The organism is Streptosporangium sandarakinum (assembly GCF_013409935.1).
Classification (GTDB): domain Bacteria; phylum Actinomycetota; class Actinomycetes; order Streptosporangiales; family Streptosporangiaceae; genus Streptosporangium; species Streptosporangium nondiastaticum.
The window spans coordinates 793,805-851,475 of sequence record NZ_JACCCO010000001.1; the positions used below are offsets into that span (position 1 = coordinate 793,805).

The following is a 57,671-nucleotide window of genomic DNA, read 5'->3' on the forward strand; positions in this document are numbered from 1 at the left end:
ACCAGCTCGCCGTCCTGGACCACGTCCACGCCGAGCAGCGTGGTGGCCAGGCCGAGCAGCCGCCCCACGGCCATGGTGGTGGCGCCGGGGCCGAGGACGTAGCGGATGCCGGGCCGCATCCGGGCCGCGACCTCCCTGGCGATCGCCTCGGCCGACCCGGGGGCGGCGGCGGAGGAGCCGACCTTGCGGCCCGACAGCCGCGCCCGGGCGGCGGGTACCCGCAGGGTGCCGTAGAGCAGGGGGCTGACCCGGCCACACCGGTAGGCGTCCTCGTCGAGATCCACCACCTCGGCGGCGAGGGTGCTCCCCGTGCCTCCCGTGCCCCCTGGGCTCCCCGTGCTCCCGGCCCGTCCGGCGTCCCGGCCGAACTCGGCGGCCGTGGTCCCCGCCGCGGCGGGGCTGACCGCGAAGCAGCCGGAGTAGACCTTGACGCCCGCCGGGACGCCGAGCACCGGGCAGGACGGCGAGCCGTCGAGGACGTCCCTGGCGGTGCCGTCCCCTCCGGCGAACAGCAGCAGGTCGACGTCCCGCATCGCCTCGACGGCCGCCGTCGTGTCCCGGGACGAGGAGGGGTCGCCGGGGGCCTGCCGTACGAGTTCGGGGACGCCTCCGGCGGCGCGCACGCTGTCCTCGCCCATCGGGCCCGCGACGGTGACGATCCTGGTGTCCGGGCGGCGGGCCAGCAGCGCCCGCACGGCCAGCGCGGCCCGCTCGCCCGCCCGGGGGGACGCGCCCCGGGCGAGGGCCTCCAGCTGCACGCCGGCGCCGTCGCTGCCCTTGAGCCCGGCCGGGCCGCCGATCCCCGCGACCGGGTTGACGATCAACCCGACCGTGAAGGCCGCGCCGCCCGGGGGGCCGGGGCGGGCCGCCCGCCCCGGGTCCCCGGCTCCCCCTGCGGCGCGGGAGGAGCCGGGGCGCCCGGCGGCGGTGCGGGAGGGATCCGGCCGGTCGGTGGTCATGACAGGTGCTTGCGGGTGTAGGCGCGCCAGGTGGGCGACCACCGCCCGGGATCGTCCAGCGACGACGGGTCGATCCGGTGGATCGTCTGGTTGTACGGGGCGCCCTTGACGAGCCCGGGGTCGCGGCGGGCCTCGTCGGCGACATGCTCCAGGATCGCGGCGTACTCGTCGAGGTCCTCCTTGGAGTACGACTCCGTCGGCTCCAGAGTGAAGGGCTCGGGGACCACGTAGGGGTGGTGGCTGGTCCAGTAGTGCACGCCGAAGTCGGCGGCGCGCACGCCGATCTCCTCCGAGTGGACGCCCGTCTCCTCCGACAGCTCCTGCCAGGAGTAGCGGACCTGCTCCAGGCGGTTCCGCCCCCAGGGCGCCGAGGCCCCCTTGATCTGCAGGACCTTGTGCATCAGGTAGTTGTTGTTGAGCACCGCGGTCTCGGCGACCTCGCGCAGGCCCGCGGCGCCCAGCGCCATGATCCACGCGTAGGCGCGGACCACGTTCGGGGTGACGCCGAGGAACGGGCGCATCTTGCCGACGGAGAGCGGGCGGTCGGCGTCGAGGTGGTACCGCGATCCGTCGAACTCCACGGTCGGCCCCGGCAGGAACGGGGCGAGCGCCTCGGACACGCCGCTCGCGCCGGCCGCCGGTCCCCCGCACGCGTGCGGGGTGGAGAAGGTCTTGTGCAGGTTGAAGTGGCACAGGTCGAACCCGGCGTCCGCGGCGCGGGTGACGCCGAGCAGGCCGTTGGCGTTGGCCTGGTCGTAGCAGGCCAGGCCGCCCGCCTCGTGCACCAGCGCGACGAACTCGGCGATGCGCGGGTTGAAGATGCCGGTGTCCTCGGGGTTGGTGATCATCAGGGCCGCGGTGCGGGGCCCGACGGCGGCGCGCAGCGCCTCGATGTCGGGGTATCCGTTCTCGTCCGGCATCAGGGTGATGACCTCGTACCCGGCGGTCTTGGCGCAGGCCGCGTTGGACGGGTGCGAGAACATCGTGGTGATGACCTGGTCGCGCCGCTCCCCCTCGCCGCGGGAGGCGTGGTAGGCGCGGATCATCGCGATGTTGGCGTAGATCGCCGCCGACCCGGAGGCGGGCTGGAGCGAGACCCGGTGCATGCCGGAGATCTCGGCGAGCATCCGCTCCAGCCGCCAGTAGATCTCCAGTACGCCCTGCACGGTGTCGTCGGGCTGGAGCGGGTGCAGCTCGGCCACCTTGGGGTCGGTGACGAAGCGGTCGTTGACCTTCGGGCTGTACTTCATCGTGCAGGTGCCCTGGCCGACCGCGATGGCCTGGTCGACGCCCAGGTTCTCCTGCGACAGCCGGACGTAGTGCCGCAGCACGTGCAGCTGCGACATCTCCGGCAGCCTGGGCGGCTCGGCCCGCCGTACCGTGTCGGGCAGTTCCACGGCGGGCACGCCCGGGGCCGGTACGGCGATGCCCCGCCGTCCGGGGCGTGACTGCTCGAAGATGATCGGCTCGTCCCAGCGGGCCTGGTGGAACCGGCGCAGCCGCGGCTTGGGCGCGACCGGCAGCTCGGCGAACGGCTCGCCCGCGTGCCCGCTCACGCCGTCTCCCCCGCCGCCGGCGTCCCGGCGCCCTCGATGGTTCCGCTCACGCTGAGCCCCTCCCGCACGGCTGCCGCCAGCCGGTCGATGTCGTCCCTGGAGTGCCGCTCGGTCACGCAGACCAGCAGCGTGCGGTCGTCCAGCCGGACGCCGCCGAAGATGCCGTGCTCACGCAGCGCGGCGAGGAGGCCGTCCGCGGAGGGCACCTCGATCGCGAACTCGCGGAAGTGCACCGCGTCGGGGTGCAGCACCCGGGCGCCGGCGGCGGCGAGCCGCTCCATCGCGTAGCGGGTGCGGGCCAGGATCGTCTCGCCGAGCTCGCGCATGCCCTCGGGGCCCATCAGCGCGAGGTAGACCCCGGCGGTGATGCCCCACAGGGCGGCCGCGGTGCCCACCCATTCCTTGCCCTCCTCGCGGTGGGCGAAGGAGGTGCGGTCGTAGAAGACGTCGCCGAAGCCGTACTCGCCGGGGACCTCGGTCGGCGCGAGGCCGAACAGCCGCGAGGGGAACTCCGCGACCAGGCGTTCCTCGTCGCGGGTGGCGATGTACCCGGCGTGGCCGCCGCCGTGGGCCTGGTGCATGCCGAGCGACTGGATGTCGCCGCAGGCGATGTCGGCGCCGTAGGCGGCGGGCGGGGCGAGCACGCCCAGCGAGATCGGGTCGGTGGAGACGACGAGCAGCGCGCCGGCGGCGTGCGCGAGCTCGGCGAGCTCGCGGCCCCGGGTCTCCACGACGCCGTAGACGTTCGGGGTCTCCAGGTAGATCGCGGCGAAGGTCTCGTCGATCCGCACGTCGCCGATCTCGCCGCCCGGCCCGACCGGGGCGACGACCAGCTCGACGTCGTGGTCGAGGAAGTCATGCAGCTTGCTCATCTTGTCGGCGGCGACGGCCCCGCTGATCAGCACCTTCGACCGGCCGGTGTAGCGGACGGCCATCCGGATCGCGGTGCCGGCCGCCTGGTAGCCGTCGTAGGTGGGGACGTTGACGACGTCCATCTCCAGCAGCTCGGCCATCATGCTGACGTACTCGAACAGGGCCTGGAACCGGCCGTGGTCCTCGTACGGCTCGCCCGCGTAGGCGGTGAGGAACTCGCCGCGCCCGTTGATCTCGTCGCAGACGGCCGGCACGTGGTGCGGGTAGCAGCCGTGGCCGAGGAAGCTGAGCGCCTCGGTGGTGTCGGTGTTGCGGCCCAGCAGCCCGCGCATGTGCGCGACCAGCTCGTGCTCGGAGACCAGCGGCTCGGGCAGGTCCAGAGGCCGGTCCAGGCGCAGGTCCGCCGGAATGGCGGCGTAGAGCTCCTCGACGCTCGCGGCGCCGATGGCCGCCAGCATCTCGGCCCGCACGCCGGGTTCGGCGTTCGGGATGTAGGGGTGTGTCACCGTTCTCCTTCGGTCGGTCCGGCGCCGGTGCGGAGCACCACCGCGTCGCGGGCCGGGATCTCGATGCGGCCGCGCAGGTCACGGCCGGTCAGCAGGTCGGTCCCCGGCTCGGCGAGGTCCATCCGGGCGGGGGTCGTCGCGTGGTTGAGCAGGAAGAGGTAGGGGCCCCGGCGGGTGGCCTCCACGCCCTCGGGCACGTCGGCCACCGGCCGGACGCCCGCGGCGGCCAGGACCTCCGACAGCACCGGGGTGACGTCGTCGAGCAGGCAGCTCAGGTAGGTCGCCCGCCCGCGGCGGGTGATCGCCGGCTGCCCGTCGAGGTCGCCGCCCTCGTAGCGGGCGAGCACCTCGGCGTCCTCGACGCGCAGCCACTCGGCCCAGGTCCGCGCCGGCACGGCCGCCGCGTCCGCGTACGCCCCCGTGGCCGCCCCGGTGACGGGCCGGACCCGCTGGACCTGTCCGTCGGGGAGCGGCCAGAACTCGTCGACCGTCAGGCCGAGCGGTTCGCGCAGCGGGCCGGGGGCGCCGCCGTCGTGCACCTGGTCGGCCGCGTCGACGACGCCGCTGAACGGGCCGACGACGAGGTGCCCGTCGAAGGCGGCCAGGTGCCGGGCCTGCTCCGGCGTGCACATGTAGAGGTTGGGCGCGATGACCACCCGGTAGCCGGACAGGTCGCGGCCCGCGGGGACGAGGTCGACCGCGACGCCGCGGGCGTGCAGCGGCCGGTACCAGGACAGCAGGAGGTCCTTGAGCCTGAGCCGGTCGGACGGCATCGACTCGGGGGCCTCCAGGCCCCACCAGCTGTCCCAGTCGAGGAGGAGCGCCACGTCGGCGCGCGTCCCGGTTCCGGCGATCTCGGCGAGGCGCCGCAGGTCGGCGCCGAGCCGGAGGGTGTCCCGCCAGCCGCGGGCGGCGGTGCCGCCGTGCGGGAGCAGCGCGGAGTGGAACTTCTCCGGGCCGTAGCGGGCCTGCCGCCACTGGAAGAACATCGCGCCGTCCGCGCCGTGGGCCAGGGCCTGCAGGCTGTGCAGGCGCATCATGCCCGGCGGCTTGGGCGCGTTGACCTCCCGCCAGCTCACCGCGCTCGCGGCCTGCTCCAGCAGGATCCACGGCCGCCGCTTCAGCGAGCGCATCAGGTCGTAGCTGAGCGCGACCGCCACGTGCGATTCGGGGTCGGCGGGGTCGGGGTAGGCGTCGTCGCTGACCACGTCCTCGGCGGCGGCCCACTTCCAGTAGTCCAGGCCGTGCAGGATGCTCATGAAGTTGGTGGTCACCGGCACGTCCGGGGTGACCTCGCGCAGCACGGCCCGCTCCAGCTCGAAGCACTCCAGCAGCGCGTCGGAGCAGAAGCGGCGCCAGTCGAGTACCTGGGTGGGGTTGACCGGCCCGGGGGCCTTGCGGGGCGGTTCGACCTGGTCGAACGCGGTGTAGTGCTGGCCCCAGCAGGAGGTGCCCCAGGCGGCGTTCAGCCCGTCGACCGTCCCGTAGCGGCTCTCCAGCCAGGCCCGGAAGTGCCGGGCCGACTCGGCGCAGAAGCATTCGAGGACGTGGTCGGCGTACTCGTTGCCGATGTGCCACAGGGCCAGGGCGGGGTGCCGGCCGTACCGGGCGGCCATGGCGCGGACCAGCCGGACGGCGGCGTCGCGGAAGACCGGCGAGCTGGGGCAGTAGCTCTGCCGGGAGCCGAACTCCAGGCGCGTCCCGGCGGCGTCCACCGGCAGCACCTCGGGGTGGTCGCGGACCAGCCAGGGCGGCGGGGTCGCGGTGGCGGTGGCCAGGTCGGCGGCGACGCCGTGCTCGTGCAGCAGGTCGAGGACGCGGTCCAGCCAGCCGAAGTCGTACTCCCCGGGGCGCGGTTCGAGCCGGGACCAGGAGAAGACGGCGACGGTCGCCATGTTGACGCCCGCCTCGGCCATCAGCCGGACATCCTCCTCCCAGACGTGCTCCGGCCACTGCTCGGGGTTGTAGTCACCGCCGAACAGCAGACCGGAAACCCTGGTCAGCCCCACCCGAAACTCCAATCTGTGACATGTAATATTTTGTATGCAGAATTCATAGTGCAGTGTGCTGAATGCCGTCAAGCGGGTAGGCTTCAGCCAAGATCAACACGAGGAGTGCAATGGCGATCGAGCGGCGCCCCCTCCGCGAGCAGATCCGCGAGGAGCTGATGCTCCGGCTCGAACGGGGCGACTTCGCCGCGGGGACCGACATCAACGAGGCCGTCCTGGCCGGAGAGCTCGGCGTCAGCCGGACCCCGCTGCGCGAGGCCCTGATCACCCTCGCCGGCGAGGGCGTGCTGGAGAGCAACCAGGGCAGGGGCTTCCGGTTCGCCCCGGTCAGCCGCAAGGAGTTCAGGGAGCTGTGCGCGATCGTGGCGGCCCTGGAGGCGCTGGCCCTGGAGAGCTCCGACCCGGCCCACCTACGCGAGGTCGCCCCGGAGCTGCTCCGGCTCGCCCGGGAGTTCTCCGCCGACGTCGCCGCGCGTCAGGAGATCGAACACCACGACGACGAGTGGCACGACCTGCTACTGAGCGGTTGCGGCAACGAACGGCTGCTCGATCTGATCACCAGCGTCAAGGCGGGCATGCGCCGCTACACCCACCTGATGTCCGGCGACGGCACCCCGATGACGCGCGCCGCCGAGGAGCACCGCCGGATCGCCGAACGGCTGCTCGAAGACGACCTTCAGGGCGCGGTGAGCGCCCTGCGGGACAACTGGGTCAACGGCATGGAGCGGATGATCGCCCGCATCCCCTGACCGCCACCCGGCCCGGCCGGCCGCCGCACGGACCACCCGCGTGACCGCCGCACGGCCCGGCCGCCGCACGGCCGCCCGCGGCGGAGGCACGGGCCCGCCCGCGCACACCCGCCCGCGGCGGAAGCACGCGCCTACTTGTGCCGGAAGTAGACGAACAGCCGGCCGTGGTTCTTGGAGTCCTTGTCGATGCGGTGGTAGAGGGCCTTGATCTCCTTCTGCTCCAGGAAGCGCAGCACCTTCTTCTTGAGCTGGCCGGAGCCCTTCCCCGGGATGATCTCGACCTCGGTGGCCCTCTTCCTGATCGCCTCGTCGATGATGCCGCGCAGCGCCTTGTCGATCTCGCCACCGCGGTTGAAGATCGGGTGCAGGTCGAGCTTGAGCTTCACAACGTCCTCCTCGCGGGCCCCCGGGTGTGCGCGCGGCGGACCGCGCCGGAACCGGCACCGTAAGGCTACGGCCTCACCCGCGGCCCATGGAACGGCCGCTCCGGGCCGGAACCGGCCCGTCCCTTCCGGGGGCCGGCCGTCCACTCCCCCGGACCGCGGCCCGCGGGACAGGCGCCCCGGGCCGCGGTGGCCCGCCACCGGGTCGTCGGCGATCGTGTGATCAGATTTGCCCAAGCAGGGTGTTTATTGTGGCAGTTTCCGTCTCTAGCCAAGCAAATGGCCGCTGATTAGTCTCCCAGTCAGGTCGGCCGCCCTCACGGACGGTCGATCGCTCGTCACCCACGGGGAGGGCCGAGACCTCCTCAGTCATGCCCGCGGCCGGGCACGGCCGGGTGACCCGGGACCTCCACGCGGGGTGACGCGCTCTTGTGTCCCCCACAGGGAGGTCTCCTTGCCCAGTACCCCCCAGCCGCCCCGGATCAGGCGGGTGGCGGTGCTCGCCGCCGGCCTCGGGCTCGTCGCGGCGATGACGCCCCCGGCGAGCGCGGATCCCGCCCCCACGCCGGCCCCGAAGAAGTGGACGGCGACCCCGCTGACCGGCGGCGAGCCGGTCCAGGGGGCCAAGTCGGCGACCGGCAGGCTCGCCCGGAGCGACACGGCGCTGCTGAAGTCGACGTCGAGCGCCCCCGTCAACGTGATGGTCAAGCTCGACTACGACTCGTACGCCGCCTACCAGGGCGACCTCGAAGGGCTTCCCGCCACGAGTCCCGCGAAGACCGGCAGGGCGCTCGACGTCAGGGGCGCGACCGCCAAGAAGTACGAGAAGCACATCGAGCGGGTGGAGAACGCCTTCCTCGCCGAGCTGGCCAGGAAGGTGCCGGGCGCCCGGGCCGGGCAGAAGCTGCGCACCGTCTACGGCGGCATCGCGCTGCGGATCCCCGCCGACAAGGCGGCCGAGGTGCTGAAGCTGCCCGGGGTCGCGGCGGTCCAGCACGACAAGCCCGAGAAGCCGCTGACCGACTCCAGCTCCGACTTCATCGGGGCGCCGGCGATCTACAGCAGGCTGGGCGGCAGCTCCTCCTCCGGCAAGGGCGTCGTCGTCGGCGTCCTCGACTCCGGCGTCTGGCCGGAGCACCCCCAGTTCGCCGACCCCGGCGACCTGCCCGCCGCGCCGCCCACCCGGGACGGCTCCCCACGCGTCTGCGACTTCGGCGACAACCCGCTGACCCCGGCCGCCGACCCGTTCACCTGCAACGACAAGCTCATCGGCGGCGCGCCGTTCCTGGAGACCTACAACGCGGTGGTCGGCGGCGAGGTGTACCCCGACAGCGCGCGCGACTCCAACGGCCACGGCACCCACACCGCGACCACCTCGGCCGGCGGCCCGGTGGCCGACGCCGACCCCCTGGGCATCAGCCGCGGCCCGATCCACGGCATCGCCCCGGCGGCGCACGTGTCGATCTACAAGGTGTGCGGGGTGGAGGGCTGCTTCCCCTCCGACTCCGCGCAGGCCGTGGGCCGGGCGATCCTGGACGGCGTCCGGGTGATCAACTTCTCGATCTCCGGCGGCGGCTCCCCCTACACCGACCCGGTGGAGCTGGCCTTCCTCGACGCCTACGCCGCGGGCGTGTTCGTGTCGGCCTCGGCGGGCAACTCCGGCCCCGGCGCGGGGACCACCGACCACCGCGGCCCGTGGGTGACCACGGTGGCGGCCTCCACGCAGTCCAGGACGTTCCAGTCCACCGTCACGCTGACCGGCACGGGCGGCGCGACGGCCACGCTCAAGGGCGCCTCCATCACCGCCGGGGTGACCTCCCCGCAGCGGGTCGTGCTCGCCTCGGCTCCGCCGTACTCCAACCCGCTCTGTACGGTCCCGGCCCCTCCGGGCCTTTTCACCGGCAAGATCGTCGCCTGTGAGCGCGGCCCCGGCCGGGTGCTGAAGGGCTTCAACGTGCGCCAGGGCGGCGCGGCGGGGATGATCCTCTACAACACCACGCCGCTCGACGTGATGACCGACAACCACTGGCTGCCCACGGTCCACATCGACAAGCCGGAGACCGACGCCCTGCTGGCCTTCCTGTCGGCCAACCCCGGCGCGACCGCGTCGTTCCCGCAGGGAGCCAAGACCACCTGGCAGGGCGACGCCATGGCCACGTTCTCCTCCCGCGGGCCGGGCGGTGACTTCCTCAAGCCGGACGTCACCGCGCCCGGCCTGCACATCCTGGCGGGCCAGACGCCGACGCTGGAAGGTCCGGCGGGCGGCCCGCAGGGCCAGCTGTACCAGGCCATCGCGGGCACCTCGATGGCGTCGCCGCACGTCGCGGGCGCCGCGGCCCTGGTGTTCGCGCTGCACCCCGACTGGACCCCCGGCCAGGTCAAGTCCGCGCTGGAGACCACGGCCAGGACGTCGGTCACCAAGCAGGACCGCGTCACCCCCGCCGACCCGTTCGACCTCGGCGGCGGCCGCATCGACCTGACGAAGGCCGGCGACCCCGGGCTGACCCTGGACGAGACCGCGGAGAACTTCGCCGCCTCGGCCACCGACGAGCGGAACCGCATCAACCTCAACCTGCCGTCGGTGAACGCCCCGACCATGCCGGGGCTCATCACCGTCAAGCGGACGGTCACCAACGTCACCGACAGGACGCTCACCTACACCGCGACCGGCAGGACCGTCAGCGGGGCGAAGATCGCGGTGCTGCCGCCGCTGTTCAACGTCAAGCCGGGCAAGAGCGCGAAGATCTCCGTGGTGGTCACCGCCCCCGACCTGCCCGACGGCCAGTACTTCGGCCAGGTGGACCTCAAGCAGGTCGGCGGGAACCGCGACCTGCACCTGCCGGTGGCGTTCTTCCGCAAGGAGGGCGCCGTCCCGGTCGACCAGACCTGCACGCCGGACACCATCGCCCGGAACACCGGCGAGTCCACCTGCACGGTGAGCGTGCGCAACGACACGTTCAACGACACCGAGGTGACGGCGGTCAGCACGCTGGACGCCAAACTGCGCCTCAACGGCGTCACGGGGGCCACGAAGATCGGCTCCCAGATCGCCACGGCGAAGGCGACCCTGGCGGGCAGGCAGCCGGACAGGCCCGTCGTCACGCCCGGCACCGGGCCCGCGCCGTACCTGCCGCTGGACGCCTTCGGCATCGCGCCGACGCCGATCGGCGACGAGCAGGCGCTCAACTTCACCGTCCCGGCGTTCACGTACGCCGGGCGGACCTACACCCGGATCGGCGTCGTCTCCGACGGCTACACGGTCGCGGGAGGCACCTCGGGCTCCGGTGACATCGAGCCCGTCCCGCAGGCCCTGCCCGACCCGGCGGCTCCCAACAACGTGCTCGCCCCCTACTGGACCGACCTGGACGGCACCGGCGCGCCCGGCGTCTACGTCGCGACCCTCACCGACGGCGTCGACGACTGGCTCGTCGTCGAGTGGCGGGTCAACCTCTACGGCACCACCGACGCCAAGGTGTTCCAGCAGTGGATCGGGCTCAACGGCACCGAGGACATCACCTACACCTACGACCCGGAGCGGCTGCCCGGTGACACCCCGGCGGGCTACGGCCTGACCGTGGGCGCCGAGAACACCGAGGGCACGGCCGGAACGCAGATCAGCGGCCCGCCGACCCAGGACCTCCGGGTGAACAGCACGCCCGGCGCCCCGGGCGGCACCCTCACCTACACGATGAAGGTCAAGGGGGTCGCGACGGGGGCCGGCACGGTGACCACCGGCACCTCGACGCCCGAGGTGGAGGGCCTCACCATCGAGGTCGACAAGATAACCGTCCGTTGACGCGCTTCCCGGCCTGAAGGCCGGAGATTCAGCCTGTGCCGCGCGTTCACGCGGCACCTCTGTGGCTTCCTGCTTCGCCGACCCGCGCCACCGCAAGCGGTGGTCTCACCGGGTCTCCACAGGCGTTTCGCCTGTCCGCCCGTCCGGCGGCCAGGATGTTGATCGCCGCGTTCACGTCCCGGTCGTGGGTCGCGCCACAGGCGCAGGTCCACGACCGGACGTTCAACGGCATCTTGTCAGCAAGTGCTCCGCACGCCGAGCACAGCTTCGACGACGGGAACCAGCGATCGATCTTCGCGAAGGTCCGCCCGTACCGGGCGGCCTTGTACTCCAGCATGGCCGTGAACTGCGACCAGCCCACGTCATGGACGCTCTTGGCCAGCTTCGTGCGCGCCAGGCCCCTCACCGACAGGTTCTCCACGTAGATCGCTTGGTTGTCGCGGATCAACGCGGCAGACAGCTTGTGGGCGAAGTCCCGGCGCGCGTCGGCCACCCGGGCATGCGCCCGCGCGACCTTGACGACGGCCTTCTTACGGTTGTTCGACCCCCTCACTTTCCGGGAGAGGGCCTGCTGCGCCTTGCGGAGCTTCTTCGCCGCCCGGCGCAGAAGCCGGGGATTGTCGATCTTCCGGCCGTCGGAGGTGACCGCGAAGTGCGTCAGTCCCAGGTCGATGCCGACCTCGGCTGCGGCCTGGGGAAGCCGTTCGTCGGCCGTCTCCACGACGAAACTCGCGAAGTACCTCCCGGCCGCATCCTTGACCACGGTCACCGATGACGGCTCCGACGGCAGGCTGCGTGACCAGCGCACCGGCACGTCCCCGATCTTCGGCAGGCGCAGCCTCCCGCCCGCCGTGACGGTGAACCGGGCGTTCTTGGTGAAGCGGACCGCCTGCCGGTTGTCCTTCTTCGACCGGAACCGGGGCTCGGCGATCTTCGGCCCCTTGCGTTTGCCGGTGATCGAGGCGAAGAAGTTCCGGTAGGCGGTGTTCAGGTCGGCGAGCGCCTGCTGGAGCAGGACGGCGGAGACCTCGCCCAGCCATGCCCGTTCGAGCGTCTTCTTCGCCTCGGTGATGACCCGCTTGGACAACTCCCCATCGGAGACGTACGGCAGGCCCGCCTCGCGGGCGTCCTGCCGCAGGCGCAGCCCGTCGTTGAACACCACTCGGGCGCACCCGAAGGCCCGCGCCAGCGCCTGGCGCTGGGCGGCGTCCGGGTAGAGCCGGTACCGGTAACGCAGCCGCACGGCCATCATCGTGCCACTCGACCATGACCGGGCGTAGGGGAATCCGGGCGATCCGTGAACACATCATCGAACGCAGGCGGCCGGCCCTTCACCGTCCTGGTGCCCGCCCGATGGGCCGAGCGGCAAAACCGGGAAGGTCAGGACATGCTCACGCCCTGGCGGGCACTCCCGCGCGGGCCTTCACCTCCGGCCCGAGGCCGGAGCACCGACCCGCATTTCGGTAGCGGCACGCGACGGCGATCCGTGGGGCCCGGCACCTGGTGCCAGGCCCCACCGGCGTCCGGCGGGCGTCCCCGCCGGGTGCCCGCGCGGGCACCCGTCCGGCGGCGCGGCGGGCCGGGTGGAACGGGAGCAGGGCGGAGCCGTTCAGCGGTGGAGGTAGTCCACCAGGTACGCCTTCTCGGTCTCCAGCGCCTCGATGGCGCTCTTGACCACGTCACCGATGCTGACGATCCCGGCGAGCCGGTCGTCCACCACCACCGGCACGTGCCGGATGCGGTGCGTGGTCATGGTCTGGCGCAGGTCCTCCACCTTGACGCCGGGGCCGCAGGTGCGGACCTCGGTGGTCATGATGGCCGACACGGGCGCGTCCAGCACGGCGGCGCCGCGGTCGTTGAGACCGCGGACCACGTCGCGCTCGGAGACGATGCCGCTGATCGAGGAGCCGTCGTCGGAGACCACCGCGGCGCCGATGTTGTTGTCGGCCAGTACGGCCAGCAGCTCCGTCACCGTCGCGCGGGGGCGGACGGTGACCACGTGGTTTCCCTTTTTGGCGAGGAGCGCACCGATGAGCATCGAGACCACCTGGGTGTGCGGGCTGGGTGGGGGTGTCTGTTTCCTGCCCGGCGGGCTTCCGGGCTAAGCCTCCGCCCGTGCCCTGTCCCGGTGGCGGGGCCGTCCGTCACGGCCGCCGGGGACCGGTGCCTCGTGACGCGGGTCCGGCGTGTCGCGAAGAGGGACCGGTGCCTCGTGACGCAGGGTCGGCGTGTCATGACGAGGGACCGGCGTGTCGCGACGCGGGGCCGGTGTGTCACGGTGCGGGCAGCAGCCGGCGGTACGCCTCGTCGGTGTCGCGCGTCCTGGCGACGAGCTCGTCGGCGAGCTCGGAGAGGCGTCGCAGCAGCGGTCGGGCGGCCAGGGACATGACATCGAGGCCGACCAGATGTTCACCGTCCCGATGGCCTGGGCCACCGGGCTGCTGGGGAGCAGGCCCATCCAGGTGACCGCCACCATCTACGACATCGACATGATCAACGGGGTGGACTTCCCGGTCGGGAAGAAGGGGATCAGGAAGGGGACAGGATCGGCCACCTGTACTTCGAGGGGGACTACTACTTCGAGGGGGACTACGGCGAGAGCGCGCTGAACGGCTCCAGGTACGCCGCGGAGAAACTCGGCCTGGAGATCGTCGAGCAGAAGATCAAGGCGACCGACCAGGACATGAGCGCCCAGGCCGCCGCCTTCAAGGCCGAGGGCGTCAAGAGGGACGCGATCGGCGGCGCCGTGGTGTTCGAGGAGGCGTCGGTGTCGGGCCTGGCGAAGGAGTACCGGGTACCGGTCGGCTGACCGTTCACACGAAGCGGGTCACCGGCCGGCCGGACGGTCCGGCGAAGCGGGACCGTCCGGCCGCGTGAGGAGCGCCGGATACCGGCCGCCCGGCCGGGTGGGAATCGTCGGGTGACGGCCGTCCGATGCGGCCCGCGTCCCCGCATCGGGGATGCGGGCCGCATCTCCCGGCGGTAGCGTGTGAAATACCACAAGCCTTCGCCCCCGGGGATCCGATGACCGACAAGCTGAACACCGGCAGCCATGACCTGCCGGTCTCCGACGCACTCGCCGAGTTCATGACGACCGGCTGGGCCGACAGCCGCCGCGACGACGTGGCGGCGCTGCCGGTGGCCGCCTACACGGCCAAGCGGCGCGCCGCGCTCGCGGCGCGGTTCCCCGGCGAGCGCCTCGTCATCCCGTCCGGCACGCTCAAGGTCCGCAGCAACGACAGCGACTACCGGTTCCGCCCGCACAGCGCGTTCACCTACCTCACCGGCGACCAGGAGCCCGACGACGTCCTGGTGATCGATCCGTCCGGGGAGGCGACGCTGTTCCTGCGTCCCCGCTCGCCGCGCTCGGCCCCCGGGGCGGCCGGGCAGGAGTTCTACCGCGACCGCCGCTACGGGGAGTTCTGGGTGGGCCGCCGCCCCGACCTCGCCGAGGCCGAGGCGCTCTACCTCCTCGACTGCGCGCCGATCGACCGTCTGGACGACGCGCTCGGCGGCCCGGCGCGGGTGCTGCGCGGGGTGGACGCCTCGGTGGACGCCCGGGTCGCCCCGCACGACGGGGACGCCGAGCTGGAGGCGTTCCTTTCGGAGATGCGGCTGATCAAGGACGAGTGGGAGGTCGCCGAGCTGCAGTTCTCGGTGGACGCGACCGTGCGCGGCTTCGAGGACGTCGTCCGGGCGCTGCCCGCGGCGCTGTCCCACCGGCGCGGCGAGCGCTACCTGGAGGGGGTCTTCGGCCTGCGGGCCCGCCTGGAGGGCAACGCGGTCGGCTACGAGAGCATCGTCGCCTCCGGCGCCCACGCGTGCGTGCTGCACTGGATCCGCAACGACGGCCGGCTGAACCCCGACGACCTGCTGCTGCTCGACGCGGGCGTGGAGACCGACGGCCTCTACACCGCCGACGTCACCCGGACCATGCCGATCTCCGGACGGTTCAGCCCGGTCCAGCGGCAGGTCTACGAGCTGGTCTACGAGGCCCAGAGCGCGGCGATCGACGCGCTGCGGCCCGGGGCGCGGTTCCGCGACTTCCACCGGACGGCCATGCGGGTCATCGCCGAAGGGCTGCGCGACTGGGGCGTGCTGAAGATCAGCGCGGACGAGGCCATGGAGACCGGCAGCGGCCTGTACCGCCGCTACACGCTGTGCAGCAGCGGCCACATGCTCGGCATGGACGTCCACGACTGCGCCAGGGCCCGCGCGGAGGTCTATCTGGACGGAGTGCTGGAGGAGGGTCAGGTGCTCACCGTCGAGCCCGGCCTCTACCTGCAGCCGGACGACCTGACGCTGCCGCCGGAGCTGCGGGGCATCGGCGTGCGGATCGAGGACGACCTCGTCATCACCGCCGACGGCGCCCGCCTGATGTCGGCCGGGCTGCCCCGTCACCCCGACGAGGTCGAGGGCTGGATGGCCGCGCTCTCCGCCTGACCGCCCGCCGTACGACGACCTCCGTACGGCATGCCCAGGCCGCGTCCGTACGGCGCACCCAGGTGGCGGCGTCCGTACGGCGTGCCCTGACCGGCGGCGCGCCCAGGCAGCGGCGTCCGGGCGGCGTGCCCAGACGGCGGCGTCCGGGCGGTGCGGAACCATGACTGCCCGGCCGAGGCGTACAAAACGTACCAAATTAGGACGGTACGTGACGTGCCGGGCACGCTCCGCCAGGGAAGACTTGCCGTGGAGGGCCGCCGTACGGGGGCCCGGAGGCGATACGGCGAGCCCCGCCGCCCGCCGGTCGCCGCACCGCCGCGATCGGGAGCAGGGCCGCCGTGATCAGGAGCAGCAGTTGAGCCAGGCGCCTCGGCAGCCGGGCGAGGGGGCTGCTCCCCGGGGAGCGGGCCCGGACCGCGGCGGGGCCCCCGACCACGGCGAAGCTCCCGGCCACGGCGGGACCCCCGATCACGGCAAAGCTCCCGGCCACGGCGGGCCCCCTGGCCACGGCGAAGCTCCCGGCGGTGACCTGGTCTTCGGTGACGGGGGACCCCCCACCCAGCCGAGCCCTGAGGCCAGGCCCGGCCGGACGGACCCGGGGCACCCGGCCGCCCGTCACGCGGCCGCGGCCCGAGCGGGTCCGCACCGGTCGAGCGCCGATCCGGACCGGATGGAACCGAATATCGGCCCGGACCGGATGGAACCGGACATCGGTCCGGTCCGGATGGAGCCGGACCGGGCGAGCCCCGATCCGGGCCGGGCGGACGCGGGCACGGCGGCCCCGCACCGGGCGGACGCGGGTCCGGCGGCTCCGGGCGGGACGGCCGCGGCCCGGGTGGGCAGGGGTCCGGTGGCCCCGGGCCGGGTGACCACCCGCCGGGCCGGCGTCATCGCGGCGGCGGCCGTGGCGGGGATGCTCGCGACCACCGTGACGGCCGCGTTCCAGTGGAGGACCGCCGACCGGCTCCGGCAGGAGGACTCCGAGCGCACGGCGGTGGCGGCGCGGGCGCGCGAGTTCGCCGCGGCGCTGCAGTCCTACGACTACGCGGACCTGCGGGCCTGCCGCGACCGGGTCCGCGCCGTGTCCAGCGAGCGGTTCGAGAGGACCTACGACGAGGTCTTCGCGAGGCTCAGGGACGCGATCATCTCGCTGCGGGCGCGCTCGGCCGCCTCGGTGCGGGACGTCTACGTCTCCGGGGTCACCCCGGAACGGGCGAGGGCGATCACCGTGGTGGACTCCACGGTCACCAGCACCGCGGGCACCCGGCGGCTCCTGGGCACCTACATGCGGCTCGACCTGGTCAGGGCGGGCGGGCGCTGGGAGGTCGACGGCACGACGGTCATGGGCGCGGCCGACGAGCTGGTCACCGACCCCCAGGGCCGGACCGTGACGCCGTCCCCCGGCCCTCCCGGGAACTCCCCGGGGGACGACTCCGCGGGCGACTCCGGAGAGGACGAGTAGGACCCGGGTCCCGCCTCAGGAGTCGCGGCCCGCCACCCGGTGGTGGCCGCGGGACGGCCTGCCCGGGGTGGGGTCGAGGAAGACGTGCGAGATCGACGGGAAGCGCTCCCGGAGCCGCTCCTCCACCCGGTCGGCGGCCCGCTCCAGGACGGCCCCCGTGGTCTCGTCGAGGAAGTCGACGCGGGCGGCGACCATCACCTCGCCCGGCCCGAGCATCATGGTCAGCAGCTCCACCACGTTCTCGATCTCGGGCTGGGCGAGCATCTCCCGCTCGATCTCCTTCCTGATCCGCTCGGGCGCGGCCTGGCCCATCAGCAGGGAGGCGTTGGCGTAGATGAGGTGGGCGGCGACGCCCAGCAGCAGCAGGCCGATGGCCACCGAGGCGACGCCGTCCCACACGGGGTCGCCGGTCATCTCGTAGGCCAGCAGGCCGCAGGCGGCGATCACCAGGCCCGCCAGCGCGGCGGCGTCCTCGAAGAGCACGGCCTTGACCGCGGTGTCGGAGGTCCGGGCGACGTAGCGCTGCGGGGTGACCCTGACCCGGGCGGCCTCCGAACGCACCTGCGAAAGCGCCTTGAAGAAGGAGACCGACTCGATCACGAACGAGATCACGAGGACGGCGTAGGAGACCCGCAGATCGGCGAGTTCCTCGCCGTTGATGATCTCCTGCACCCCGTGGGTGATCGAGAAGCCGGCACCGCCGATGAGGGTGGCGAAGGCCGCCATCAGCGCCCAGAAGAACCCCGCCATACCGTGCCCGAACGGATGGCGGGCATCTGGAGGACTGTCGGCCCGGCGGACCGCGACGAACAGCAGCGCCTCGGTGACCGTGTCGGCGGCGGAGTGCGCGGCCTCGGACATCATCGCCGCCGAGGAGCTCATCAAACCGGCGACCAGCTTGGCGATGGCGATCGCGAGGTTGGCGAGACCGGCCACGACGACGGTGCCGAGGCTCTCCGACCCGGGCTTCTCCTGGCCGTCCTTGTCCGCTTCGGGATCGTTCACTGGAATCTCCGCTGTCTGGCCACTGTACGCCCGGTGTCTCGTTCCTCCCAGCCGGAGGGCGAAACCTCGCAGGCCGGGGGTGGAACCTCCGGGAATAGTTGAATCTTCACCCATGTTGCGGAGAAAAAAGGGACACAAGCCGCTTAGGAGTACATATGTCGCTCACCCTTTCCCCCGAAGCACAGGCCCTCCTCTTCCGCGACGCCCGTACGGCGAACACCTTCAGCGACGAGCCGGTCACCGAGGAGCAGGTGCGGGCGATCTACGACCTGGTGAAGTACGCCCCGACCGCCATGAACGGCCAGCCCCTCCGCATCGTCCTGGTGCGCTCCGCCGAGGCCCGGGAGCGTCTGGTGTCCCTGATGGCCCCCGGCAACCAGGCGAAGACCGCCGCCGCCCCGCTGGTCGCCATCCTCGCCGCCGACCTGGACTTCCACGAGGAGCTGCCGAAGGTCTTCCCGCACGCGGCGGGCGCCAGGGAGCGGTTCGCGGCCGACGAGGCGAGCCGTGCCCGCACCGCCACGTTCAACGCGGCCCTGCAGGTCGGCTACTTCATCCTCGGGGTCCGCGCCGCGGGTCTGGCCGCCGGGCCGATGGCCGGCTACGACGCCGACGGCATCGACAAGGAGTTCCTCGACGACGCCCACACCGTCATGGCGGTGGTCAACATCGGCAGGCCCGGGGAGAACGCCTGGTTCGACCGCCTTCCCCGCCTCCCCTACGACGAGGTCGTCACCACCGTCTGAGAACCGCCCGCCCGGGAGCCGCCCGCCTGCGGACCGCCCGCCCGCGAGCCGCCCGCCCGCCCGCGACCCATCCGTCCGTGAACCGCCCGAAGGATGGAACCGTACGGAAGACGGAACCGTACGGAAGACGCCCGCCCCGCCGGTGTGGCGCGTTCCCTGCCCGGGGAAAGGGCGTTCCACTGTTTTCCGGTAAGTTCTGATCCATGGACGGGGAGCGGAACCGACACGGCGGGCGCGGCGGGCACGGCGGGCGCCTCGCCCGGGCCGTCCCGTGTGGCGGGGAGAGAAGGTGAGCGACCGGTGAACGACGAGGAGACCCGCTGGCTCAGCTCCATGGAGCAGCGCGCCTGGCGCGCCTACCTCGACGCCTACCGGCTCCTGGAGCACCGTCTCGATCGCGAGCTGCAGTCCTTCGGGCTGTCCATCAACGACTACCAGATCCTGGTCAACCTGTCGGAGAGCCCCGAGCACCGGATGCGCATGAGCGACCTGGCGAGCGCGACGATCCAGTCCCGCAGCCGCCTCTCCCACCAGATCTCCCGGATGGAGGCGGCCGGGCTGGTCACCCGGGAGAACTGCGCCGACGACCGGCGCGGCACCTTCGCCGTGCTGACCGAGCACGGCTGGGCCACCATCCAGAAGGTCGCCCCGCACCACGTGGCCAGCGTTCGGCGGCACTTCATCGACCTGCTCACCGACGACCAGCTGCACGCGCTGGAGTCCGCCTACGCCCCGGTGGTCGAGCACCTCAAGAGCCTGCGGACGGCGAGCGGAGGCTGACGGGCCCCGGGGCCCCGGGATCGATCCTTCCGGGGCGGGTGTCGGTGAGACCGCTGTCACCGGGTACACGCGATCGCGTCAGCCCGATTCAGGCATTCATTGCGCGACAGGGATGATCAGCGGCGTCGACGGCCTGGGTCCTGGTCAGCGAGCGTAGCGGCGACGGCTTCGGTGCCGGGCCGGGCCGGACGTGAACACCCAAGGTACGCGGGTTCCGGCGGCCGGGCAGGGCCATGGGCACGGAGGCCGGCCGTCCTCGGCGTTGAGGATGCTTTCCCGCCGGGTCGCCTCGATGTCCGCGCCGGAAATCGGCGTGAAGAAAACCTGCCGAGCGGCGAACACCGGGCGACAGTCGCCTTCGGAAGGACGCCATGGCTGCACCACCTGACGCCAACGATGTGATGGAAGACGTCACCGTGGTCGAGCGGTCGCTGGACGATCCCGAGCTTTTCTCCCTCCTGTACGACCGGTACTTCACGGAGATCTACCGTTATCTGGCCGCCCGGCTCGGCGGCGAGCAGGCCGAGGACCTGGTCGCGGACTCCTTCCTGCTCGCGTTCGACGGCAGACGCGACTTCGACCCGCGGCGGGGCTCCGTACGGTCATGGTTGTGGGGAAGGCGGCACAGGCGCTCAGTGGAGCACCGAAGGCCAGGGAACCGGGCGGGATGGGACTGGCCACCACGAGCGTCTCCAAGGCGACGGCGGGCCGGACCTGGCAGAGCCTGGTCGGCGGCGCCCGATCACCGGCCGCGGGCAGGTCGAAGATCTGGCTGGACGGGAAGCGGCCCATCACCCTTGACCGGAGTGCCAAGCAGATCGGGGCCCCGCAGGCGTGGCGACAGGGGCTGACCGGGGCCGGTGTCACAGTCGCCGTGCTCGACTCCGGTTACGACGCCACCCATCCCGATCTCAAGGACGTGGTCACGCGGTCGCGGAACTTCTCCGACGAACCCGACGTCACCGATGGCATCGGCCACGGCACCCATGTCGCCTCCATCGTGGCCGGAGCCGGAGAGAGGTATCGGGGCGTCGCGCCGGGCGCGAAGATCGCGCTTGGCAAGGTCGGCGGAGAGTACGCCAGCGAATCGGCCATATTGGCGGGCATGGAATGGGCCGCCGCCGAGGTCGAAGCGAAGATCATCAACATGAGCATCGGCGGTCCGGACACACCCGGCATCGATCCGCTGGAGCACGCCGTCAACACCCTGTCAGCGCGTACGGGAGCGCTGTTCGTCATCGCGGCGGGCAACGACGGAGCACCCGGCTCGGTCAGCAGCCCGGGCAGCGCCGATGCGGCACTCACGGTCGGCGCGGTCGACGGGTCCGACCGGATGGCCGAATTCTCCAGCCGCGGCCCCCGGCTGGGCGATCATGCGATCAAGCCCGAGGTGACCGCTCCCGGCGTCGGCATCATGGCGGCGGCCGCGCAGGGCACGGCGGACGGCCCGTACGTCGGGCAACACCGTCGGTCAGACCGTCCACCGCGCCTACGCGGTCGGATAGCCCTCCCCGCGGGGTGGTTCCTCCAAAGGCGTGAGCCTCGTTGGCCGCGGAGGAGCCGCCCTGCTTCGCAGGCATCCGACTCCAGGACCGCGGTGCCGGTCCGTTAGGAGCGCTCCCGCCCGCGCCGGGCCGTCCGCGCGGGAACCGGGGAAGGCGAAACCGATATCGCTCCGGCATCGTCCGGCGGCTCCGCGATCGTTACTATCCGGCCATGCCTGGTCGCCGGATCCCCCTCACCGCGGTGCTCGCCGCGGTGCTCGCCGTACTGTCCCTGACCGCCGCGTGCGGCGGCTCCGACGGGCCGAGCCTGCCCGGCGGACCGGAGCTGGTGCGGAAGTCGGCGGAGGCGATGCGGGCCGTCACGTCCGTTGCCTTCGCCCTGGAGACCGAGGGCAGCCCCGCCGTGCCGGTCAAGAAGGCGACCGGCCGCCTCAGCGGCACCGGCGACGCCGACGGCACCATCCAGCTCAGTCTGATGGGCACCCTCCAGGAGATCCAGTTCGTCCTCCTCGGCGAGACCGTCCACTTCAAGGGCGTCACCGGCGGCTTCCAGAAGATGCCGCGCAGCCAGCTCGCCACGATCTACGACCCGTCCGCCATCCTCGACCCGGACAGAGGGGTCGTCCAGCTGATGTCCGGGGCGGTGAACCCCCGGACGGAGGCCGCGGAGAAGGTGGACGGCTCCGACGCCTACAAGGTCTCGGCCACGCTCCCCCACCGGATCCTCGTCACGATGGTCCCGGGCCTCGGCCAGGACGTGAACGGCACGCTCTGGATCGACCGCGCCACCAGCCGCCTGCTCAGGGCCGACCTGCCGATGGACGGCGGGAAGGTCACCGTCGCCTTCCACGACTACGGCGTGCCGGTGCGGATCACCGCGCCGGCCGGGTGACCCGGTGACCACCCCCGCCCAGGCCCCCTCCCCCGCGTCCCGGACCGCCGGGCGCCGCGTCGTCCTCGGCGTCGGCGGCGTCGCGGTGCTGCTGGCCGCCCTGGACGCCTACGTCGTGGTGACCATCCTGATGGACGTCGCCGGGGACGCCGAGGTGCCGCTCAACCACCTGGAACGCGCCACCCCGATCGTCACCGGCTTCCTGCTCGGCTACGTCGCGGCCATGCCGCTGCTCGGCGGCCTGTCCGACCGGTACGGCAGGCGCCCGCTGATCCACCTGTGCCTCGCGGGCTTCGCGGCCGGCTCGGTCATCACCGCGCTGGGCGACACCGTCCCCTGGCTGACGGCCGGGCGGGCGCTGCAGGGCGTCGCGGGCGGCGCGCTGCTGCCCGTCACCATGGCCCTGGTCGCCGACCTGTGGGGCGACCGCGACCGCCCGCTCGCCCTCGGCGCGCTCGGCGCGGCCCAGGAGCTCGGCAGCGTGCTCGGCCCCCTGTACGGCGCGGCCCTCGCCGCCGCGGTCCCGGTGTCCCTGCGGCTGGGCGGCCTCCCGCTCGGCGGCTGGCGGTCGATCTTCTGGCTCAACGTCCCGCTGGCCGCCGTGGCCGCGCTGGCCGTACGGCGGGCCGTGCCGCCCCGCGACCGCGCCGCGTCCCCGGCCGCCCGCGTCGACCTCGTCGGCGGGCTGCTGCTGGCCGCCGCGCTGGGCCTGCTCGTGGCGGGACTGTACAACCCCGACCCGGGGCGGTCGGTCCTGCCGCCGTGGGGGCCGGCCCTGGTCGCGGCCGGGGTGGTGGCCGCCGCCGGGTTCGCCGTATGGGAGCGGCGGGCCCGGGTCCGCCTGTTCGACCTGGCGGGGGTGGCGCGCACGCCCTTCTTCGCCACGCTCGGGGTGAGCGCGCTGACCGGCGCGGCGCTCATGGTCACGCTCGTGGACGCGCAGCTGACCGCGCAGACCCTCCTCGGGCTGGACGCGCTGGACGGCGCGCTGGTGCTGTCGCGCTTCCTGGTCGCGCTCTGCGTGGCCGCCCTGCTGGGCGGTCCGCTGGTCCGCCGGTACGGCGAGCGCGCGGTGGCGGTCGCCGGGCTGGCGGTGGCCGCGGCCGGTTACCTCCGCATCGGCGGGTGGCCGCTCGACCTGGCCTCCGCCGGTCTCCGGGTGGACGTCGACCTCGTCGTGGCCGGGCTCGGCCTCGGCGTGGTGATCGCCCCCGTTTCTTCGGCGGTCCTGCGGGCCGTGCCGGCGGCCCGGCACGGCGTGGCGTCCGCGGCGGTGGTCGTGGCCCGGATGATGGGCATGCTGCTGGGGATCGCGGCGCTGTCGGCCTGGGGGTTCCACCGGTTCCAGTCGCTCACCGCGAACCTGGACACGCCGCTGCCGTTCGGTGTGGACCCCGCCGTCTACGCCCGGCGGCTCGCCGCCTACGAGGCCCAGGTCAAGGCGGCCCTGCACACCGAGTACGGCGAGATCTTCCTGATCACCGCCGTCCTGTGCGTGGTCGGCGCGCTGGCCGCGACGCTGCTGCCGCGCGGCCGTCCCGTCCCGGCGGAGCCGGGACGTCCCGGGGAACCGTGAGTCCTCCGCACGGTGATCCCCTCGCCTCGGCGAAACCCGTCGTCCCGGGTGGCCCTGAGCCTGCCACGAGCGGGGCGAGCACGTCGTGCGTACCCGCCCCACCGGCACGCGGAGGCCCCACGGCGTGACCGGGCCCCGCGGAGGGACCCGGTCACGTCGTAGGAGACGTCAGACCTCTTCGACGCTGCTCGGCTCGCGCCGGGACAGGTCGATGCCGAGCTCCTCCGCCGCGCGGAAGACGTCCTCGTCGGTGTCGCGCATCTCGATGGACATGCCGTCGCTGGAGAGCACCTCGACGTTCAGGCACAGCGACTGCATCTCCTTGATGAGCACCTTGAAGGACTCGGGGATGCCCGGCTCGGGGATGTTCTCGCCCTTGACGATGGCCTCGTAGACCTTCACGCGGCCCACGACGTCGTCGGACTTGATGGTCAGCAGCTCCTGCAGGGCGTAGGCGGCGCCGTAGGCCTCCAGCGCCCAGACCTCCATCTCACCGAAGCGCTGGCCGCCGAACTGGGCCTTACCGCCGAGCGGCTGCTGGGTGATCATGGAGTACGGGCCGGTCGACCGCGCGTGGATCTTGTCGTCCACCAGGTGGAGCAGCTTCAGGATGTAGATGTAGCCCACGGCGATGGGATGCGGGAACGGCTCGCCGCTGCGGCCGTCGAACAGCCTGGCCTTGCCGGTGCCCCCCACCAGCCGATCCCCGTCCCGGTCGACCAGCGTGCTGCCGAGCAGGCCGACGATCTCCTCCTCGCTGGCGCCGTCGAACACCGGGGTGGCGACGTTCGTGCCCGGCTCGACGCGGTCCAGTCCCCGCTCACGCAGCCGCTCGGCCCAGGCCTCCTCGACGCCGGAGATGTCCCAGCCCCGGGCGGCGATCCACCCCAGATGGGTCTCCAGGACCTGCCCGACGTTCATCCGGCCCGGCACGCCGAGCGGGTTGAGGATGATGTCGACCGGGGTGCCGTCCTCCAGGAACGGCATGTCCTCCACCGGGAGGATCTTGGAGATGACGCCCTTGTTGCCGTGCCGGCCCGCGAGCTTGTCCCCATCGGTGATCTTGCGCTTCTGCGCCACATAGACCCGGACCAGCTCGTTGACGCCCGGCGGCAGCTCGTCGCCCTCCTCACGGGAGAACACCCGCACACCGATGACCTTGCCCTGCTCACCGTGCGGCACCTTCAGCGAGGTGTCGCGCACCTCACGGGCCTTCTCCCCGAAGATCGCGCGCAGCAGCCGCTCCTCCGGCGTCAGCTCGGTCTCCCCCTTCGGAGTGACCTTGCCGACCAGGATGTCACCGGGCACGACCTCGGCGCCGATGCGGATGATGCCCCGCTCGTCGAGATCGGCCAGCACCTCCTCCGACACGTTCGGGATGTCCCGGGTGATCTCCTCGGGGCCCAGCTTGGTGTCGCGGGCGTCGACCTCGTGCTCTTCGATGTGGATCGACGACAAAACGTCGTCCTGCACCAGCCGCTGGGACAGGATGATGGCGTCCTCGTAGTTGTGGCCCTCCCACGGCATGAACGCCACCAGGAGGTTCTTGCCCAGCGCCATCTCACCGTCGTCGGTGCAGGGACCGTCGGCGATGACCTGACCGGCCTCGATGCGGTCGCCCTCGGCCACGATCGGCTTCTGGTTGAAGCAGGTGCCCTGGTTGGAGCGCTTGAACTTCGCCACCCGGTACGTCGTGCGGGTGCCGTCGTCGTTCATCACCGTGACGTAGTCGGCCGAGACCTCCTCGACCACACCCGCCTTCTCGGCGTTGATCACATCCCTCGTGTCGGTGGCGGCGCGGTACTCCATGCCCGTGCCGACCAGCGGCGCCTCGCTCTTGAGCAGCGGCACCGACTGGCGCTGCATGTTGGAGCCCATGAGCGCGCGGTTGGCGTCGTCGTGCTCCAGGAACGGGATCATCGCCGTCGCCACCGACACCATCTGGCGCGGTGACACGTCGATGTAGTCGACCTCCTCGGCCCGGACGAGCTCGGTCTCACCGCCCCTGGTGCGGGCCAGGAGGCGCGGCTCGGCGAACGAGCCGTCGGGGTTCAGCGGCGTGTTCGCCTGCGCGATGACGTGCCGGTCCTCCTCGTCGGCGGTGAAGTGGTCGATCAGGTCGGTCACCTTCCCGTCCACCACCCTGCGGTAGGGGGTCTCGACGAAGCCGAAGGAGTTGACCCGGCCGAAGGAGGCCAGCGAGCCGATCAGGCCGATGTTGGGGCCCTCGGGCGTCTCGATCGGGCACATCCGGCCGTAGTGCGAGGGGTGGACGTCACGGACCTCGAAGCCGGCCCGCTCCCGCGACAGACCACCCGGACCCAGGGCGTTCAACCGCCGCTTCTGGGTCAGGCCGGCGAGGGGATTGATCTGGTCCATGAACTGCGACAGCTGGGAGGTGCCGAAGAACTCCTTGATCGACGCCACGACCGGGCGGATGTTGATCAGGGTCTGCGGCGTGATCGCCTCGACGTCCTGGGTCGTCATCCGCTCACGCACCACGCGCTCCATCCGCGCCAGGCCCAGCCGGACCTGGTTCTGGATCAGCTCGCCCACGTTGCGCAGCCGCCGGTTGCCGAAGTGGTCGATGTCGTCGGTCTCCACGACGATCTCACCACCGCCGGCCCCGGCCATCGACGTCTCGCCCGCGTGCAGCTTGACGATGTACTCGATCGTGGCGACGATGTCGTCCTCGGTCAGCGTGCCCTGGGTGATGTCGGCATCGACGCCCAGCTTCTTATTGATCTTGTAGCGGCCGACCTTGGCCAGGTCATAGCGCTTGGAGTTGAAGTACAGGTTCTCCAGCAACGCCTGCGCCGACTCCCGCGTCGGCGGCTCACCCGGCCGCAGCTTGCGGTAGATGTCCAGCAGCGCGTCGTCCTGACCGGCGGTGTGGTCCTTCTCCAGCGTGGCGCGCATCGACTCGTACTGGCCGAACCGCTCCAGGATCTGCTCACTGGTCCAGCCCAGCGCCTTCAGCAGCACCGTGACCGCCTGCTTGCGCTTGCGGTCGATGCGCACCCCGACGCTGTCACGCTTGTCGATCTCGAACTCCAGCCAGGCCCCCCGCGAGGGGATCACCTTGCAGCCGTACAGATCCTTGTCGGAGGTCTTGTCGACACTGCGGTCGAAGTAGACACCGGGAGAGCGGACCAGCTGGGAGACCACGACACGCTCGGTGCCGTTGATGATGAAGGTGCCCTTGCCGGTCATGAGCGGGAAGTCGCCCATGAACACGGTCTGGCTCTTGATCTCACCGGTGGTGTTATTGATGAACTCCGCCGTGACGAACATCGGGGCGGAGTAGGTCATGTCCTTGTCTTTGCACTCGTCAACGGAGTACTTGGGCGGCTCGAACCGGTGGTCGCGGAACGACAGGGACATGGTCCCGGAGAAGTCCTCGATGGGACTGATCTCCTCGAAGATCTCTTCGAGACCCGACTGGGCCGGAACGTCCTTGCGCCCGGCCTGGCGAGCCGCCTCGACCCGCCCCTTCCACTTCTCGTTGCCCAGCAACCAGTCGAACGACTCGGTCTGCAGAGCGAGAAGGTCGGGAACCTCAAGGGGTTCCTGGATGCGTGCGAACGACACACGACGGGGACCAGCGGGTACGGCGGAGGCGTTGCGCGAGGCTGCCAACAGGCGTCCTTCCGGAGAGCACGGATGGAATCGAACTGCGCGCACGCCAAAACGCCCCGGCGGGATCCAGGGCGTCGAAGGGTAGCGCGAGGCAGCAGCATAACGCAAATAGGAAACGGATGTCCACACCTATTAGGTATGTCAACCTCGGTGGCATCTTCAGGATGCCACAGGCGGATCGAACCCGTCAACTCTCACGGTCGTCCGGGGCGTCCCGCGAAAGACGACGGGCGGCCCGGCGCGTGCCGGGCCGCCCGTGACACCGCGACGGCGGCTACTTCCGCTTCGTCCCCGAGGGCTGCCGCTTCTCTCGGATCTTCATGGTGACCTCGATCGGGGACCCGGCGAAGCCGAACTCCTCGCGGATCCGCCGCTCGACGAAACGGCGGTAGGTCTCCTCCAGGAAGCCGGAGGTGAACAGCACGAACTTGGGCGGCTCCGTCGACGCCTGCGTGGCGAAGAGGATCTTCGGCTGCTTGCCGCCCCGGACCGGCGGCGGGGTCGCCGCGACCAGCTCGGTGAGGAAGGCGTTGAGCCGCGCCGTCGGGACGCGGGTGGACCAGGAGTCCAGCGCCTTCTCCAGCGCCGGGACGAGCCGGTCGACGTGCCAGCCGGTCATGGCGGAGATGTTGACCCGCAGCGCCCACGGGACGCGGACGAGCTGGCGGTCGATCTCCTTCTCCAGGTAGTAGCGGCGGTCCTCGTCGACGAGGTCCCACTTGTTGAACGCCACCACCATGGCCCGGCCGGACTCGATGACCAGGGAGATGATCCGCAGGTCCTGCTCGGTCAGCACCTCGCCGGCGTCGATGAGCACGACCGCGACCTCCGAGCGCTCCAGCGCGGCCCGGGTGCGCATGCTCGCGTAGAAGTCGGCGCCCTTCAGCTCGCGGTCGCGGCGGCGGATGCCGGCGGTGTCCACGAAGCGCCACGTCCGGCCGCCGAGCTGGATCAGCTCGTCCACCGGATCGCGGGTGGTGCCGGCCATCGGGTCGACGAGGACGCGCTCCTCCCCCGCGAGCTTGTTCAGCAGCGAGGACTTGCCGACGTTGGGCTTGCCGACCAGCGCCACCCGGCGCGGGCCGCGCTCGGCCTCGAAGGTCTGCTTCGGAGTCTCCGGCAGCGCGTCGAGGATCACGTCGAGCAGGTCACCGCTGGCCCGGCCGTGCAGGGCCGAGACCGGGTACGGCTCGCCAAGGCCGAGGGACCACAGCGCGGCGGCCTCCAGCTCCATCTGCTGGTTGTCGACCTTGTTGGCGGCGAGGATGACCGGTTTGCCGGAGCCGCGCAGCACGTGGCCGACGATCTCGTCGGCGTCGGTCACGCCCACGGTCGCGTCCACCACGAACAGGATCACGTCGGCCAGGTCGGCCGCGATCTGCGCCTGCTCGGCGATCCGCAGCGCCATGCCGGTCGCGTCGGGGTCCCACCCGCCGGTGTCGACCACCGTGAACCTGCGCCCGCGCCAGGCCGCGTCGTAGGTGACCCGGTCGCGGGTCACACCCGGCACGTCCTCCACGACCGCCTCGCGGCGGCCGATGATCCTGTTGACCAGGGTGGACTTGCCCACGTTGGGACGGCCCACCACGGCCACGACCGGCTGCGGACCCAGATCGGGGCCCGCCTCCGGGGAGCTGTCGTCGGTACCCGGATCGGTCAGCTCAGCCTCGATCCAGCCGCTTTCTTCACTCACACTTTTTCCTTAATCAGACGGAGCACCTCGGCGATGACCTCTTCCAGGTTCAGCGCCGTGGTGTCGAGCTCGACGGCGTCGGCCGCCTTCGCCAGCGGGTCGGTCTTCCGCGTCGAGTCCAGGGTGTCGCGCCGGGCCATCGCGGCCTTCTGCGCCTCCACCGTGGTGCCGGTGAGCTCCGCCGTACGGCGAAGCGCCCGGGCGTCCGCGCTCGCGGTCAGGTAGATCTTGACCGGGGCCTCGGGGGCCACGACCGTGCCGATGTCACGGCCCTCGACGACGATGTCGCCCGCCCCGATGATCTCGCGCTGCTCGGCCACCAGCCGGCGCCGCACCTCGGGCACCGCGCTGACGGCGGAGACCGCCGCGGTGACCTCAGCCGTCCGGATGGGCCCGGCGGCGTCGACGCCGTCGACGGCGACCGTGGGCGCGTCGGGGTCGGTGCCCATCGAAAGGACCGGTTCCGAGGCCCTGGCCGCGATCGCCGCGGGGTCGGTGAGATCGACCTCTCCCTGCAGCATCCACCACGTGATCGCCCGGTACATCGCCCCGGTGTCGAGATAACGCAGCCCCAGCGCCCGCGCGACCCCGCGCGACGCGCTCGACTTGCCCGACCCCGAAGGGCCGTCCATGGCGACGACCAGTCCGGCCACGGCGCCTCTCCCTTACAGCCCGCTTCAGTTGTCTGTACGAGGCTACCGGCAGCCGGGCCGCAACCTCGCATCGGAGGCCGGGCGAGGTCCGGGCGGCGGTCAGGAAACCGGCGCCGGCGGACCAGGTCAGGTGCCGGGGTCAGGTGCCGGGGTCAGGGCAGGCGCCAGCCGTGGGCGCGCAGCGCCTCCGACAGCGCCGGCACCGCCTCCGGCTGCACCAGCAGGTCCGCCGCGCCCAGCGGCAGGCCGGGGGCGTGCTCCAGCCGGACGTCCTCGATGTTGACGCCGGCGTCCCTGGCCACCTGGAACAGCCGGGCCAGCTCGCCCGGACGGTCGCCGATGATGACCTGGACGGTCGCGTAGGCGCGCGCCGGGCCGCCGTGCTTGCCGGGGATGCGGCCGGTGCCCGTGACGCCGCGGCGCAGCAGCTCGGTGACCCTGCCCATGGCCTCCGGGTCCGCCGGGGCGTCCCCCGCGCCCGGGGCGTTTCCGGCGGCCGGGCCCGCCGAGGCGCGCAGCGAGGCCGCGGCGGCGGCGAGGTCGGCCGCCACCGCCTCCAGCACGTCGGCCACCGGCAGCGCGTTGCCCGACAGGATGCCCGTCCACAGGTTCGGGTCTCCGGCCGCGATGCGCGTGACGTCGCGGACGCCCTGCCCGGCCAGGCCGAGCGCGGCGGCCGGGGCCTCGGCGAGCCGGGCGGCCACCGCCGAGGCGGTCACGTGCGGGGCGTGCGAGACGACCGCGACGGCCCGGTCGTGCTCGACCGCGTCGACCTGCACGGCCTCGCCGCCGCAGAGCTTGATCAGCAGACGTAGGGCCTCCACCGCGTCGGGTGAGGTCTTCCCCGTCGGGCACAGCGCCCAGGGGCGGCCCAGGAACAGGTCCGCGCGGGCCGCCGCGGGGCCCGAACGCTCCCGGCCCGCGAGGGGGTGCCCGGCGACGTAGGTGGCCAGGTCGCAGCCGATCTCGGCGGCCTGCCGGAGCGGTAGCGCCTTGACGCTGGCGACGTCGGTGTAGAAACGGGCCGCCCCGGCCCGCTGCAGCTCGGCGAGCTGACCCGCCACCACCTGCGGCGGGACCGCGATGACCGCCATGTCCACGCGCTCACCGGCCCACTCGACGCCGGCGCCCAGCTCGCGGGCCAGCCGTACGGCGGCCGGGTCGCGGTCGGCGAGGTGGACGGTGACGCCCTGCCCGCGCAGGGCGAGGGCCACCGACGTGCCGATCAGGCCGGTGCCGACGACGAGGACGTTTTCGAGGCCGCTCACGTCTGTCCTTAGGGTGCTAAGACCCGCGGCGGGGCCGGCGGGATCTCCGCGGGGATCGCGGCGGAGGCCGCCGCCCGGATCCCCGTCCGGATCGCCGGGCGGACCGCCGCCGGGCTCACTGGGCGATGTCCACCCGCAGGGCGGCAGCGCCGCGCAGGTAGACGTGCTGGATCTCCCGGCGCGGCCGGTCGGTCTCCACGTGGGCCATCAGCCGGACGACGCGGGGCAGCGCGCCCGGGACGCCGATCTCGGAGGCGCAGATCAGCGGGACGTCGTGGAAGCCGAGCTTGCGGGCGGCCAGCGCGGGGAACTCCGCGGTCAGGTCGGGGGTGGCGGTGAAGATGACGCTGATCACGTCGTCGGTGGTGAGCCTGTTGCGCTCCATCACCTCGGTGACCAGCTCGGTGACGCCGGACAGGATGGACTCCCGGTCGTTCCCATCGACCTGGACCGCCCCGCGGATCGCCCGCACCATCGCCGTTCCTCCTTTGCGTGCCCGCCGGACCCGCCCGAGACGGGACGGGTCCGGCGGACCCCGAACGCGTGTGTATCCGAAGGTTACAGGCCGACGGCGGCGTAGAGCTCGCCGACTTCCCTGAGGGTCAGCGCCCGGACCGTGCCCGGCTTGAGGCGGCCGAGCTTGACCGGGCCGAACTCGATGCGGGCGAGGTCGATGACCGGGTGGCCGACCTCCTCCAGCATGCGGCGCACGACGTGCTTGCGGCCCTCATGCAGGACGATCTCCACCAGCGCCTGCTGGCCGTGCTCCTGGACCACGCTGAAGGAGTCGGCCCGGGCGATGCCGTCCTCCAGCTCGATGCCCTTCTGCAGGCGGCGGCCGAGGTCGCGCTCGATCTTGCCCGGCACCTTCGCCCAGTACTTCTTCTGCACGCCGTAGCTGGGGTGGGTGAGCCGGTTGGCCAGCTCGCCGTCGTTGGTGAGCAGGATCAGGCCCTCGGTCTCGGTGTCGAGGCGGCCGACGTGGAAGAGCCGCTCGGTGCGGTCGGCGACGTAGTCGGCCAGCGAGGGGCGGCCCTCGGGGTCGGACATGGTGCTGACGATGCCGATCGGCTTGTTGATCGCGAGGTAGACCAGGTCGGGCATGGTCGGCAGGCGCTTGCCGTCCACGTGGATGACCTGCTTGGCCGGGTCGACGCGGGCGCCGAAGCGGCGGACGACCTGACCGTCGACCGTCACGCGGCCCTCGCCGATCATCTCCTCGCAGGCCCGGCGGCTGGCCACGCCCGCCTGGGCGAGGACCTTCTGCAGCCGGACGCCGCCGGGGACCTCGGTGGTGTCGCGCTCGTCGGCGTAGCCGGCCTCGTAGAAGTCGGGGTCGCGGCGCGGCTGGCGGGCGGTCTTGAACCGGTCGTTCTCGACCCCGCCGGGCCTGCGCCCGGTGGACGCCCCGGACGCGCGGCCGGCCGTACCGCGGCGCTCGCCGTACGAGCCGGACCGGGCGCCGCCGATCGTCTGGACCTCGTCCCGTCGGCCGGTCCTGCCGTACCGGGCACGGGAACCGCCGCGGGGGGCGTCGTCACGGCGCGGACCGCCGGAACGGTCGTCACGGCGCGGGGCGTCGAAGCGCTCCTCGCGGCCGGAACCGCCGAAGCGGTCCTCGCGGCGCGGGCCACCGGAACGCTCGTCACGACCGGAACCGCCGAAACCACCGGGGCGGTCGTCACGGCGCGGGCCACCGAAGCGGTCACGCGAACCACCGCGCTCGGCCCGGAAGCCCCCGCGGTCGTCACGCCGGGGCGCGTCGGAACGGAACCGGGGCGCGTCGGAACGGGATCCGCCGCGCTCATCGCGGCGGAAGCCGCCGGAACGGTCGTCGCGACGCGGCGCGCCGGAACGCTCGTCACGACCGGAACCGCCGGGACGGTCGTCACGGCGCGGGCCACCGAAGCGGTCACGCGAACCACCGCGCTCGGCCCGGAAGCCCCCGCGGTCGTCACGCCGGGGCGCGTCGGAACGGTCGTCACGGCGGAAGCCGCCGGAACGGGATCCGCCGCGCTCATCGCGGCGGAAGCCACCGGAACGGTCGTCACGACGCGGGCCACCGGAACGGTCGTCACGGCCGGAACCGCCGAAACCACCGGGACGGTCGTCACGGCGCGGGCCGCCGGGGCGGTCGTCGCGGCCGGAGCCGTACCGGCTCCGCGAACCGCCGCGCTCGGCCCGGAAACCCTCACGGTCGTCACGCCGGGGCCCGTCGAACCGGTCGTCACGCCGGGGCCCGTCGAACCGGTCGTCGCGGCGCGGGCCGCCGGAGCGGTCGTCGCGGCGCGGCGCGTCGGAGCGGAAACCGCCCCGGGATCCGCCGCGGAAGCCGCCGGCCCCGGATGCTCCTCGGGTGCCGCCGCCTCCGCGGGGGCCGCCGCCGCGCGGTGCTCCGCCGCGGCCTCGACCGCGTCCATCACCGGACGGGGTGCTACGCCTGTCGTTCACTGCTTCTGCTCCTCTAGGTTTTCCACGTCGTCGGGAAGGAACGGTGCCAGTTCGGGAAGCTCCTCAAGCTCCCGGAGGCCCATCCGTTCGAGAAAGTACGAGGTCGTGCGGTAAAGAAGGGCCTGGCTCTCGGAGTCGGTGCCGGCCTCCTCGACCAGCCCCCTCGCCACCAGCGTGCGCATCACGCCGTCGCTGTTGACGCCCCGGATCGCCGCCACCCTGGCCCGGCTGACCGGCTGGCGGTAGGCGACCACGGCCAGGGTCTCCAGCGCGGCCTGGGTGAGCCGCGCCTGCTGGCCGTCGCGGACGAACCGCTCCACGAGGGTCGCGTGCTCGGCCCGCGTGTAGAACCGCCAGCCGCCCGCGACCTCTCTCAGGTCGAAACCCCGTCCGGCGGCGGTGTATTCCGCCGACAGCGCGCGCAACGCGGCGGCGATCTCCGGAACGGGGCGTTCGAGCACCTGGGCGAGGGTCCGCTCGGCGACCGGTTCGTCCACCACGAGCAGGATGGCCTCCAGCCCGGCGCGCAGGCCGGCCTCGGGCGCCACGTCGGTCATGAAGCTTCTTTCCTGCCGCTCTCGTCGTAGTCGTCCGCCACGGCGATGTCGCCGTCGTCGCTGCCCGTCCAGGTCACGTGCAGCTCTCCCAGGGGCTCGATCTGCTCGAAGGAGACGGCCGCCTCCCGGTAGAGCTCCAGGACGGCCAGGAAACGCGCGACGACCTCGAAGGTGCCGGCGCAGTCGGAGGTGAGCGCCCGGAACGTCGCCCGGCGGATCCGCCTCAGCCGCTCGACAAGGATAACCGCCTGCTCGCGGACATTGGCGAGCGGCTGGTAGATGTGGGCGACCGACACCGAGGGCGGCGCCTTGGGGGTGAAGGCCCGCCGCGCGATCTCCGCGAGGCGCTCGGGGCCGATGCCCAGCACCAGTTCGGGCAGGAGGCCGGCGAACCGCGCCTCCATGGGGACGAGCCGGGGGAAGCGCAGCGCCTCCTCGGCCATCCGGCCGGAGAAGACCTTCGCGACCTCCTTGTAGGCCCGGTACTGCAGGAGGCGGGCGAACAGCAGGTCGCGGGCCTCCAGCAGGGCGAGGTCCTCCTCATCGTCCACCTCACCGGACGGCAGCAGCCGGGCCGCCTTCAGGTCGAGCAGGGTCGCCGCGACGAGCAGGAAGTGGCTCGTCTGGTCGAGGTCCCACTCCGGCCCCCTGGCCCGGATGTAGGCGATGAACTCGTCGGTTACCTGGCTGAGGGAGACCTCGGTGATGTCCAGCTTGTGCTTGGCGATCAGGCCGAGCAGCAGGTCGAAGGGGCCCTCGAAGACCTCCAGGCGGACCCGGAAGATGTCGGCGGCCGGTTCCGGCCGCCCGTCCGGCTGTGGCTCCGGCTGCGGCTGCTCGGTCATCCCGTCATTGTCCCGCACCCCGGCCGCGCTCATCGCCCCCGGCGCGCCACCGCGCCCGTTCCCCGGCACGCCGCGGCGTCCGACGTCGTCCGTGCCCGTCGCGCCCGCCGTCCCGGGTCGCGTTCACCGGCCCCGGGTGCCCCGCCCGCGGCCGCTCTCCGCCGTACGGCGGGTCACCGTTCCTGGGCGCGCTCCTCGGCGCTCCACCTGGCCAGGACCTCGCGGGCCAGCTCGCGGTAGGCGCTGGCGCCGAGCGAGGAGGGGTCGAAGCTGGTGATGGGCTCGCCGGCCACCGTGGCGTCCGGGAAGCGGACCGTACGGTTGATCACGGTGTGGAACACCTTTTCGTCGAACGCCTCGACCACCCGGGCCAGCACCTCGCGGCCGTGCAGGGTGCGCGCGTCGTACATGGTGGCGAGCAAGCCCTCGATGACCAGGTCCTCGTTGATGCGCTGCTGGACCTTCATGATGGTGTCCATGAGCAGCGCGACGCCGCGCAGCGCGAAGAACTCGCACTCCAGCGGGACCATGACGCCGTGCGCGCAGGCCAGCGCGTTGATCGTGAGCAGGCCCAGCGAGGGCTGGCAGTCGATCAGGCAGACGTCGTACTCGGGCAGCAGCGGCTTGATCACCCGGCCGAGCACCTGCTCACGGGCGACCTCGGTGACGAGCTGGACCTCGGCCGCGGACAGGTCGATGTTGCTCGGCAGCAGGTCCATGCCCTCGACGCCGGTCTCCATCAGGACTTCCCTGGCGGTGATCTGCGGGTCCATCAGGAGGTTGTAGACCGTCAGGTCGAGCTGGTGGGGGTTGATGCCCAGGCCGACCGACAGGGCGCCTTGCGGATCGAAGTCGACCAGCAGCACCCTCAGCCCGGCCTCGGCCAGCGCCGCGCCCAGGTTGATGGTGGTGGTGGTCTTGCCGACGCCGCCCTTCTGGTTCACCATGGCCACGATGCGCGCCGGTCCGTGCACCGTACGCGAGGGCGGGTCGGGGAAGACCGGGCGAGGCCGCCCGGTGGGGCCGAGGACTCCCCCCGGGTGAGGGGTCCCCGCGGTCTTGGTGTCGCCCCAGGGATTCTCGGGGTTTCCGGGGGTCGTTCCCCGAGCAGAACCGTCGGTGGTCACAGTCACCAGTTGAACCTCCCTGACGGCCTCGAACCGGACCGTCCGGACGGACACTATGGCGTCAACACGTATGCGGCAAGGCGGCACGCCCGAACGCAGGCAAGCTCAATGCCGCGCGCGGGGGCGCGCGGCGGCGTACGCCTCCCGGAGCTTGTCGACCGTGACCAGGGTGTAGACCTGCGTGGTCGTCACCGAGGCGTGGCCGAGCAGCTCCTGAACCACCCTAACGTCCACACCCCCGTCCAGGAGGTGTGTTGCGAACGAATGTCGCAAGATATGCGGGGAGATTCCGGCCAGTCCCCCGCGCTCGGCGGCGGCCTGGAGCACCTCCCAGGCGCCCTGGCGGGTCAGCCGGCCGCCCCTGGCGTTGAGGAACAGCCCCGGACCGCCCCCGCCCTGGGCGGCGATGCGGGGGCGCCCCCGGGTGAGATAGGCGCCCAGCGCCTCCCTGGCGAAGCGGCCCAGCGGCACCGCGCGGACCCGCCCGTCCTTGCCGCGCAGCCGTACCCGCTGGGTCTCGGCGCCCAGGTCGAGGTCGTCCACGGCGAGCCCGACGGCCTCGGAGATGCGGGCGCCGGTGCCGTACAGCAGCTCCAGCAGCGCCCGGTTGCGCATGGTGAGCGGCGCGCCCTCGGGCCCGGCGGCGGCGATGAGCCGCTCCACCTCCGCCACGCTGATCGCCTTGGGCAGTCGCCGCAGGCGGCGCGGCGGGCGCACCGCGTGCGCGGGGTCCTGCCGGGACAGGCCCTCGCGCAGCGCGAAGCGGTGCAGGCCGCGTACGGCGGAGGCGGCGCGCGCCACGGAGCTGGCGACGAGGGCCTGGTGGTCCTCGTCGCCGTCCCTGAGCGCGGTCAGGAAGGCCGTGACGTCACCCTCGACGACCTCGCCGAGGGTGACGCGGCCGCGACTCCTCAGGTGCGCGGTGTAGCGCAGGAGGTCACGGCGATAGGAGGCCAGTGTGTTGGCGGCCAGCCCCCGCTCCACCGCGAGGTGGGCGAGGTAGCTCTCGAGGACGGCCTCCGTCTCGCTCAGGGTGTCCTCCCGTCATGCCTCCGGTGCGTCGGCGGGCCGCAGAGAGGCGAAAGCGTCCGCCGAAGCGGCGTATGCGGCGAGAATACCGGCCACGGCCTGGGAATTGTGGATCATTCCCGCCAGGGCACGCCGAACCGCTTCGGACAGGGGAATCCACACCACCGGCATGTCGGCCTCCTCGTGCCGCCGGACGAAGTCCAGCTCCCCCTCGGGGATGGGGCTGAGGTCCCTGGCGAGGAAGATCCGGGTCCGCTCGTCCGTCATCCCCGGCGAGGTGAAGGCGTCGACGAGGGTGTGCCAGGTCCGCGCGCGGTAGCCCGCCTCCTCGGCCAGCTCCCGCGCCGCCCCGGCGTGCAGCGGCTCGCCGTCGACGTCCCGCAGCCCGGCGGGCAGCTCCCACAGCAGCCGCCGGGCCGGGTGGCGGTACTGGCGGATCATCAGGACCCGGTCCTCGTCGTCGAGCGCCACCACGGCCACCGACCCGGGGTGGCGGACGTAGTCGCGCGCGACGACCTCGTCCTCGCCGTCCCCGCCCGGCATGACGACCCGGTCGGTCAGCGCGGTGATGACCCGCCCGGAGAAGTGCCCGGCCGAGGAGATGACCTTCCACTCCGCCGGAACGTCGACGACCTCGGGGACCCCGGGACCGGCGGAGGCGTCCGCCCGGCCCGCCGTCACCCGCCCGGAGTCGTCCGTACGGTCCGCCCGCGGCTCGGGGGCGCTCACTTGCCCCGCCCGGCCTTCGCCGTGGTGCCGCGGGCCTCGGCGTAGGCCAGGGCGGCGGCGACGAGGCCCTTGAACAGGGGGTGCGAGCGGGTCGGCCGGGAGCGGAACTCCGGGTGCGCCTGGGTGCCGATGAAGAACGGGTGGACGTCGGTGGGCAGCTCGGCGTACTCCACCAGGCGGCCGTCGGGCGACAGGCCGGAGAAGACCATGCCGATCTTCTCCAGGTCGGCGCGGTAGGAGTTGTTGACCTCGTAGCGGTGGCGGTGGCGCTCGTCGGCCCTGGCCTTGCCGTACAGCTGGCGGGCGAGCGAGCCCTCGGCGAGCTTGGCGGGGTAGAGGCCCAGCCGCATGGTGCCGCCCATGTCGCGGTCGCCGGCGACGACGTCCTTCTGGTCGGCCATGGTGGAGATCACCGGGTGCGGCGTCTCGGGGTCGAACTCGGTGCTGCCGGCGTCCTCGACGCCCGCGAGGTTGCGGGCGGCCTCGATGACCATGCACTGCATGCCCAGGCAGATGCCGAGCAGCGGGACCTTGTTCTCCCGGGCGTGCCGGACCGCGCCGAGCTTGCCCTCGATGCCGCGCACGCCGAAGCCGCCGGGGATGAGCACGCCGTCCACGCCGTCGAGCTCACGGGCGGCGCCCTCGGGGGTCTCGCAGTCGTCGCTCTTGACCCAGCGGATGTTGACGCGGGCGTCGTTGGCGAAACCGCCGGCGCGCATCGCCTCGGTGACCGACAGGTAGGCGTCGGGCAGGTCGATGTACTTGCCGACGAGCGCGATCGTGACCTCCTTGGCCGGGTGGTGCACCCGGCGCAGGAGCTGCTCCCACTCCTTCCAGACGACGTCGCGGAAGGGCAGGCCGAGGCGGCGGACGACGTAGGCGTCCAGGCCCTCGGTGTGCAGGACCTTGGGGATGTCGTAGATGCTCGCGGCGTCCACGGCCGAGACGACGGCGTCCTCGTCGACGTCGCACATCAGGCTGATCTTGCGCTTGATCGAGGTGCCGACCGGCCGGTCCGAGCGCAGCACGATGGCGTCGGGCTGGATGCCGATGCTGCGCAGCGCGGCCACGGAGTGCTGGGTCGGCTTGGTCTTCAGCTCGCCGCTCGGCCCGATGTACGGCAGCAGCGAGACGTGGAGGAAGAACACGTTGTCGCGGCCGACCTCGTGGCGGACCTGGCGGACGGCCTCAAGGAAGGGCAGCGACTCGATGTCGCCGACGGTGCCGCCGACCTCTGTGATGACCACGTCGACGTCGGGGCCGGCCATGGACCGGATGCGGTCCTTGATCTCGTTGGTGATGTGCGGGATGACCTGGACGGTGTCACCGAGGTACTCGCCGCGGCGCTCCTTGGCGATCACGTTGGAGTACACCTGGCCCGTGGTCACGTTCGCGGAGCCGTGCAGCTCGGTGTCGAGGAAGCGCTCGTAGTGGCCGACGTCGAGGTCGGTCTCGGCTCCGTCGTCGGTGACGAAGACCTCACCGTGCTGGAACGGGTTCATCGTCCCGGGGTCGACGTTGAGGTAGGGGTCGAGCTTCTGCATGGTGACTCGCAGGCCACGCAGCTTGAGAAGGCGCCCGAGGCTCGACGCCGTCAGTCCCTTGCCGAGACTGGAGGCGACGCCGCCGGTGACGAACAGATGCTTGGTTTGTGCGGCGCTGCGCAAGGAGTCTCCCGTGGTCGCGATAGAGCTGCAGGCACCCCCTGATGGGGGCCTACTGTCCACGGGCTCTCAGAATATCAAACGGCCGCCGCGAACCGCCCCGTCACCTGCCCTGCCCCGCATTTCCCAGGTAAACCCTCGAACGGTAACTTATCCCCCTATGTCACTACATGGGGTGTTGAGGCGCGCCCTCGGCACTCTTGTCCACCGCGGCTGGTCCGCGCTCCGCGCGGCCGGCGCGGTCACCCCGGCCAGCCCCGGCGGCTACCGGTTCCGCCGCCTGGGCGAGGGCGCCTGCCTGGCCTTTCCCGTCGGCGCCGTCTTCGGCGAGCAGTGGATCGAGATCGGCGAGCACACCCTCGTCGGCGAGCGGGTCTCCATCTCCGCCGGCATGGGTCCCGGGGTGGACCTCGGCCCCGACAGCGTCGTGCGGATCGGCGGCCACTGCTCCATCGGCCGGGGCGGCCACATCGTCGGGCACCAGTCGATCGACATCGGCGACCACGTCTTCACCGGCCCCTACGTCTACATCACCGACCAGAACCACGTCTACGACGACCCCGAGACCCCGATCGGCCGCCAGTGGCCCCGCAACAACCCCGTGGCGATCGGCTCCGGCTCCTGGCTGGGCACCGGCGCGATCATCCTGCCGGGCACCCGGATCGGCCGGCAGTGCGTGGTCGCCGCCGGGGCCGTGGTCCGCGGCGAGTTCCCCGACCACAGCGTGATCGCCGGCGTCCCGGCGAGGGTGGTCCGCCACCACGTCCCCGGCCACGGCTGGCTGCCGCCCCACCTCGCCGCCGGGGTCGCCGACCGTGCCGGATCGGCGGACGCCGGGGACGGCACCGGCCCGGGCGGCATCGGTCCGCACGGCATCGGTTCGCACGGCATCGGTTCGAACGGCGCCGGCACTCCCCCGGAGCCCGCCGAACCCGTCGGCACCGGCTGATCCCGTCGGTACGGGTTGTCCCGTCAGCGCCGACCGATCCCCTCGGCGCCGGCTGATCCCGGAGACTCCGCGGGACCATGGAGCCTCCGGGGCGCCGTCGGCGGGGACGGCCCGCGCCCGGCGGGCCGTCCGCTACCCGCGCCGGCCGCCGGGCAGGAGACACACCAGCACCGTCGCCACGAGCGCGGCGGCACAGGTGAACACCGAGGACATCGCCAGCGCGTGCGCCGCGGCCGTGGCCGCACCCCCGGCGGAGGGGTGGAAGGAGCCGAAGAACACGACCCCGATGATCGCGACGCCGAGCGCGCCGCCGACCTGCTGGGCGGTGGAGAGCACCCCGGAGGCGAGACCGGCGTCGCGCGGGTCGATCCGCGCCAGGACGGCGTTGAGCGAGGGGGTGATGACCAGCCCCCCGCCGACGCTCTGCAGCATGAGGGTCGGGATGACCGCTCCCGGCGCGAACCGTACCCCCGACAGCAGGACGATCGCGGTCGAGGCGTACCCGGCGGCGAGCACGACCGCGCCGGTCATCAGCACGCGGCGGCCGTACCTCGGCACGAGCCTGCCCGCGACCATGCTGAAGACGAAGAACATCGCCGCCGCCGGCGTGTAGGTCAGCCCGGCCCCGAGCGCCGTCATGCCCAGCCCGTCCTGCAACGACACCGACAGGACGAGGTAGTACGAGGTGATGCAGGCGTAGAGGACGAGAACGAGGACGAGGCCGACGGAGAACGGCCGCCTCGAGAAAAGGGAGAGCCGCACCAGGGGGTCGCCGCCGCGCTCGCCGACCCTCCGCTCGACACGGGCGAACACCCCGAAGAGCACGGCACTCGCGGCGAAGCAGGCCCATGTCCACCGGGGCCATCCGGCCTCGCGGCCCTCGATGAGCGGGAAGATCGCCAGGGACGACGCGACGGTGAGGAGCACGACCCCGGGGACGTCGATCCGGCGCGCGCGGGTCCCCCATGTCTCGGGGACCCGCACGGCCGCCGCCAGGATCACGGCGAGTCCGACGGGGAGGTTGATCCAGAAGATCGGCCGCCATCCGGAGCCGAACAGGTCGGCGCCGATCAGCAGGCCGCCGACGAGCTGACCGCTGACGGTGGCCAGTCCCATCACCATGCCGAGAACGCCGAAGACGCGGTGGCGGCCCCGCTCCGGGACCAGCGCGGTGATGACGGCGAAGACCTGCGGGACCATCACCCCGGCGCCCAGGCCCTGGGCGAGTCGCGCCGCGATGAGGCCGTTCGCCGTTCCGGCCAGGGCGCAGGCGACCGAGGCCAGCGTGAAGATCGCCGCCCCCAGGACGAAGACGCGCCTGCGCCCGTACAGGTCGCCGAGTCGCCCCCCGGTGATGAGGAGCACCGCGTAGGTGAGCTGGTAGCCCGCCAGCGTCCACTGCAGCTGGCCGCCGGACGCGCCGAGGTCGGCCTGGATCACCGGCTCGGCGACGATGACGATGAACGAGTCGAGGATCGCCATGAACGTGCCGGCCATCATGATCGAGACCACCTGCCACGGCACGCCGGACGACGTCGGCGACCGCGCGGCGTCGGCCGGGGACGGGAGGAGGGGGTCGGAGAGCTCCGCTGGGGACTCCGTGATCTCATTCATAAAATAAACATACGGTCGTACGTACGTATTCTGCAACGGGAGGTGTGGCAGGATGAGGCCGATGAGCGATCTCGTACGGCGACCGGGCCGGGACGCCGGCGCCGGCCCCTCCGTCCGGGCGGACGAGACGGTGACCGACCGCCGCCTGCTGCGCGGCGTCCAGGCCAGGCGGACGATCGCCCGGCACGCCGTCGACGTGGCCTCACTCGAAGGGCTCGAAGGGCTCAGCTTCGGCCGGCTCGCCACCGACCTGGAGCTCAGCAAGAGCGGGGTCCAGACGCTGTTCGGGACGAAGGAGAACCTGCAGCTCGCCGCCGTCGAGATCGCGCACGAGGTGTTCACCGAAGAGGTCGTCCGTCCCGCGGAGACCGCGCCCCGGGGGACGGCCCGGCTGCGCGCGCTGGTCGAACACTGGATCGCCTACGCGGAGACGCCGCTGTTCCCGGGTGGGTGCTTCTGGGTGGCGAACCTCGCCGACTTCGACAGCCGGCCGGGGCCGGTCCGCGACGCGCTCTTCCGCCACCGGGGCGACTGGCTCGCCCATCTCACCGGTGAGCTGCGCCACGCCGTCCGGTCCGGGGAGATCTCCGGTCCGGACGCCGACCTGGCCGCCTTCCAGATCGACGCGGTGCTCTGCGCGGCCAACACCGCGCTGCGCCTCGGCGAGGGGGACGCCGTGGACAAGGTCCGCCGCGTGGTCGACGCACTCCTCTCCCCTGCCGCCTGACCGTACGGTCCCGCCGGGAAGCACCCCGGACGACCATCGGCCTCGCCCGGGAACCGCCCCGGACGACCATCCGGCCCCACCGGGCCCACGGCACGGCCTCTGCCGCGGTCCGTGTGTCCGCCCCTCCGCCCGGGGCACGGGATCTTTCCGCGGGGGTGGTTCGTTGGGGGAAGGGCGACAGACGGAGGAGGCACGATGCTCGCGGCACTGACGGGTCTGGGGCTGTCCACGGCGGCCGGGCTCAACGCCTACATCCCGCTGCTGGTCGTCGGCGTGCTCGCCAACCTCACCGACGAGGTACGGTTGCCGAACGAGTTCGCCTGGCTGTCCAACGGCTGGGTGCTCGCGATCATCGGCGTGCTGCTGCTCGCCGAGATCGTGCTCGACAAGGTCCCGGCGGTCGACAGCGTCAACGACATGATCCAGACGGTCGTCCGCCCGGCCTCCGGCGGCGTGGTGTTCAGCGCCACCGAGGCGGCGGCCCGGCTCGACGGCTCGACCTGGATGAGCCACAACCCCTGGCTGAGCTGGGTGCTGGGCATCGCGATCGCGCTGGCCGTACACCTGATGAAGTCCACCGCCAGGCCGGTCGTCAACGTCTCGACCGCCGGGGTGGGCGCCCCCGTGGTCAGCACCCTGGAGGACGCCGGCTCGCTCGGCATGAGCCTGGTCGCCGTCTTCCTGCCGGTCCTGGTGATCGTCGGGGTGGCGATCCTCGCCCTGCTCGGCTGGTGGGCGATCCGCAGGGTACGGCGCCGCCGCGCCCTGCGCCGAAGTCCGGCCTGACACCGGCCCCGGCCCCGCCCGGTTCCACCCGGCGCCCCGTCCCACCGGCCGGCCCGGCGCCGGACGGGACGGGAGCCGGACGGCCCGGACGGCCGGACCCTCCCGCCCATGGCTCCGCCCCGGCCGTGCTCCCGGGGATATGCTCGAAGAATCCGTCTCGCCCCCGTCAGGAGGTGGCTCCCATCGGCACTTTCATCACCATCGCGCTGGTGATCCTGCTGTTCGTCCTTCTCGCCTCGGCGGCCGGGATCTACCTCCTGGTCAAGGTCGGCAAGAAGGCCACCAAAGAGGCCCGCAAGGTCGGCGACCGGGTCGCCACCCACGTGGCGTCGATGGGCACCGGCGAGGCCGCCGAGGCCGAGCGGATGCGCATCGACCTGCGCCGGGAGGTCTCCCTGGCCCGCCAGGCCGTCGAGCAGGCGTTGCGTGACGGCTGGGGCCTGGGCGACCTGCCCCACCTGATGGCCGAGATCGCCGTGCAGGCCGACCAGCTCGACGCCCAGCTCGGCCTCTACGCCCGGCACGCCCGCATGCCGTCCAACTCCGACCGCCACTCGTTCGGCCTGCTGCGCGACCACCACGCCAAGCTGACCGATTCCTGCTCCCGTATCAGGGCCGACCTGCTCAACGACCAGATGACGCACTCGGCCGGGGTCATCGCCGACCTCCAGAGCCGCACCGACCTGGAGATCGAGGCCCGCCGCCGCGCCCCCGACCCGCTGGACCAGATCGACGAGCTCTACCGCCGCACGATGCTGAGCCGCCCCCAGCGGGAAGAGCCCCGCTGAGAAGTGCGGAGCGTGTCATCATGAACGCGCACCGCTCGTAGACGGGATGGCCCGAGGAGGCCGGCGGATGACCACGGCGCTTCCGGAGTGGCTCGACCCCGGCCCGCCCGGCGGGTGGACGGCCGACATGCTCGACCGCCTTCCTCCTGACGTGCCGAGGCATGTGTCGTCTACGCCTTCGAACTGGAGCCCTCCGTCAGGGCGTACATGCCGACCGGCATCCACCGGGGACGGCTGCGGACGTACGTCGGATTCGACGTGGACATCGACCTAGACCTGAGCACGTACATGGGAGGCAAGGCTCCGTAGGAGCCCCACGCCCCGGTTCCACCGTACGGCGGCCCTCTCCCTGCCGCGGGCGGCGTCCCGGCTCTCCCGCCCGAACGGGGTGTCCGTTGGTGCGCTGAAAAGGTGTCGTGCCGGATTTGGGATGATCGGCCGGTGATCCCTCCCCCTACGGAAGCCGGCCGGGCATCGACACGGGAACGTGTACGCCGCATCCTCGAAACCCCCCGCCTGCAGCGGGTCGTCATCGCCGTCATCGTCCTCAACGCGGTCACCATCGGCTGCGAGACCTCCTCGCTCCTCGTCGACCGGATCGGCGGCCTGCTGCACGTGGTCGACCGGGTCACCCTGGCCGTCTTCACCGCCGAGCTCGCCGCCCGGCTGTACGCCTACCGTGGGACGTTCTTCCGTGATCCGTGGAACTGGTTCGACACGCTCGTCGTGGCGGTCTCCTTCGCCCCCGCGTCAGCCTCCACCTCGGTGCTGCGCACGTTGCGGATCGTGCGGGCGCTGCGCCTGGTGTCGGCCGTACCCAGCATGCGGAAGGTCATCGGCGCCCTGATGGCGGCCGCCCCCGGCATGCTCTCGATCGTCGGCCTGATCATCCTGCTGGTGTACGTCTCGGCGGTGCTGGCGACGCATCTGTTCCGCGACACCGCTCCGCAGTACTTCGCCGAGCTTCCCACCTCGCTGTTCACCCTGTTCCAGGTCATGACCGGCGAGGGATGGCCCGACATCGCCTCCGAGGTGATGGGGCAGAAGCCCTGGGCGTGGGTGTTCTTCGTCGGCTACATCCCGCTGACCACCTTCGTGGTGCTGAACCTGTTCATCGCCGTCGTCGTCAACGCCATGGACGACCAGACCACCTCGGCCGAGGAGCAGCGCGTCGAGGACACGCTCACCGTCATCGCCGGGGAACTGGCCCGCCTGCACGCCAAGATCGACGAACTGCAGGCGTCCGCCGGTGACCGGCACCCCGGCGGGAAGGCCGCGGCGGAGTCCTCCGACATGGCCGGGCCCCGCTAGCCCACGGACCAGATCATGCCGTTGCTGAACGACGTCGCCTCCCCGCCATGGGGGTTCACAGCGGGAAGGACCTCCTCGGGCCACCCCAGAGGTCTCGCTCCCGGGGCGGCCGGTCGGCTCAGGAGACGCCGGCCTCGCGCATGTCGCGGACCTCGCGCTTGAGCTCCTTGATCTCGTCGCGGAGCCGGGCGGCGACCTCGAACTGCAGGTCGGCCGCGGCCTGGTGCATCTGCTCGGTGAGCGAGGCGACCAGCTCCTCCAGCTGGGCCCGGGGCATCTCCCCGGCGATGGCCTTGGCGTGCTGGCCGGCGGCCTTGGAAGCGAAGCCGGGGACGGGCGCCTTGCCGCGCGTCTGCTGGCGGCCGCCGCCGCCGAGGAGCTGCTCGGTGTCGGCGTCCTCGCGGTTGAGCGAGTCGAGGATGTCGGCGATCTTCTTGCGGAGGGGCTGCGGGTCGATGCCGTGGGCCTCGTTGTAGGCGATCTGCTTGGCCCGGCGGCGGTTGGTCTCCTCGATCGCCCGCTCCATGGACGGGGTGATCCGGTCGGCGTACATGTGCACCTGGCCGGAGACGTTTCGGGCCGCGCGGCCGATCGTCTGGATCAGCGAGGTCTCCGAGCGCAGGAAGCCCTCCTTGTCGGCGTCGAGGATGGCCACCAGCGACACCTCCGGCAGGTCGAGGCCCTCGCGCAGGAGGTTGATGCCGACCAGCACGTCGAACTCGCCGGAGCGCAGCTCGCGGAGCAGCTCGATGCGGCGCAGGGTGTCGACCTCGCTGTGGAGGTAGCGGACCCGGATGCCGAGCTCCAGGAGGTAGTCGGTGAGGTCCTCGGCCATCTTCTTGGTCAGCGTGGTGACGAGGGCCCGCTCGTCCTTCTCGGCGCGGATCCTGATCTCGTGGACGAGGTCGTCGATCTGCGACGTCGTGGGCTTGACGATCACCTCGGGGTCGACCAGGCCGGTCGGCCGGATGACCTGCTCGACCACGTCGCCGCCGGAGCGGCCCAGCTCGTAGGGGCCGGGGGTGGCCGAGAGGTAGACGGTCTGGCCGATCCGCTCCAGGAACTCCTCCCACTTCAGCGGGCGGTTGTCCATCGCGGACGGCAGCCGGAAACCGTGCTCGACGAGCGTGCGCTTGCGGGAGGCGTCGCCCTCGTACATCGCGCCGATCTGCGGCACGGTCTGGTGCGACTCGTCCAGCACGAGGAGGAAGTCCTCGGGGAAGTAGTCGAGCAGGGTGTTGGGGGCGCTGCCGGGGGCGCGGCCGTCCATGTGGCGCGAGTAGTTCTCGACGCCGGAGCAGGTGCCGATCTGGCGCAGCATCTCCAGGTCGTAGGTGGTGCGCATGCGCAGCCGCTGCGCCTCCAGGAGCTTGCCCTGGCGCTCCATCCTCTCCAGCGTCTCGGCCAGCTCGGCCTCGATGCCGGCGATGGCCTTCTCCATCCGCTCCGGGCCCGCGACGTAGTGGGAGGCCGGGAAGATGTAGACCTCGTCGTCGTCGGTGATCACCTCGCCGGTCAGCGGGTGCATCGTGGAGAGCTTCTCGATCTCGTCGCCGAACATCTCGATGCGCACGGCGAGCTCTTCGTACTTCGGGATGATCTCGATGGTGTCGCCGCGCACCCGGAAGGTGCCCCGGGTGAAGGCCAGGTCGTTGCGGGTGTACTGCATGTCGACCAGGCGGCGCAGCAGCCGGTCGCGCTCGATCTCCTGGCCCACCTGGAGGCGGGCCATGCGGTCGACGTACTCCTGCGGGGTGCCCAGGCCGTAGATGCACGACACCGAGGCCACCACGATCGTGTCGCGGCGGGTCAGCAGCGAGTTGGTCGCCGAGTGGCGCAGCCGCTCGACCTCGTCGTTGATCGAGGAGTCCTTCTCGATGTAGGTGTCGCTCTGCGGGACGTACGCCTCGGGCTGGTAGTAGTCGTAGTACGAGACGAAGTACTCGACCGCGTTGTTCGGCATCATCTCGCGCAGCTCGTTGGCGAACTGCGCGGCGAGCGTCTTGTTGGGCTGGATGACGAGGGTCGGCCGCTGCAGCCGCTCGATCAGCCAGGCGATGGTGGCGGTCTTGCCGGTGCCCGTGGCGCCCAGCAGGACGGTGTCCTTGTCCCCCGCGCCCACGCGCCGCTCCAGATCGGCGATCGCTGCGGGCTGGTCGCCCGACGGGGTCATCTCGGTGACCACCTGGAAGGGCGCCACCTTGCGCTGCAAATCAGTTACCGGCCTCACTCCACCCACTGTAGGCGGGCCCACCGACATTTCCGTCCGCCCGCCCGGCCGGCCGACCGCGGCCCGGCGTGCGCGGACGGCGCGGGGATCCTCAGTGCCGAGCCAGGCCTCACGGGCGCGGCCCGGCGCGCGTGTACGGCGCGCGGGCCGCGCGTCCACGATCCGCCCCGGCCGTACGGCGGGCCGCGCGTCCACGATCCGTCCGGCCGTACGGGCACCTTCGGCCCTCCGGGCGCGTTGGGCGTAAAGAGAGCGTAAAAAGGCGTCCGAACGGGCGAGGACGCGGGACGGAGACACGGGGTTGACGGGTGGCTTCCAGGATGGGCCGGACGGCTTCAATCCGGTGGCAAGCCGACGTCAAGCCCGGCGGACTTCACTGCCGGATACGGCTCCACCACCCGGCGCCTCGCCGTGATACGCCGAACAGAATCCCCCAAAGACTGATATATCGGACTATCTCGTACGACTAACCCCCCCGGAGGTCAGATGTCCCGGTCACAACAGGTCATGCGGACCGCTGCGGCGGCCGCCCAGGCGATGGGACAGGGAGGTGACCCACGCCAGATGGCCGGCCAGGCCATGGGCCGGCTGGCGGGCCAGTTCACCGGCCAGGCGCCCGGCGAGAAGGGCTTCGCACTCGATCCGGCCGACTTCGCCGCGGCCCGCGACCAGGACATCTCCACCGGGACGGTCATCGAGGCCCGCAGCGCCTCGCTGGCCGAGGCCGGTGAGATCCTCAGCCGGAGCTTCACCGCGGCCGGGCCGGACGGACGGCCCGCCCATGTGATCTCCCCGGTGGTGATCCCCAAGGGGACGACGGCGCGGTTGATCGTCCCGCTGGTGGTCCTGGCCGTCCTCGGCCTGGCCGGGCTGGTGGCCACGGGGCTGCCCGACGGCGCGCGGGTGCTGTTCGGCCCGCACTACTGGCTGGTCCTGGTGCTGGCCGCCGCGTTCCTGTGGTGGCGGCGCAGCGTGGTCATGGTCCCCGAGGGCGCCAAGGCGCTGATCACCAAGTTCGGCAAGCTCGTGCAGATCGCCGAGCCGGGCCGGGTGACGCTGTTCAACCCGTGGAAGCGGGTCAGCTACATCGTCAACACCACCCGTGAGTACCCCTTCAACGCGCCCATCAGCGAGGCCCCGACCCAGCAGGGCGTCAAGGCGAGCGTCGACCTGTTCCTGCAGTTCCGCATCGAGGACCCGGCCGAGTTCATCTTCGTCCTCGGCTCGGTCGGCGGCTTCCAGGCCAAGCTGCAGAACGCCATCAGCGAGGTCACCCGCTCCCTCATCTACGCCCAGCGCGCCGAGGAGATCTACGACCTGGTCGGCGAGAGCACCCTGGGCATGCTGGACAGCCTCAACCAGCAGTTCCTGCCCGCCGTACGGCTCACCGACGTGAACATCACGCACGCCGAGCCGACGAGCCAGGAGTACCGGATGGACCTCGCCGCCCCCGAGATGATCAGGGTGGCCAAGGAGGCGTACACCTACGAGTACGAGCTGCAGCTGCGCAAGGAGCAGAACGAGGGAGACCTCGTCAGGGAGCTCGCCGGGCTGCAGGAGCAGCTGTCGGCCATCCAGGCCGAGATCGCCGGATACCAGGCCCGGATGGACACCGCGCTGGAGCGCGCCTCCTACCAGGCCAAGGCGCAGGCGAGCCAGCGGCTGGTGGAGGCGGAGTCCACCGCCAAGGCCAACGCGGCGCTGCTGGAGGCGCAGGCGCTGGACATCCGGGCGCTGAGCGCGGCCCAGGCGCCGGAGATCCTGGACTACCGGTTCCAGCAGGACCTGCTCGACAAGCTGGAGGCGGTGGCCGCCCACCTGCCCCGGATGGTGCAGGTGGGCGAGCGGCCCGACATCGACCTGCTGACCCTGGCCAGGCAGCTCGTCGGCAGCCGGGACACGCAGCTGTTCTCCGAGCAGGACATGGCGGCCATCAGGGCGCGCGTCACCGAGATCGGCAGGCGGGTCGAGGAGCGCGGGTCGGAGATCGCCGCCCTGCTGAACCCGGCTCCGGAGACCGGCGGCGCGAGCGGCGGGACAGGCGGGACAGGCGGCACCGGTACGGCGGGCGGGACCGGCCCGGCCGGGACATCGCAGGCGGGGCGGGTGGAGCCGTCGGAGCGGGCGCTCCGGGCGGCCGAGGCGCAGGGCGGGCCGGCGGCCCGGGAAGGTGAGGACGTGCGATGAGCGCGGAGTTCTCCAAGATCAAGGAATCCCTGGCCTCCTGGTCGGAGATCCGCCAGCTGCTGCGCGGCGGCGAGTCGGGCCGGCTGGTCCCGGTGGTCATCCCCAAGGACCGCCGCGGCTTCGCCTGGCTGACGCTGCCGTTCGCCGCGCTCTACCTCGCCGGCACGGCGGTGCTGGCCGGCGGGTTGATCTCCTTCCTGGCCGCGGTGGGCGCGGTGGTCCTGCTGCTGGCCTCGCTGGTCTGGGTGTGGCGACGGGCGATCATCGAGATCGAGGAGGGCACCACCGGCGTGCGCAGCCGCTGGGGCGCGATCACCGGCACCCTGCCCCCGGGCCGCCACTACCTGTGGCTGCCGTGGGACCGGGTGGACGCGGTGGTGGACACCTCCACCGAGATCCCCTACTCGGCGCCGATCGTGGCCTGCCCGACCGCGGAGAACGTGCCGCTGAAGTCGATCGAGTTCTTCCTGAAGTTCCGCATCGTCGACCCTGTGGCCTTCGTCCGGACGATCGGGGCGAGCAACTTCGACCTCGTGCTGAGCAGCGCCGTACAGGACGCCATCCGCCAGCGCAGCCGCAGGGTGCACACCGAGCGCGCCTACGACCTGCGCGGGTCCGACGTCGGCGACATGCAGGAGCTGCTGACCCGCCAGCTCGGCCGGTACGGCGTGCGGATCACCGGCGCCAACATCCCCGACGTGCAGCTGCCCGACGCCTACCAGCAGCACCTGGCCACCCGGGAGAAGGTCGCCAAGGAGCTGTCGGCGTTCGAGCGGGAGTGGGAGCTCACCCGCAAGCGGCGGATCGACACCCTGCTGATGGAGATCGAGCGCGCCAAGAAGACGCGGGACGCGCGGATCGTGGAGGTGCGGGCCGCCGCCAACACCGCCCGCAAGGACGTCGCCCGCATGCTGGAGGAGCACGAGACCGAGGCCCAGCGGGTGCGCTGGGAGATCGAGGCGAAGGGCCGGGCCGAGCTCACCTCCGCCGAGAACGAGGCCCGGGGGCTGCGCAGGCTGGCCGACTCCTACCGCGACAACCGGGCCGTGCTCCAGTACGAGCTGGCCCGCCGCCGCCTCGACGTGGGGGCCAGGCTCGCCGAGAGCGCCCCGCGTCCCCTGGTGGTCCGCACCGACGGCACCTCCGGCGACTCGTCGGCGCTGTCCACGATGCTCCTGGCCCAGCTCCTGCCGCGGATCGGCGGCATCGGCGACGGCGGCGCCGGGAGCGGGAACGGTGTGAACGGCCAGGGCAGGCCGTCCACCCAGCCCGGCTGAGCCCGTCCCGGATGAGCCCGTCCCGGCCGGACCCCGCCCCGGCCGGGGCGTCCCGCCTCGGTTCCGTCCCGGCCACGCGCGTCCCGGCCGGGCGCGCCCCGCTCCAGCCCCTTTCCGACCCGCGCCCCCTGACCGGGCGCGTTCCATCGCAGACCCGTTCCGACCCGCGCCCCCTGACCGGGCGCGTTCCACCTCACATCAGATGACATCCGGGGAGTACCCATGGTTTTCCGCAAGCTGATGGCCGCGTTCGGCGCGGGCGTCGAAGTCGACACGATCCTGCAGAACTCCCACGTCCGCCCCGGCGAGATCCTGCGCGGGCGGGTCGACTTCCGCGGCGGCGGCTCCGAGCACCAGGTCGAGGGCATCTTCATCGACTTCACCGCGGTCGTCGAGGTCGAGAGCGGCGACAACGAGCACCACGCGACCTACAGCTTCCTGCGCGAGCAGGTGGCCGGGCCGTTCCGGCTCGCGGCGGGCGCGGCCCACTCGGCGCCGTTCGAGATCGCCGTCCCGTGGGAGACCCCGATCAGCGCCGTCGGCGGCCACCCGCTGCGCGGCATGCGGCTCGGCGTGGCCACCGAGCTGGCCCTGGCCGGGGCGCTGGACAAGGGCGACCTCGACCCGCTGTTCGTCAATCCGCTGCCCGCCCAGGACAACGTGCTCGGCGCGCTGAGCCGGATGGGCTTCCACTTCAAGAAGGCCGACCTGGAGCGGGGCACGCTGCGCGGCTCGCGGATGCCGTTCTTCCAGGAGATCGAGTACCACGCGGGCCACGAGTACGGCCGGCACTTCAGCGAGCTGGAGCTGACGTTCATCACCGGGCCGCACTCGATGGACGTCATCCTGGAGGCCGACAAGCGCGGCGGCTTCCTGTCCTCCGGCGGTGACACCTACGACCGGTTCACGGTCCGGCACGACGACCACCCGGGCCAGGTGGAGCAGTCGCTGCGCGCGGGGCTGGAGTCGATGGCCCGCAGGCGCGGCTGGTTCTAGGACCGGCCCCCGCGGCCGGGTCCCGCCCGTTCCGTGCCTGGAGCGCGGCGGGATCCGGTCCTACTATGACGGCGGGGACATCCGACCCGGGCGGGACCGCGGGCGAAGCGTGAACCGAGGCGGATCGGGCGGGACCGCGGACGGGCCGGTGGGCCCGGTGAACGGGCGGGCGGACGGGCGGAGCGCGCATGGGTCGGATGGCACGGTTCGGGACATGGCTCGGCAAGAACGCCGACGGTTTCATCGCCCTGCTCCTCGCGGTGGGCGTCGGCGTGGTGGGCCTGCTGGACGACGCCATCGACAAGGCCGTGCGCGACCAGGTGATCGAGTCCGGGACCCTGCTGGTGCTGGCCCTGCTGACCACCGCGATCCTGCGTGACCGCTGGCGCCAGGAGCCGGCCGAGACGGCGATGCGGGAGAGCTTCGCCAGGACCTCCACGCTGCCGGAGCGGATGCAGCGCCTGGAGGGCGTGGTCTCCGAGGCCGGGCGGGCCCTCGCGGACCTGTCGGTCGTCAAGGTCCTCAACGGCGCGGAGGAGATCGCCAAGGCGCACGCGGAGGCGCGCGCCGGCACCGACCGCTGGACCTTCAAGGGCGGTACGGGCACGTACCTCCGCGCGGTGACGCTGCCCGAGTGCGTGGCGGCCGCGCGGGCGCAGCGGCGCGCGCTGCTGATGCGCCTGGAGATCATCGACCCGGCCGACGAGCGGGTCTGCGAGGCGTACGCCCGCTTCCGCCGGTCGATGTCGCAGGAGCCGGACGGCACGGGCGAGGTCTGGACGGCCGAGCGCACCCGCAAGGAGGCGTTCGCCACCATCCTCGCGGGCTGCTGGTACCACCAGCGGTTCGGCCTGCTGGAGATCCACATCGGGCTGTCGGCCACGATGACGACGTTCCGCTGGGACCTGTCGGCCTCCTCGCTGATCATCACCGGGGAGGACCCGCGGCGGGCGCTGCTCGCCGGGCGGCGGTCCTTCTACTACGACAGCTGCACCACCGAGCTGATGGCCAGCCTGGAGCAGGCCAGGCGGGTGCCGATCGAGCTGGCCAGGTCGGTCCCGCTCGGCGACGAGCCGACGATCGAGGAGGTGCGCAAGCTGTTCGAGACCCTCGGCCTGCCCCTCCCCCGGTCCTACACCGACAGGGATGTCGCCGACCTCACGCGCAAGGCGCTCCGGGCCAAGAATCCCTACCCCTGACGGGACGAGATGAGATACCAGGAGCTGTACGAGGAGATGACCGGCGGCCGCGGGGGCGAGGCCCTGCGCGGCTGGGCCGGGCGGGTGCTGCGGGACATCGCGTCGGGCGCCTCCCCGGTCGCCGGGGTCCGCCATCCGCTCGGGTTCCTCTGCCTGCCGCTGGAGCGGACCGGGGAGTACGGCGTGTGCCTGCACATCTGGTCCGGCGCGCTGCCGCGCGCCGCCTCCACCACCTCCCAGATCCACTGCCACAGCTGGGACCTGGTCAGCCACGTGCTGTACGGCCGGGTGGAGAACGTGCGCGCCGACGTCGGCGACGCGGGCGGCGGCGCGGGGGACGGCGCCGCGGGCGCGGCCGGCGGGACCCCCGGGCACACCGGAGAGGCCGCGGCCGGAGACGGTGGGACGACCGTCCCGCCCGGGGCCACCCACCGGGTCTTCGAGGTCGTCAGCGACGCGGGCGGCGACCGTATCCTGCCGACCCCGCGCACCGTCCGGTGCGCCCCCGGGGTGAGCGAGGTGTACGGGCCGGGCGAGACCTACACGCTGCCCGCCGGGGTGTTCCACTCCAGCGTCGTGCCCGGCGGGGAGACCGCCACGATCGCGCTGGGCCACGGCCGTCCCGGCCGCAGCGACCTGTCGCTCGGCCCGCTCGGGCTCGGCGCCCACCTGGTCCCCCGCCACCGCTGCGACGCGCGGGAGACCGCGCGGGCCGCGCTGCACGCGGCGGGACGCCTGTCCTGACCGCCCACCGGGCGGACCGGCGGGCGCCGGCCCACGACACGACCGAGGAGGACCACATGGTTCGGCAGACGAGCGAGGGCCGCCCCGGGGACGGCGCCGTGGAGCGGGACGGGGAGCACGCCGGGGACGGCGCCGTGGAGCGGGACGGGGATCGCGCCGCCGCGCCGACGGATCTGGAGCGCGCCCGCCGGGTCGCCGTGGACGCCGCGCGGGCGGCCGGCTGGCTGATCACCGAGGGCACCCGGGCGGCCCTCGTGGTCAACCCCAAGGGCGACGACGGCGACGTGGTCACCGACCTCGATCTCTCGTCGGAGAGGCTGCTGGTCGGCCGGGTCCTCTCGGCGTTCCCCGGGCACGCGGTGATCTCCGAGGAGGCGGGCGTGCTGGGTGAGGCCGGGTCGGAGTGGACGTGGGTCATCGATCCGCTCGACGGCACCAACAACGTGGCGATCGGCCTGCCTCTGTACGCCGTGGGCCTGGCGCTGTGCCGCGGCGGGCGGCCCGAGCTGGGGGTCGTGCACGAGCCGGTGACCGGCCGTACCTGGTCGGCCGTGCGGGGCCGGGGCGCGGTCGGCCCGGCGGGCCCGCTGTCGGCTCCGCCGTACCGGCCCGGCCGCTCCGGCCCGGTGCTGGCCTGGGTCCAGGGGTACGGCGTGCGGCGCGGCGACCCCGTGGCCACGGCGCTGAAGGCGGCGCTCGACCTGCGTGCCCGCCGGGTGCTGCGGCTGTGGGCCCCGCTGCTCGCCTGGGTGATGCTGGCCCGGGGGGACATCGACGGGATCGTGGGCTACCGGACCGGGGTCGTCGACCTGCCGGGCGGCCTGCTGATCGCGCGGGAGGCCGGGGCGGTGGTCGGCGGCTTCGACGGCGCGCCGTTCGACCGCGTCCCGCTGGACGGGAGCGGGTGCGACTTCGTCGCCGGGCGGGCCGGGCTGCGGGAGGAGCTGCTGGAGGAGGTCCTGAAGGAGGCCGGGGCCGTCCGGAAGGCCGCGCCGTGACCCCCGCCGACTCCCACGGCCCCCGCCGGATTCCCCGCTGACCCCCCACGGACCCTCGCGGACGTCAGGCGGTGAGCAGCAGCGCGGCCACGGCGGCGGCCACCCCGGTCACCGCCAGCCCGGCCCCGGCCAGCACGAACGTCAGCGGCGGCACCCGCACCGCGCGGCGGCGGCACCACTCGAACCACAGCAGGGTGGCCAGCGACGCCCAGGGGGTGATCACCGGCCCGATGTTGGTGCCGATGAGCAGGGCGAGGAGCTGGTCGCGGTTGCCGGGCGGGACGACCTCCTCCACCGCGGTGTAGGCGGGCAGGTTGTTGATCAGGTTGGCCAGCCCGCCGCCGGTGACCGCCGCCCGGTAGGCGCCGCCGGTGTCGCCCGCCGTGCCGGTCAGCGCGCCCATGAGGCCGGCCAGGCCGTACCGGCTCAGGGTGGGCACCACCAGGAACAGGCCGGTGACGAAGACCAGGAGCTGCCAGGGGAACAGGGAGAGGGTGAGCTTGGACCGGTCGCGCCAGGCGAAGGCGGCGATCATCAGCACCGCCGCGGCGAGGGCGGCGAGCTGGATCGGCAGCTCCAGCAGGAGCGCGGCGATGAACAGCACGCACACCGTGGCCGCGACCCGGAACAGCAGCGGGTCGGCGACCGGGACGGGACCGGGCGGGACGTAGCGGCCGGCGCCGCGCCGGCCGCGCCGCCAGAAGAACACCCACAGGAAGACCATGGTGACCGCGATCGAGGCGGCCTGCGGCAGCCAGAGCCGCCCGGCGAACTCCTTGGTGGACATGCCCAGGCGGTCCATGGCGAGAAGGTTCGTCAGGTTCGACACCGGCAGCAGCAGGCTCGCGGTGTTGGCCAGCCAGACGGTGGTCATGGCCAGCGGCAGCGCGGCGATGCCGGTCCTGGCGGCCAGGGCGAGCATGACCGGCGTCAGCAGCACGGCGGTGGTGTCGAGGTTGAGGAACATGGTGACCAGGGCGGCGAAGGCGGTGCACAGCAGGAACAGCGCCGCGTAGTTCCCCCGCCCGGCCGCCGCCAGCCTCGCCGCGATCACGTCGAAGACCCCGGCCTCCTTGACGAGCTCGGCCATCACGATCACCGCGCCGAGGAACAGCAGGATGGGCGCTATCCGCGTCAGCTCGGCCCGGGCGTCCCCGATGGGCAGCAGGCCGGTCAGGACGGACAGGAGACCCAGCGCCAGCAGGCCGATCCGAATCCAGTCCAGAACGCTCAGTCGCCGCAGCACACCGACCATGATCCACGAGGCCGGTCAAGATCGCACGTCCGTCCTTGATCGAACCCCTTCGTATCGCCGGTACGGCGGGCGATACTGGACTCCCGTTGGACGGCGGCGAGGGGTGTGATCGCTATGGCGCGCGACGACAGGCCGATCGACATCTTCGTCAGCTACTCCCCCGCCGACGAACGCTGGGCGTCGTGGATCGCCTGGGAGCTGGAGGCCGCCGGTTACCGCACGATGATCCAGGCGTGGGACTTCGTGCCGGGGACCCAGTTCATCGAGTTCATGGACCGCGGTGTCAGCGAGGCCGCGCTGGTGGTCGCGGTGCTGTCGCGCAACTACCTCAGGTCGCGCTGGGGGCGGATGGAGTGGCAGGCCGCGCTGCGCGCCGACCCCGACAACCCCTCCAACAAGCTGGTCACGATCCGGCTGGAGGACTGCCCGCTGGAGGGGCTGCTGGCCACGATCACCTGGGTGGACCTGGTCGGGGTGACCGGCGCCGACGAGGCGCGGGCGCTGCTGCTGAACCGGATCGAGCAGGCGCTGGCCGGCCGTGCCAAGCCACTGGACCGGCCGTCCTTCCCCGTCGGCCCGGCCCTCACCGGCGGGACGGCGGCCGTCCCCGGCGAGGTCCCGGCGGCGCCGTCCCGGCACGGGCCGGCGCGGGCCCGCCGTACCCCGGTGGCGCCGCCCGCCTACCCGGCCGGGCCGCCGGCGCGGGGCCCGCGCGGGCCGGTGACGCTGCTGCACGTGGCGGGCCCCCGGTTCGGCCGGGGGCTGGCCGCCGAGGACGAGCCGCTGACGGCCGAGGAGCTGCAGCCGCGGATCTGGGCCGACCTGACCCGGATGCGGGACGCCGGGGCGCCGCGGCCCGACCTGATGATCGTGACCGGTGACCTCACCGAGTCGGGCAGCCGCCGCGAGTTCGGCGAGGCCGCGGCGTTCCTGACCGGGCTGCGGGTGCTGCTCGGCCTGGAGCCGCAGCGGCTGGTGGTCGTGCCCGGCCCCCGCGACGTCACCAAGGCCGCCTGCCGGGCCTACTTCAGCAACTGCGAGGCCGACGACGTGCGCCCGCAGCCGCCCTACTGGCCCAAGTGGCGGCACTTCGCCGCCCTGTTCGAGGAGCTCTACCTGGGGCTCGACGGGCCGGAGTTCGACAGCGCCCAGCCGTGGACGCTCTTCGCCGTCCCCGACCTCAAGGTCGTGGTGGCCGGGCTCAACTCCACGATGGCGATGAGCCACCGCGAGGAGGACGGCTACGGCTTCGTCGGCGAGGCGCAGGCCGCGTGGTTCGCCGAGCGGCTGCGGCCGTTCGAGGAGGCGGGCTGGCTGCGGGTCGGCGCGGTCGGCCACCCACCCGTCACCCCCCACCTGCGTGACGCCGCGACGGTCGAGCGGCTGCTGGCCGGGCGGCTCAACCTGCTGCTGCACGGCACCGGCGGCACGCGCGGCGCGTCCGCCGCCGACGGCCCGGAGGCGGGGGGCGGCGCCGGGCCGAGGGACGCGCTGCGCCTGCCCGCCCTGGCCCCGGGACGCCACCGGATCATCGAGGTGACCGCGGACGGCCTGCGCCGCTGGGACCGCGACCGCGACGACCCGGCGCCCACCGAGGAGGTGACGCGCCGGTGGCACGCGACGGGGCTGACGTTCGCCCCGGCCGACTCCCCCGAGGGCCTCGCCGGCCCCGCCGCCCTGCCGCCGGCCGGGCCCGGCCCGGCCGGGCCGGAGCG

General features: G+C 72.6%; 46 protein-coding genes and 1 pseudogene (2 of these 47 running past the window's edge). 24 read left to right on the top strand and 23 right to left on the bottom strand.

The genetic code is table 11. From position 1 onward, the window contains the following. The 4 genes in view from HDA43_RS03545 to HDA43_RS03560 are tightly spaced (each overlapping or abutting the next) and all read right to left on the bottom strand, a layout consistent with a single transcriptional unit that may run on beyond the window. Positions 1 to 959 carry the 5' portion of an ATP-NAD kinase family protein gene (locus tag HDA43_RS03545; RefSeq protein ID WP_179818284.1) on the bottom strand. Its footprint begins 334 nt before the window's first position, so only the first 959 of its 1,293 coding nucleotides appear in the window; the start codon lies at positions 957 to 959; its stop codon lies off the left edge, out of view. Then, entirely contained in the window at positions 956 to 2,515 is a 1,560-nt protein-coding gene (gene gcvPB / locus HDA43_RS03550) for an aminomethyl-transferring glycine dehydrogenase subunit GcvPB (protein WP_179818285.1), read from the bottom strand. The genes HDA43_RS03545 and gcvPB overlap by 4 nt, the downstream gene beginning before the upstream one ends. Beyond that, complete coding sequence (gene gcvPA / locus HDA43_RS03555; RefSeq protein ID WP_179818286.1) at positions 2,512 to 3,894, bottom strand: aminomethyl-transferring glycine dehydrogenase subunit GcvPA; 1,383 nt, start codon at positions 3,892 to 3,894, stop codon at positions 2,512 to 2,514. Before gcvPA ends, gcvPB begins: the two co-directional genes overlap by 4 nt. Then, on the bottom strand, positions 3,891 to 5,903 hold the full coding sequence (locus tag HDA43_RS03560; RefSeq protein WP_179818287.1) for a beta-galactosidase: 2,013 nt from the start codon (positions 5,901 to 5,903) through the stop codon (positions 3,891 to 3,893). Before HDA43_RS03560 ends, gcvPA begins: the two co-directional genes overlap by 4 nt. 110 nt (positions 5,904 to 6,013) lie before the next feature. Here HDA43_RS03560 and HDA43_RS03565 point away from each other — a divergent pair, with 110 nt between their 5' ends. Continuing rightward, a complete protein-coding gene (locus HDA43_RS03565) occupies positions 6,014 to 6,652 on the top strand; it encodes a GntR family transcriptional regulator (protein ID WP_179818288.1) in 639 nt (212 codons plus the stop codon). Positions 6,653 to 6,783: 131 nt separating this feature from the next. On the opposite strand, the gene HDA43_RS03570 is transcribed toward HDA43_RS03565, so the two are convergent. Further along, positions 6,784 to 7,038: a Smr/MutS family protein gene (locus tag HDA43_RS03570; protein WP_179818289.1), complete on the bottom strand. Its 255-nt coding sequence runs from the start codon at positions 7,036 to 7,038 to the stop codon at positions 6,784 to 6,786. A 451-nt stretch (positions 7,039 to 7,489) separates the two neighbouring features. Between HDA43_RS03570 and HDA43_RS35730 the strand changes: the two genes are divergently transcribed. Next, positions 7,490 to 10,831, top strand: coding sequence for a S8 family serine peptidase (locus HDA43_RS35730; protein WP_281395013.1), 3,342 nt, complete (start codon positions 7,490 to 7,492; stop codon positions 10,829 to 10,831). Between the two features lie 46 nt (positions 10,832 to 10,877). Here the strand turns inward: HDA43_RS35730 and HDA43_RS03580 are convergent, their stop codons facing one another. After that, the gene (locus tag HDA43_RS03580) at positions 10,878 to 12,074 is read right to left on the bottom strand and encodes an RNA-guided endonuclease InsQ/TnpB family protein (protein WP_179818290.1); all 1,197 of its coding nucleotides are present in this window, start codon (positions 12,072 to 12,074) and stop codon (positions 10,878 to 10,880) included. A gap of 366 nt (positions 12,075 to 12,440) precedes the next feature. Then, the gene (locus HDA43_RS03585) at positions 12,441 to 12,869 is read right to left on the bottom strand and encodes a CBS domain-containing protein (RefSeq protein ID WP_179818291.1); all 429 of its coding nucleotides are present in this window, start codon (positions 12,867 to 12,869) and stop codon (positions 12,441 to 12,443) included. A gap of 367 nt (positions 12,870 to 13,236) precedes the next feature. Between HDA43_RS03585 and HDA43_RS34705 the strand changes: the two genes are divergently transcribed. From HDA43_RS34705 to HDA43_RS03600, 4 genes are all read left to right on the top strand, one after another. Continuing rightward, positions 13,237 to 13,440, top strand: a complete 204-nt coding sequence (locus tag HDA43_RS34705) for a hypothetical protein (protein WP_246423898.1) — start codon at positions 13,237 to 13,239, stop codon at positions 13,438 to 13,440. A gap of 74 nt (positions 13,441 to 13,514) precedes the next feature. Next, positions 13,515 to 13,640 carry a hypothetical protein gene (locus HDA43_RS35735; RefSeq protein WP_281395014.1) on the top strand — a complete coding sequence of 42 codons (126 nt, stop codon included), beginning with the start codon at positions 13,515 to 13,517 and terminating at the stop codon, positions 13,638 to 13,640. A 215-nt stretch (positions 13,641 to 13,855) separates the two neighbouring features. After that, a complete protein-coding gene (locus HDA43_RS03595) occupies positions 13,856 to 15,274 on the top strand; it encodes an aminopeptidase P family protein (RefSeq protein WP_179818292.1) in 1,419 nt (472 codons plus the stop codon). A gap of 697 nt (positions 15,275 to 15,971) precedes the next feature. Then, positions 15,972 to 16,736 (top strand): hypothetical protein, encoded by a 765-nt coding sequence (locus tag HDA43_RS03600; protein WP_179818293.1) that lies wholly within the window; start codon positions 15,972 to 15,974, stop codon positions 16,734 to 16,736. A gap of 15 nt (positions 16,737 to 16,751) precedes the next feature. Here HDA43_RS03600 and HDA43_RS03605 read toward each other — a convergent pair whose 3' ends face one another. Continuing rightward, the gene (locus tag HDA43_RS03605) at positions 16,752 to 17,741 is read right to left on the bottom strand and encodes a cation diffusion facilitator family transporter (RefSeq protein ID WP_312872955.1); all 990 of its coding nucleotides are present in this window, start codon (positions 17,739 to 17,741) and stop codon (positions 16,752 to 16,754) included. A gap of 155 nt (positions 17,742 to 17,896) precedes the next feature. Between HDA43_RS03605 and HDA43_RS03610 the strand changes: the two genes are divergently transcribed. The 6 genes and pseudogenes from HDA43_RS03610 to HDA43_RS03635 all read left to right on the top strand — a co-directional run bounded on the left by HDA43_RS03610 (position 17,897) and on the right by HDA43_RS03635 (position 23,240). After that, positions 17,897 to 18,487, top strand: coding sequence for a malonic semialdehyde reductase (locus HDA43_RS03610; RefSeq protein ID WP_179818295.1), 591 nt, complete (start codon positions 17,897 to 17,899; stop codon positions 18,485 to 18,487). A 300-nt stretch (positions 18,488 to 18,787) separates the two neighbouring features. Next, entirely contained in the window at positions 18,788 to 19,267 is a 480-nt protein-coding gene (locus HDA43_RS03615) for a MarR family winged helix-turn-helix transcriptional regulator (RefSeq protein WP_312872956.1), read from the top strand. A gap of 401 nt (positions 19,268 to 19,668) precedes the next feature. Further along, positions 19,669 to 19,905, top strand: a pseudogene (locus HDA43_RS36625) (RNA polymerase sigma factor); the annotation flags it as partial. A gap of 29 nt (positions 19,906 to 19,934) precedes the next feature. Then, on the top strand, positions 19,935 to 20,879 hold the full coding sequence (locus HDA43_RS03625; protein WP_246423899.1) for a S8 family serine peptidase: 945 nt from the start codon (positions 19,935 to 19,937) through the stop codon (positions 20,877 to 20,879). Between the two features lie 104 nt (positions 20,880 to 20,983). Then, positions 20,984 to 21,664, top strand: a complete 681-nt coding sequence (locus tag HDA43_RS03630) for an LppX_LprAFG lipoprotein (RefSeq protein ID WP_179818297.1) — start codon at positions 20,984 to 20,986, stop codon at positions 21,662 to 21,664. Between the two features lie 4 nt (positions 21,665 to 21,668). Continuing rightward, positions 21,669 to 23,240, top strand: a complete 1,572-nt coding sequence (locus HDA43_RS03635) for an MFS transporter (protein ID WP_179818298.1) — start codon at positions 21,669 to 21,671, stop codon at positions 23,238 to 23,240. Between the two features lie 168 nt (positions 23,241 to 23,408). Here the strand turns inward: HDA43_RS03635 and rpoB are convergent, their stop codons facing one another. The 12 genes from rpoB to pyrG form a co-directional block, all read right to left on the bottom strand. Continuing rightward, positions 23,409 to 26,879 carry a DNA-directed RNA polymerase subunit beta gene (rpoB, locus tag HDA43_RS03640; RefSeq protein WP_179818299.1) on the bottom strand — a complete coding sequence of 1,157 codons (3,471 nt, stop codon included), beginning with the start codon at positions 26,877 to 26,879 and terminating at the stop codon, positions 23,409 to 23,411. A gap of 274 nt (positions 26,880 to 27,153) precedes the next feature. Then, positions 27,154 to 28,539 carry a ribosome biogenesis GTPase Der gene (der, locus tag HDA43_RS03645; protein WP_218911860.1) on the bottom strand — a complete coding sequence of 462 codons (1,386 nt, stop codon included), beginning with the start codon at positions 28,537 to 28,539 and terminating at the stop codon, positions 27,154 to 27,156. A gap of 29 nt (positions 28,540 to 28,568) precedes the next feature. Then, positions 28,569 to 29,225: a (d)CMP kinase gene (gene cmk / locus HDA43_RS03650; RefSeq protein WP_312872957.1), complete on the bottom strand. Its 657-nt coding sequence runs from the start codon at positions 29,223 to 29,225 to the stop codon at positions 28,569 to 28,571. 152 nt (positions 29,226 to 29,377) lie between these two features. Continuing rightward, a complete protein-coding gene (locus HDA43_RS03655; RefSeq protein ID WP_179818300.1) occupies positions 29,378 to 30,493 on the bottom strand; it encodes a prephenate dehydrogenase in 1,116 nt (371 codons plus the stop codon). A 115-nt stretch (positions 30,494 to 30,608) separates the two neighbouring features. After that, positions 30,609 to 30,968: a chorismate mutase gene (aroH, locus tag HDA43_RS03660; protein WP_179818301.1), complete on the bottom strand. Its 360-nt coding sequence runs from the start codon at positions 30,966 to 30,968 to the stop codon at positions 30,609 to 30,611. Between the two features lie 83 nt (positions 30,969 to 31,051). After that, the gene (locus tag HDA43_RS36285) at positions 31,052 to 32,944 is read right to left on the bottom strand and encodes a pseudouridine synthase (RefSeq protein WP_179818302.1); all 1,893 of its coding nucleotides are present in this window, start codon (positions 32,942 to 32,944) and stop codon (positions 31,052 to 31,054) included. Continuing rightward, on the bottom strand, positions 32,941 to 33,501 hold the full coding sequence (scpB, locus tag HDA43_RS03670) for an SMC-Scp complex subunit ScpB (protein WP_179818303.1): 561 nt from the start codon (positions 33,499 to 33,501) through the stop codon (positions 32,941 to 32,943). The genes HDA43_RS36285 and scpB overlap by 4 nt, the downstream gene beginning before the upstream one ends. Next, entirely contained in the window at positions 33,498 to 34,346 is an 849-nt protein-coding gene (locus HDA43_RS03675) for a segregation and condensation protein A (protein ID WP_246423900.1), read from the bottom strand. The genes scpB and HDA43_RS03675 overlap by 4 nt, the downstream gene beginning before the upstream one ends. Positions 34,347 to 34,519: 173 nt before the next feature. Next, positions 34,520 to 35,479 (bottom strand): ParA family protein, encoded by a 960-nt coding sequence (locus HDA43_RS03680; RefSeq protein WP_179818304.1) that lies wholly within the window; start codon positions 35,477 to 35,479, stop codon positions 34,520 to 34,522. Positions 35,480 to 35,578: 99 nt separating this feature from the next. Further along, on the bottom strand, positions 35,579 to 36,505 hold the full coding sequence (locus tag HDA43_RS03685; protein ID WP_179822715.1) for a tyrosine recombinase: 927 nt from the start codon (positions 36,503 to 36,505) through the stop codon (positions 35,579 to 35,581). A 12-nt stretch (positions 36,506 to 36,517) separates the two neighbouring features. Then, on the bottom strand, positions 36,518 to 37,105 hold the full coding sequence (locus HDA43_RS03690; protein WP_312873377.1) for an NUDIX domain-containing protein: 588 nt from the start codon (positions 37,103 to 37,105) through the stop codon (positions 36,518 to 36,520). 122 nt (positions 37,106 to 37,227) lie between these two features. Continuing rightward, the gene (pyrG, locus tag HDA43_RS03695; protein ID WP_179818305.1) at positions 37,228 to 38,898 is read right to left on the bottom strand and encodes a CTP synthase; all 1,671 of its coding nucleotides are present in this window, start codon (positions 38,896 to 38,898) and stop codon (positions 37,228 to 37,230) included. Between the two features lie 172 nt (positions 38,899 to 39,070). On the opposite strand from pyrG, the gene HDA43_RS03700 reads away from it, so the two are divergent. Continuing rightward, on the top strand, positions 39,071 to 39,844 hold the full coding sequence (locus HDA43_RS03700) for an acyltransferase (protein WP_376770488.1): 774 nt from the start codon (positions 39,071 to 39,073) through the stop codon (positions 39,842 to 39,844). A gap of 132 nt (positions 39,845 to 39,976) precedes the next feature. On the opposite strand, the gene HDA43_RS03705 is transcribed toward HDA43_RS03700, so the two are convergent. Further along, the gene (locus HDA43_RS03705) at positions 39,977 to 41,458 is read right to left on the bottom strand and encodes an MFS transporter (protein ID WP_179818307.1); all 1,482 of its coding nucleotides are present in this window, start codon (positions 41,456 to 41,458) and stop codon (positions 39,977 to 39,979) included. A 61-nt stretch (positions 41,459 to 41,519) separates the two neighbouring features. Between HDA43_RS03705 and HDA43_RS03710 the strand changes: the two genes are divergently transcribed. From HDA43_RS03710 to HDA43_RS03725, 4 genes are all read left to right on the top strand, one after another. After that, positions 41,520 to 42,185 carry a TetR family transcriptional regulator C-terminal domain-containing protein gene (locus HDA43_RS03710; protein ID WP_218911587.1) on the top strand — a complete coding sequence of 222 codons (666 nt, stop codon included), beginning with the start codon at positions 41,520 to 41,522 and terminating at the stop codon, positions 42,183 to 42,185. Positions 42,186 to 42,380: 195 nt separating this feature from the next. Next, positions 42,381 to 42,971, top strand: a complete 591-nt coding sequence (locus tag HDA43_RS03715; protein ID WP_179818308.1) for a DUF4126 domain-containing protein — start codon at positions 42,381 to 42,383, stop codon at positions 42,969 to 42,971. A 173-nt stretch (positions 42,972 to 43,144) separates the two neighbouring features. Beyond that, positions 43,145 to 43,759: a hypothetical protein gene (locus HDA43_RS03720; protein WP_179818309.1), complete on the top strand. Its 615-nt coding sequence runs from the start codon at positions 43,145 to 43,147 to the stop codon at positions 43,757 to 43,759. Positions 43,760 to 44,200: 441 nt separating this feature from the next. Continuing rightward, positions 44,201 to 45,070, top strand: a complete 870-nt coding sequence (locus tag HDA43_RS03725) for an ion transporter (protein WP_312872961.1) — start codon at positions 44,201 to 44,203, stop codon at positions 45,068 to 45,070. A 118-nt stretch (positions 45,071 to 45,188) separates the two neighbouring features. Here the strand turns inward: HDA43_RS03725 and uvrB are convergent, their stop codons facing one another. Beyond that, complete coding sequence (gene uvrB / locus HDA43_RS03730) at positions 45,189 to 47,300, bottom strand: excinuclease ABC subunit UvrB (protein WP_312872963.1); 2,112 nt, start codon at positions 47,298 to 47,300, stop codon at positions 45,189 to 45,191. Positions 47,301 to 47,786: 486 nt separating this feature from the next. Between uvrB and HDA43_RS03735 the strand changes: the two genes are divergently transcribed. From HDA43_RS03735 to HDA43_RS03760, 6 genes are all read left to right on the top strand, one after another. Continuing rightward, on the top strand, positions 47,787 to 49,487 hold the full coding sequence (locus tag HDA43_RS03735) for an SPFH domain-containing protein (RefSeq protein ID WP_179818310.1): 1,701 nt from the start codon (positions 47,787 to 47,789) through the stop codon (positions 49,485 to 49,487). After that, a complete protein-coding gene (locus HDA43_RS03740) occupies positions 49,484 to 50,764 on the top strand; it encodes an SPFH domain-containing protein (RefSeq protein WP_179818311.1) in 1,281 nt (426 codons plus the stop codon). Before HDA43_RS03735 ends, HDA43_RS03740 begins: the two co-directional genes overlap by 4 nt. Before the next feature lie 222 nt (positions 50,765 to 50,986). After that, on the top strand, positions 50,987 to 51,760 hold the full coding sequence (locus HDA43_RS03745) for a sporulation protein (RefSeq protein WP_179818312.1): 774 nt from the start codon (positions 50,987 to 50,989) through the stop codon (positions 51,758 to 51,760). 188 nt (positions 51,761 to 51,948) lie between these two features. Beyond that, the gene (locus tag HDA43_RS03750; RefSeq protein ID WP_179818313.1) at positions 51,949 to 52,959 is read left to right on the top strand and encodes a hypothetical protein; all 1,011 of its coding nucleotides are present in this window, start codon (positions 51,949 to 51,951) and stop codon (positions 52,957 to 52,959) included. 9 nt (positions 52,960 to 52,968) lie between these two features. Beyond that, a complete protein-coding gene (locus HDA43_RS03755; protein WP_179818314.1) occupies positions 52,969 to 53,703 on the top strand; it encodes a hypothetical protein in 735 nt (244 codons plus the stop codon). Between the two features lie 56 nt (positions 53,704 to 53,759). Then, the gene (locus tag HDA43_RS03760; RefSeq protein WP_179818315.1) at positions 53,760 to 54,701 is read left to right on the top strand and encodes an inositol monophosphatase family protein; all 942 of its coding nucleotides are present in this window, start codon (positions 53,760 to 53,762) and stop codon (positions 54,699 to 54,701) included. 64 nt (positions 54,702 to 54,765) lie between these two features. On the opposite strand, the gene HDA43_RS03765 is transcribed toward HDA43_RS03760, so the two are convergent. Then, positions 54,766 to 55,956 carry an SLC13 family permease gene (locus HDA43_RS03765; RefSeq protein WP_179818316.1) on the bottom strand — a complete coding sequence of 397 codons (1,191 nt, stop codon included), beginning with the start codon at positions 55,954 to 55,956 and terminating at the stop codon, positions 54,766 to 54,768. A gap of 114 nt (positions 55,957 to 56,070) precedes the next feature. Between HDA43_RS03765 and HDA43_RS03770 the strand changes: the two genes are divergently transcribed. After that, on the top strand, positions 56,071 to 57,671 hold the 5' portion of the coding sequence (locus tag HDA43_RS03770) for a WD40 domain-containing protein (protein ID WP_179818317.1). 4,159 nt of this gene lie beyond the right edge of the window; only the first 1,601 of its 5,760 coding nucleotides appear in the window; the start codon lies at positions 56,071 to 56,073; the stop codon falls past the right edge of the window.

Coding starts and splice junctions, on each gene's coding strand:
- HDA43_RS03565 (WP_179818288.1), top strand. CDS start 6,014: ATGGCGATCGAGCGGCGCCCCCTCCGCGAGCAGATCCGCGAGGAGCTG.
- HDA43_RS03585 (WP_179818291.1), bottom strand. CDS start 12,869: ATGCTCATCGGTGCGCTCCTCGCCAAAAAGGGAAACCACGTGGTCACC.
- HDA43_RS34705 (WP_246423898.1), top strand. CDS start 13,237: ATGTTCACCGTCCCGATGGCCTGGGCCACCGGGCTGCTGGGGAGCAGG.
- HDA43_RS35735 (WP_281395014.1), top strand. CDS start 13,515: ATGAGCGCCCAGGCCGCCGCCTTCAAGGCCGAGGGCGTCAAGAGGGAC.
- HDA43_RS03595 (WP_179818292.1), top strand. CDS start 13,856: ATGACCGACAAGCTGAACACCGGCAGCCATGACCTGCCGGTCTCCGAC.
- HDA43_RS03600 (WP_179818293.1), top strand. CDS start 15,972: ATGGAACCGGACATCGGTCCGGTCCGGATGGAGCCGGACCGGGCGAGC.
- HDA43_RS03610 (WP_179818295.1), top strand. CDS start 17,897: ATGTCGCTCACCCTTTCCCCCGAAGCACAGGCCCTCCTCTTCCGCGAC.
- HDA43_RS03625 (WP_246423899.1), top strand. CDS start 19,935: ATGGGACTGGCCACCACGAGCGTCTCCAAGGCGACGGCGGGCCGGACC.
- HDA43_RS03630 (WP_179818297.1), top strand. CDS start 20,984: ATGCCTGGTCGCCGGATCCCCCTCACCGCGGTGCTCGCCGCGGTGCTC.
- aroH (WP_179818301.1), bottom strand. CDS start 30,968: ATGGTGCGGGCGATCCGCGGGGCGGTCCAGGTCGATGGGAACGACCGG.
- scpB (WP_179818303.1), bottom strand. CDS start 33,501: ATGACCGACGTGGCGCCCGAGGCCGGCCTGCGCGCCGGGCTGGAGGCC.
- HDA43_RS03675 (WP_246423900.1), bottom strand. CDS start 34,346: ATGACCGAGCAGCCGCAGCCGGAGCCACAGCCGGACGGGCGGCCGGAA.
- HDA43_RS03705 (WP_179818307.1), bottom strand. CDS start 41,458: ATGAATGAGATCACGGAGTCCCCAGCGGAGCTCTCCGACCCCCTCCTC.
- HDA43_RS03710 (WP_218911587.1), top strand. CDS start 41,520: ATGAGCGATCTCGTACGGCGACCGGGCCGGGACGCCGGCGCCGGCCCC.
- HDA43_RS03715 (WP_179818308.1), top strand. CDS start 42,381: ATGCTCGCGGCACTGACGGGTCTGGGGCTGTCCACGGCGGCCGGGCTC.
- HDA43_RS03735 (WP_179818310.1), top strand. CDS start 47,787: ATGTCCCGGTCACAACAGGTCATGCGGACCGCTGCGGCGGCCGCCCAG.
- HDA43_RS03740 (WP_179818311.1), top strand. CDS start 49,484: ATGAGCGCGGAGTTCTCCAAGATCAAGGAATCCCTGGCCTCCTGGTCG.
- HDA43_RS03745 (WP_179818312.1), top strand. CDS start 50,987: ATGGTTTTCCGCAAGCTGATGGCCGCGTTCGGCGCGGGCGTCGAAGTC.
- HDA43_RS03750 (WP_179818313.1), top strand. CDS start 51,949: ATGGGTCGGATGGCACGGTTCGGGACATGGCTCGGCAAGAACGCCGAC.
- HDA43_RS03755 (WP_179818314.1), top strand. CDS start 52,969: ATGAGATACCAGGAGCTGTACGAGGAGATGACCGGCGGCCGCGGGGGC.
- HDA43_RS03760 (WP_179818315.1), top strand. CDS start 53,760: ATGGTTCGGCAGACGAGCGAGGGCCGCCCCGGGGACGGCGCCGTGGAG.
- HDA43_RS03765 (WP_179818316.1), bottom strand. CDS start 55,956: ATGGTCGGTGTGCTGCGGCGACTGAGCGTTCTGGACTGGATTCGGATC.